Annotated in this window: 57 protein-coding genes and 1 pseudogene (1 of these 58 cut by a window edge); 32 read left to right on the plus strand and 26 right to left on the minus strand. The window is 63.1% G+C overall.

The genetic code is table 11. The features are described 5' to 3' along the window. Positions 1 to 174: 174 nt before the first annotated feature. The 5 genes from CTATCC11996_RS22520 to CTATCC11996_RS22540 form a co-directional block, all read right to left on the minus strand. Positions 175 to 942: a class II glutamine amidotransferase gene (locus tag CTATCC11996_RS22520; RefSeq protein WP_003080920.1), complete on the minus strand. Its 768-nt coding sequence runs from the start codon at positions 940 to 942 to the stop codon at positions 175 to 177. Positions 943 to 1,099: 157 nt separating this feature from the next. After that, positions 1,100 to 1,288, minus strand: coding sequence for a 4-oxalocrotonate tautomerase (locus CTATCC11996_RS22525; protein WP_003060524.1), 189 nt, complete (start codon positions 1,286 to 1,288; stop codon positions 1,100 to 1,102). A 102-nt stretch (positions 1,289 to 1,390) separates the two neighbouring features. After that, entirely contained in the window at positions 1,391 to 1,579 is a 189-nt protein-coding gene (locus CTATCC11996_RS22530) for a 4-oxalocrotonate tautomerase (RefSeq protein WP_003060526.1), read from the minus strand. Between the two features lie 45 nt (positions 1,580 to 1,624). After that, the gene (locus tag CTATCC11996_RS22535) at positions 1,625 to 1,843 is read right to left on the minus strand and encodes a cysteine-rich CWC family protein (RefSeq protein ID WP_034350123.1); all 219 of its coding nucleotides are present in this window, start codon (positions 1,841 to 1,843) and stop codon (positions 1,625 to 1,627) included. Positions 1,844 to 2,038: 195 nt separating this feature from the next. Beyond that, positions 2,039 to 4,231, minus strand: coding sequence for a malate synthase G (locus CTATCC11996_RS22540; protein ID WP_003080923.1), 2,193 nt, complete (start codon positions 4,229 to 4,231; stop codon positions 2,039 to 2,041). Between the two features lie 493 nt (positions 4,232 to 4,724). Here CTATCC11996_RS22540 and CTATCC11996_RS22545 point away from each other — a divergent pair, with 493 nt between their 5' ends. Next, a complete protein-coding gene (locus CTATCC11996_RS22545) occupies positions 4,725 to 5,084 on the plus strand; it encodes a hypothetical protein (protein WP_003080926.1) in 360 nt (119 codons plus the stop codon). A 69-nt stretch (positions 5,085 to 5,153) separates the two neighbouring features. Here CTATCC11996_RS22545 and CTATCC11996_RS22550 read toward each other — a convergent pair whose 3' ends face one another. After that, entirely contained in the window at positions 5,154 to 5,840 is a 687-nt protein-coding gene (locus tag CTATCC11996_RS22550; RefSeq protein WP_003080929.1) for a response regulator transcription factor, read from the minus strand. Between the two features lie 12 nt (positions 5,841 to 5,852). Next, positions 5,853 to 7,052 (minus strand): sensor histidine kinase, encoded by a 1,200-nt coding sequence (locus CTATCC11996_RS22555; RefSeq protein WP_003080931.1) that lies wholly within the window; start codon positions 7,050 to 7,052, stop codon positions 5,853 to 5,855. Positions 7,053 to 7,440: 388 nt separating this feature from the next. On the opposite strand from CTATCC11996_RS22555, the gene CTATCC11996_RS22560 reads away from it, so the two are divergent. Further along, complete coding sequence (locus CTATCC11996_RS22560) at positions 7,441 to 8,376, plus strand: LysR family transcriptional regulator (protein WP_003060536.1); 936 nt, start codon at positions 7,441 to 7,443, stop codon at positions 8,374 to 8,376. Positions 8,377 to 8,460: 84 nt separating this feature from the next. Then, on the plus strand, positions 8,461 to 8,907 hold the full coding sequence (locus CTATCC11996_RS22565) for a DUF2214 family protein (protein WP_003080933.1): 447 nt from the start codon (positions 8,461 to 8,463) through the stop codon (positions 8,905 to 8,907). 63 nt (positions 8,908 to 8,970) lie between these two features. Here CTATCC11996_RS22565 and CTATCC11996_RS26420 read toward each other — a convergent pair whose 3' ends face one another. Further along, the gene (locus CTATCC11996_RS26420; RefSeq protein ID WP_003080935.1) at positions 8,971 to 9,123 is read right to left on the minus strand and encodes a TonB-dependent receptor; all 153 of its coding nucleotides are present in this window, start codon (positions 9,121 to 9,123) and stop codon (positions 8,971 to 8,973) included. Between the two features lie 446 nt (positions 9,124 to 9,569). Between CTATCC11996_RS26420 and argS the strand changes: the two genes are divergently transcribed. The 6 genes from argS to CTATCC11996_RS22595 all read left to right on the plus strand — a co-directional run bounded on the left by argS (position 9,570) and on the right by CTATCC11996_RS22595 (position 16,216). Further along, positions 9,570 to 11,279: an arginine--tRNA ligase gene (gene argS / locus CTATCC11996_RS22570; RefSeq protein WP_003080937.1), complete on the plus strand. Its 1,710-nt coding sequence runs from the start codon at positions 9,570 to 9,572 to the stop codon at positions 11,277 to 11,279. A 101-nt stretch (positions 11,280 to 11,380) separates the two neighbouring features. Beyond that, positions 11,381 to 12,082: an SPOR domain-containing protein gene (locus CTATCC11996_RS22575; RefSeq protein ID WP_003080938.1), complete on the plus strand. Its 702-nt coding sequence runs from the start codon at positions 11,381 to 11,383 to the stop codon at positions 12,080 to 12,082. A gap of 170 nt (positions 12,083 to 12,252) precedes the next feature. After that, entirely contained in the window at positions 12,253 to 12,903 is a 651-nt protein-coding gene (locus CTATCC11996_RS22580) for a thiol:disulfide interchange protein DsbA/DsbL (RefSeq protein WP_003080939.1), read from the plus strand. Between the two features lie 130 nt (positions 12,904 to 13,033). Continuing rightward, positions 13,034 to 13,690 carry a lipopolysaccharide transport periplasmic protein LptA gene (gene lptA, locus CTATCC11996_RS22585; protein ID WP_003080941.1) on the plus strand — a complete coding sequence of 219 codons (657 nt, stop codon included), beginning with the start codon at positions 13,034 to 13,036 and terminating at the stop codon, positions 13,688 to 13,690. Then, positions 13,687 to 14,469, plus strand: a complete 783-nt coding sequence (gene lptB, locus CTATCC11996_RS22590; protein WP_003068196.1) for an LPS export ABC transporter ATP-binding protein — start codon at positions 13,687 to 13,689, stop codon at positions 14,467 to 14,469. The genes lptA and lptB overlap by 4 nt, the downstream gene beginning before the upstream one ends. A gap of 145 nt (positions 14,470 to 14,614) precedes the next feature. Beyond that, positions 14,615 to 16,216, plus strand: coding sequence for an RNA polymerase factor sigma-54 (locus tag CTATCC11996_RS22595; RefSeq protein WP_003080943.1), 1,602 nt, complete (start codon positions 14,615 to 14,617; stop codon positions 16,214 to 16,216). Positions 16,217 to 16,393: 177 nt separating this feature from the next. Here the strand turns inward: CTATCC11996_RS22595 and CTATCC11996_RS22600 are convergent, their stop codons facing one another. From CTATCC11996_RS22600 to CTATCC11996_RS22610, 3 genes are all read right to left on the minus strand, one after another. Further along, entirely contained in the window at positions 16,394 to 17,317 is a 924-nt protein-coding gene (locus CTATCC11996_RS22600; protein ID WP_003080945.1) for an aspartyl/asparaginyl beta-hydroxylase domain-containing protein, read from the minus strand. Positions 17,318 to 17,450: 133 nt separating this feature from the next. After that, entirely contained in the window at positions 17,451 to 18,683 is a 1,233-nt protein-coding gene (locus CTATCC11996_RS22605; protein ID WP_003080947.1) for a DUF711 family protein, read from the minus strand. 57 nt (positions 18,684 to 18,740) lie between these two features. Then, entirely contained in the window at positions 18,741 to 19,079 is a 339-nt protein-coding gene (locus tag CTATCC11996_RS22610; RefSeq protein ID WP_003080948.1) for a tRNA-binding protein, read from the minus strand. A gap of 179 nt (positions 19,080 to 19,258) precedes the next feature. Between CTATCC11996_RS22610 and CTATCC11996_RS22615 the strand changes: the two genes are divergently transcribed. Then, entirely contained in the window at positions 19,259 to 20,533 is a 1,275-nt protein-coding gene (locus tag CTATCC11996_RS22615; RefSeq protein ID WP_003080949.1) for a THUMP domain-containing class I SAM-dependent RNA methyltransferase, read from the plus strand. After that, positions 20,530 to 21,021, plus strand: coding sequence for a PIN domain-containing protein (locus tag CTATCC11996_RS22620; protein WP_003080952.1), 492 nt, complete (start codon positions 20,530 to 20,532; stop codon positions 21,019 to 21,021). The genes CTATCC11996_RS22615 and CTATCC11996_RS22620 overlap by 4 nt, the downstream gene beginning before the upstream one ends. A gap of 111 nt (positions 21,022 to 21,132) precedes the next feature. Here CTATCC11996_RS22620 and CTATCC11996_RS22625 read toward each other — a convergent pair whose 3' ends face one another. Together CTATCC11996_RS22625 and CTATCC11996_RS22630 are read right to left on the minus strand one after the other, a co-directional pair. Beyond that, positions 21,133 to 21,543, minus strand: a complete 411-nt coding sequence (locus CTATCC11996_RS22625; protein WP_034350127.1) for a VOC family protein — start codon at positions 21,541 to 21,543, stop codon at positions 21,133 to 21,135. A gap of 52 nt (positions 21,544 to 21,595) precedes the next feature. Continuing rightward, entirely contained in the window at positions 21,596 to 22,399 is an 804-nt protein-coding gene (locus CTATCC11996_RS22630) for an SDR family NAD(P)-dependent oxidoreductase (RefSeq protein ID WP_003080955.1), read from the minus strand. A gap of 239 nt (positions 22,400 to 22,638) precedes the next feature. On the opposite strand from CTATCC11996_RS22630, the gene CTATCC11996_RS22635 reads away from it, so the two are divergent. After that, complete coding sequence (locus CTATCC11996_RS22635) at positions 22,639 to 22,959, plus strand: DMT family transporter (protein WP_003080957.1); 321 nt, start codon at positions 22,639 to 22,641, stop codon at positions 22,957 to 22,959. Positions 22,960 to 22,981: 22 nt separating this feature from the next. Here CTATCC11996_RS22635 and CTATCC11996_RS22640 read toward each other — a convergent pair whose 3' ends face one another. Next, entirely contained in the window at positions 22,982 to 23,644 is a 663-nt protein-coding gene (locus tag CTATCC11996_RS22640) for a hypothetical protein (protein WP_003080960.1), read from the minus strand. 149 nt (positions 23,645 to 23,793) lie between these two features. On the opposite strand from CTATCC11996_RS22640, the gene CTATCC11996_RS22645 reads away from it, so the two are divergent. Beyond that, the gene (locus tag CTATCC11996_RS22645) at positions 23,794 to 24,930 is read left to right on the plus strand and encodes a 3-deoxy-7-phosphoheptulonate synthase (protein ID WP_003080962.1); all 1,137 of its coding nucleotides are present in this window, start codon (positions 23,794 to 23,796) and stop codon (positions 24,928 to 24,930) included. Between the two features lie 100 nt (positions 24,931 to 25,030). On the opposite strand, the gene CTATCC11996_RS22650 is transcribed toward CTATCC11996_RS22645, so the two are convergent. From CTATCC11996_RS22650 to ureE, 5 genes and pseudogenes are all read right to left on the minus strand, one after another. Then, the gene (locus tag CTATCC11996_RS22650) at positions 25,031 to 25,546 is read right to left on the minus strand and encodes a GNAT family N-acetyltransferase (RefSeq protein WP_003080964.1); all 516 of its coding nucleotides are present in this window, start codon (positions 25,544 to 25,546) and stop codon (positions 25,031 to 25,033) included. Between the two features lie 625 nt (positions 25,547 to 26,171). Next, on the minus strand, positions 26,172 to 26,831 hold the full coding sequence (ureG, locus tag CTATCC11996_RS22655) for an urease accessory protein UreG (RefSeq protein WP_003068221.1): 660 nt from the start codon (positions 26,829 to 26,831) through the stop codon (positions 26,172 to 26,174). Positions 26,832 to 26,863: 32 nt separating this feature from the next. Next, a complete protein-coding gene (locus CTATCC11996_RS22660) occupies positions 26,864 to 27,196 on the minus strand; it encodes an antibiotic biosynthesis monooxygenase family protein (RefSeq protein ID WP_003080965.1) in 333 nt (110 codons plus the stop codon). Positions 27,197 to 27,209: 13 nt separating this feature from the next. Beyond that, positions 27,210 to 27,926 (minus strand): urease accessory protein UreF, encoded by a 717-nt coding sequence (locus CTATCC11996_RS22665; RefSeq protein ID WP_034350131.1) that lies wholly within the window; start codon positions 27,924 to 27,926, stop codon positions 27,210 to 27,212. Then, positions 27,913 to 28,425 (minus strand): annotated as a pseudogene (ureE, locus tag CTATCC11996_RS22670) (urease accessory protein UreE); the annotation flags it as partial. The pseudogene ureE and the gene CTATCC11996_RS22665, both read right to left, overlap by 14 nt. 122 nt (positions 28,426 to 28,547) lie before the next feature. On the opposite strand from ureE, the gene CTATCC11996_RS22675 reads away from it, so the two are divergent. After that, the gene (locus CTATCC11996_RS22675) at positions 28,548 to 29,054 is read left to right on the plus strand and encodes a gamma-glutamylcyclotransferase family protein (RefSeq protein ID WP_003080972.1); all 507 of its coding nucleotides are present in this window, start codon (positions 28,548 to 28,550) and stop codon (positions 29,052 to 29,054) included. On the opposite strand, the gene ureC is transcribed toward CTATCC11996_RS22675, so the two are convergent. From ureC to CTATCC11996_RS22700, 5 genes are all read right to left on the minus strand, one after another. Next, complete coding sequence (gene ureC, locus CTATCC11996_RS22680) at positions 29,039 to 30,781, minus strand: urease subunit alpha (RefSeq protein ID WP_003080975.1); 1,743 nt, start codon at positions 30,779 to 30,781, stop codon at positions 29,039 to 29,041. The two genes, CTATCC11996_RS22675 and ureC, sit on opposite strands and share 16 nt — an antisense overlap. Positions 30,782 to 30,804: 23 nt before the next feature. Then, positions 30,805 to 31,476, minus strand: a complete 672-nt coding sequence (locus CTATCC11996_RS22685; RefSeq protein WP_003080976.1) for a LysE family transporter — start codon at positions 31,474 to 31,476, stop codon at positions 30,805 to 30,807. 6 nt (positions 31,477 to 31,482) lie between these two features. Then, entirely contained in the window at positions 31,483 to 31,806 is a 324-nt protein-coding gene (locus CTATCC11996_RS22690; protein ID WP_003080979.1) for an urease subunit beta, read from the minus strand. Between the two features lie 54 nt (positions 31,807 to 31,860). Then, positions 31,861 to 32,478 (minus strand): HupE/UreJ family protein, encoded by a 618-nt coding sequence (locus CTATCC11996_RS22695; RefSeq protein WP_003080980.1) that lies wholly within the window; start codon positions 32,476 to 32,478, stop codon positions 31,861 to 31,863. 64 nt (positions 32,479 to 32,542) lie between these two features. Beyond that, entirely contained in the window at positions 32,543 to 32,845 is a 303-nt protein-coding gene (locus CTATCC11996_RS22700; protein WP_003068240.1) for an urease subunit gamma, read from the minus strand. A gap of 246 nt (positions 32,846 to 33,091) precedes the next feature. Here CTATCC11996_RS22700 and CTATCC11996_RS22705 point away from each other — a divergent pair, with 246 nt between their 5' ends. The 17 genes from CTATCC11996_RS22705 to urtE all read left to right on the plus strand — a co-directional run bounded on the left by CTATCC11996_RS22705 (position 33,092) and on the right by urtE (position 50,950). Next, complete coding sequence (locus CTATCC11996_RS22705) at positions 33,092 to 35,203, plus strand: TonB-dependent receptor (protein WP_238532437.1); 2,112 nt, start codon at positions 33,092 to 33,094, stop codon at positions 35,201 to 35,203. A gap of 15 nt (positions 35,204 to 35,218) precedes the next feature. Continuing rightward, entirely contained in the window at positions 35,219 to 35,950 is a 732-nt protein-coding gene (locus CTATCC11996_RS22710; RefSeq protein ID WP_003080982.1) for a DUF4198 domain-containing protein, read from the plus strand. A gap of 47 nt (positions 35,951 to 35,997) precedes the next feature. Next, the gene (locus CTATCC11996_RS22715; RefSeq protein ID WP_003080983.1) at positions 35,998 to 36,627 is read left to right on the plus strand and encodes a TetR family transcriptional regulator C-terminal domain-containing protein; all 630 of its coding nucleotides are present in this window, start codon (positions 35,998 to 36,000) and stop codon (positions 36,625 to 36,627) included. A gap of 119 nt (positions 36,628 to 36,746) precedes the next feature. After that, on the plus strand, positions 36,747 to 37,049 hold the full coding sequence (locus tag CTATCC11996_RS22720; protein WP_003080984.1) for a 2Fe-2S iron-sulfur cluster-binding protein: 303 nt from the start codon (positions 36,747 to 36,749) through the stop codon (positions 37,047 to 37,049). Positions 37,050 to 37,058: 9 nt separating this feature from the next. Further along, entirely contained in the window at positions 37,059 to 37,646 is a 588-nt protein-coding gene (locus CTATCC11996_RS22725) for an NAD(P)H-dependent oxidoreductase (protein WP_003080985.1), read from the plus strand. An 11-nt stretch (positions 37,647 to 37,657) separates the two neighbouring features. Then, positions 37,658 to 38,953, plus strand: coding sequence for an amidohydrolase family protein (locus CTATCC11996_RS22730; protein WP_003080986.1), 1,296 nt, complete (start codon positions 37,658 to 37,660; stop codon positions 38,951 to 38,953). Beyond that, positions 38,950 to 39,411: a RidA family protein gene (locus tag CTATCC11996_RS22735; RefSeq protein WP_003080988.1), complete on the plus strand. Its 462-nt coding sequence runs from the start codon at positions 38,950 to 38,952 to the stop codon at positions 39,409 to 39,411. The genes CTATCC11996_RS22730 and CTATCC11996_RS22735 overlap by 4 nt, the downstream gene beginning before the upstream one ends. 28 nt (positions 39,412 to 39,439) lie before the next feature. Then, positions 39,440 to 40,297: a creatininase family protein gene (locus CTATCC11996_RS22740; protein WP_003060635.1), complete on the plus strand. Its 858-nt coding sequence runs from the start codon at positions 39,440 to 39,442 to the stop codon at positions 40,295 to 40,297. A gap of 44 nt (positions 40,298 to 40,341) precedes the next feature. Continuing rightward, entirely contained in the window at positions 40,342 to 41,334 is a 993-nt protein-coding gene (locus CTATCC11996_RS22745; RefSeq protein WP_003080992.1) for an ABC transporter substrate-binding protein, read from the plus strand. A gap of 34 nt (positions 41,335 to 41,368) precedes the next feature. After that, entirely contained in the window at positions 41,369 to 42,181 is an 813-nt protein-coding gene (locus CTATCC11996_RS22750) for an ABC transporter ATP-binding protein (protein WP_003080995.1), read from the plus strand. Continuing rightward, positions 42,178 to 43,083: an ABC transporter permease gene (locus CTATCC11996_RS22755; protein WP_003080999.1), complete on the plus strand. Its 906-nt coding sequence runs from the start codon at positions 42,178 to 42,180 to the stop codon at positions 43,081 to 43,083. The genes CTATCC11996_RS22750 and CTATCC11996_RS22755 overlap by 4 nt, the downstream gene beginning before the upstream one ends. Positions 43,084 to 43,174: 91 nt before the next feature. Continuing rightward, positions 43,175 to 44,563 (plus strand): FAD-binding oxidoreductase, encoded by a 1,389-nt coding sequence (locus tag CTATCC11996_RS22760; RefSeq protein ID WP_003081002.1) that lies wholly within the window; start codon positions 43,175 to 43,177, stop codon positions 44,561 to 44,563. 249 nt (positions 44,564 to 44,812) lie between these two features. After that, positions 44,813 to 46,081 (plus strand): urea ABC transporter substrate-binding protein, encoded by a 1,269-nt coding sequence (gene urtA / locus CTATCC11996_RS22765; RefSeq protein ID WP_003060644.1) that lies wholly within the window; start codon positions 44,813 to 44,815, stop codon positions 46,079 to 46,081. A 105-nt stretch (positions 46,082 to 46,186) separates the two neighbouring features. Further along, positions 46,187 to 47,800, plus strand: a complete 1,614-nt coding sequence (gene urtB / locus CTATCC11996_RS22770) for an urea ABC transporter permease subunit UrtB (protein WP_003081005.1) — start codon at positions 46,187 to 46,189, stop codon at positions 47,798 to 47,800. Between the two features lie 165 nt (positions 47,801 to 47,965). Next, the gene (gene urtC, locus CTATCC11996_RS22775; RefSeq protein WP_003081008.1) at positions 47,966 to 49,174 is read left to right on the plus strand and encodes an urea ABC transporter permease subunit UrtC; all 1,209 of its coding nucleotides are present in this window, start codon (positions 47,966 to 47,968) and stop codon (positions 49,172 to 49,174) included. Continuing rightward, positions 49,171 to 50,046, plus strand: coding sequence for an urea ABC transporter ATP-binding protein UrtD (urtD, locus tag CTATCC11996_RS22780; protein ID WP_003081012.1), 876 nt, complete (start codon positions 49,171 to 49,173; stop codon positions 50,044 to 50,046). Before urtC ends, urtD begins: the two co-directional genes overlap by 4 nt. A 211-nt stretch (positions 50,047 to 50,257) precedes the next feature. Next, positions 50,258 to 50,950: an urea ABC transporter ATP-binding subunit UrtE gene (gene urtE / locus CTATCC11996_RS22785; protein ID WP_003081014.1), complete on the plus strand. Its 693-nt coding sequence runs from the start codon at positions 50,258 to 50,260 to the stop codon at positions 50,948 to 50,950. A 77-nt stretch (positions 50,951 to 51,027) separates the two neighbouring features. Here urtE and CTATCC11996_RS22790 read toward each other — a convergent pair whose 3' ends face one another. Next, positions 51,028 to 52,017 (minus strand): TauD/TfdA dioxygenase family protein, encoded by a 990-nt coding sequence (locus CTATCC11996_RS22790; RefSeq protein WP_003081017.1) that lies wholly within the window; start codon positions 52,015 to 52,017, stop codon positions 51,028 to 51,030. Between the two features lie 27 nt (positions 52,018 to 52,044). Continuing rightward, positions 52,045 to 53,112 (minus strand): tripartite tricarboxylate transporter substrate binding protein, encoded by a 1,068-nt coding sequence (locus tag CTATCC11996_RS22795; protein ID WP_233506376.1) that lies wholly within the window; start codon positions 53,110 to 53,112, stop codon positions 52,045 to 52,047. A gap of 166 nt (positions 53,113 to 53,278) precedes the next feature. Here CTATCC11996_RS22795 and CTATCC11996_RS22800 point away from each other — a divergent pair, with 166 nt between their 5' ends. Beyond that, positions 53,279 to 54,097: the 5' portion of an urease accessory protein UreD gene (locus CTATCC11996_RS22800; protein WP_003081024.1), read on the plus strand. Its footprint extends 12 nt past the window's final position; only the first 819 of its 831 coding nucleotides appear in the window; the start codon lies at positions 53,279 to 53,281; the stop codon falls past the right edge of the window.

The raw sequence follows: 54,097 nt of genomic DNA on the forward strand, positions 1-54,097 counted from the left end.
AGTGAAAACCCCGTAGTCGAAAGATTGCGGGGTTTTTTATTGGGTGCTTCTAAATGAGGAGCGCCTGCCGCAGGCTGTCAAAGCATTGCAGCTGCAAAAATACCGGAAACCCATAAAAAGAGAGCGCCAGGCGCTCTCTTTTTATTTTTCAATGGCCAACCTGGTTGGTGCACTTCAATAGGGCGCCGCCTGGCCATGCACAAACACCCTCAGCTCCCCGTTCTGGAAGGGGATCCACTGCTCGTTCTGTGTCAGAGGGGCGGTGACGATGATGGCCACCTTGTCCTGGGGGGTGGTTTCGCGGGAGAAGTCCACGCTGAGATCTTCGTCGGACAGCTGTGCCTGGGTGAAGGGATGTCTACGCTCGATATAGCAGAGGTGGGTCGTGGCATGGGCCCAGAGCGCTTCGCCGTTGGAGAGCAGGAAGTTGAACGTGCCGTGGGGTGCGATCTTGGCGGCCAGCTCGCGCAGGGTGTGGGTCAGCTCTTCGATGCTGGGCACGCCTGCATGGGACTTCCACAGCTCCTGCATGATCCAGCAGAAGGCCCGCTCGCTGTCCGTGTTGCCAATGGGCTGGAAGTGGGCATGCAGCTTGGGGGCGAAGTTCTTGAGGTCGCCGTTGTGCGCGAAGACCCAGTTGCGGCCCCAGAGCTCGCGCACGAAGGGGTGGCAGTTCTGCAGGCTGACCACGCCCTGGGTGGCCTTGCGGATATGGGCGATGACGTTGGTGCTCTTGATCGGGTATTCGCGGATGAGCTTGGCGATCTGGGAGTCGACGGCGCGTTCGTGATCGACGAAGTGGCGCAGGCCCTTGTCTTCGAAGAAGGCGATGCCCCAGCCGTCGGTGTGGTCGCCGGTGTTGCCTGCGCGCTGTGTGAAGCCTGAGAAGCTAAAGCGCACATCGGTGGGCGTGTTGCAGTTCATTCCAAGCAGCTGGCACATGGCTTCGTCATATCTTTCAAGCAAAAAAGCTTTATAGCCCAAGAATCTATGGACGATCTCGTCAATGATGGTGCTGTATGGCAGAGATCGTCAACCGCTGCCCAGCCGGCATGAAAAAAGCAGCCGAAGCTGCTTTGCGCAAGAGGGCTGCGGCGATCTATTCGCGGTCTAGCCAGAGCTTGCCGCCAGTGGCCCAGTCGTGACGCTTGATGTCGGTGATGATGATGTCCACCGATTCGGGCGAGCCGCCCAGCACTTCCACGCTGACGCGGGTGATTTCTTCGACCAGCTTGCGCTTTTGTTCGACGGTACGGCCTTCCATCATTTCGACATGGTAGGTGGGCATGTGCAGGTTTCCTTGCTGGCTTGGGGTTGGGGAAAGAGGCCCATCATAAGGCCGGGCGGCTCAAGTGCCGTCCAGGGACGGCCCCGACCGCATGTGGGCTGCTCAGCTTTGCTCCGACCAGAGCTTGCCGCCGGTGGCCCAGTTGTGGCGCGGCACGTCGGTGATGATGATGTCCACGGATTCGGGTGCGCTGCCCAGCACCTCGGTGGTCACGCGGGTGATTTCTTCGGCCAGCTTGCGCTTTTGTTCAACGCTGCGGCCTTCAAACAGTTCAATGCGATAGGTGGGCATCAAGGTCTCCTTGCTGAATGTGGAATGCCCAAGCTGCACGCAGGATCAGGCAGGGGTGGAATCGTTGTCGAGCGGCCGCGCACAGGCGGGGCAGATGCAGGCCTTGCCACGTGCGTCTGCGGGCAGCCTCTGCAGCGCATCCCGGGAAACCGGGGTCTGCATACACCAGCAGCTTTGCGGCGGCAGGCCGGCGCTGATGGCGCACTGGTTGGGCTGGCCGCACAGAGGGCAGCGGCTGGCGTCTATGAGGGGATCGGTGGGCATGGCCGCAGTGTAGAAGCGATAACGCACTGCGAGTGGCGAGGTCAAGAAAAATGCACTCGATGTACTGACATGGAGTGCATTTTCGATAGCTGCCTGCGCTTTTGAATCAATGGATTCAGGTAGAAATACCTTCAAGATCCATTGACATCAAGCGAAAGCTACTCCTTATTCAGGAGCAGCCTTGCCCGGCAATAATCAAGCGCCGGCCTTGACCTTCAGGCGCCAGGCGTGCAGCAGGGGTTCGGTGTAGCCGGAAGGCTGTTCCTTGCCCTTGAACACCAGGTCCAGAGCGGCCTGGTAGGCTGCGCCATCAGGGTTGGCCACCAGGCTCTTGTAGGCGGCGTCGCCGGCGTTCTGCTCGTCCACGATCTTGGCCATGCGGGCATAGCTGTCGCGCACCATGGCTTCGGTGACGATGCCGTGCTGCAGCCAGTTGGCGATGTGCTGGCTGGAGATGCGCAGCGTGGCGCGGTCTTCCATCAGGCCCACGTTGTGGATGTCAGGCACCTTGGAGCAGCCCACGCCCTGGTCGATCCAGCGCACCACATAGCCCAGGATGCCTTGCACGTTGTTGTCCACTTCCTGCTGCTTTTCCGCATCGCTCCAGTTGGGGTTGGTGGACACGGGCACTTGCAGGATGGCGTTGAGCAGCTCATCGCACTCGGCGTCGGCGTTGGGGCTTTCCAGACCCTTTTGCACGTCGGCCACATTGATCTGGTGATAGTGCAGGGCGTGCAGGGTGGCACCGGTGGGCGAGGGCACCCAGGCGGTGTTGGCACCGGCCTTGGGCTGGGCAATCTTCTGCTCCAGCATGGCCTTCATCAGGTCGGGCATGGCCCACATGCCCTTGCCGATCTGGGCGCGGCCGCGCAGGCCCATGTTCAGGCCGACCAGCACGTTGTTCTTTTCATAGGCGGGCAGCCAGGCGCAGGTCTTCATGTCGGCCTTGCGGACCATGGGGCCGGCATACATGGCGGTGTGCATTTCATCGCCGGTGCGGTCCAGGAAGCCGGTGTTGATGAAGGCAACGCGTGCCGGTGCGGCTGCAATGGCGGCCTTCAGATTGGTCGAGGTGCGGCGCTCTTCGTCCATGATGCCGAGCTTGACGGTGTTCTCGGGCAGGCCCAGAACCTGCTCCACGCGGCCGAACAGCTCGTTGGCAAAAGCGGCTTCGGCGGGGCCGTGCATCTTGGGCTTGACGATGTAGACGGAGCCGGTGCGGCTGTTCTTGATGCCGTTGGCACCGTTGCCCTTGATATCGTGGATGGCGATGGCAGTAGTCACCAGCGCGTCCATGATGCCTTCGGGGATTTCCTTGCCTTCGGCGCCCCACAGAATGGCGGGGTTGGTCATCAGGTGACCCACGTTGCGCACGAACATCAGCGAGCGGCCGTGCAGCTTCACGCTCTTGCCGTCGGCACCGGTGTATTCGCGGTCGGGGTTCAGGCCGCGGGTCACGGTCTTGCCGCCCTTTTCAAAGGATTCGGTCAGCGTGCCTTTCAGAATGCCCAGCCAGTTGGCGTAGCCGTTGACCTTGTCTTCGGCATCCACGGCGGCCACGGAGTCTTCCAGATCCAGAATGGTGGACAGGGCGGCTTCGACCACCACGTCGGCCACGCCGGCGGCGTCAGTGCTGCCGATGGGGGTGGACTTGTTGACGATGATGTCGATGTGGATGCCGTTGTTCTTGAGCAGCACCGATTTGGGAGCTGCGGCATCGCCCTGGTAGCCGATGAACTTGGCTTCGTCCTTCAGGCCGGTCTTGCTGCCGTCCTTCAGGGACACGACCAGCTTGCCGCCTTCGACGGCGTAGCCGGTGGAATCCTTGTGCGAGCCCGAGGCCAGGGGCACGGCCTGATCGAGGAAGTTGCGTGCGAACTCGATGACCTTGGCGCCGCGCACGGGGTTGTAGCCCTTGCCCTTCTCGGCGCCGCCTTCTTCGCTGATGGCATCCGTGCCATACAGCGCGTCGTACAGCGAGCCCCAGCGGGCGTTGGCGGCGTTCAGGGCGTAGCGGGCGTTCAGAATGGGTACCACGAGCTGGGGGCCGGCCTGGATGGCCAGCTCGGCATCCACATTCTCGGTCGTGGCCTTGGCGTCCTTGGGGGACTCGACCAGATAGCCGATGGTCGTCAGAAACTTGCGGTAGGCCACCATGTCGGTGATGGGGCCGGGGTTGGCCTTGTGCCAGGTATCGAGCTGCGTCTGCAGACGATCGCGCTCGGCCAGCAGGGCTGCGTTCTTGGGGGCCAGATCGGCCACGATGGCATCGAAGCCCTTCCAGTAGGTGTCCTGGTCAACGCCCGTGCCAGGCAGCACTTGCGTGTTCACAAAGTTGTACAGCTCGGTGGCGACTTGCAGGCCGTGGACTTGGGTGCGATCAGTCATTGGAAACCTCTGGTTGTGATGTCTCTGGATTCAGGAGTCGTTGCCCATCACGGGCAGCATGTGGGGAGACTGTATTTGAATTTTTTGAGTACATAAATAGCCTAAATAGTTCAGAACTCATGATGTTTTTATATGGAGTTCCTGGAATTTATGCGTTTTACGTACCAAAGACGCCAGAGTTCGTCAGTTCTGACCGGGATGCTCGGCGGCTTCGGCGGTGACCGGCTCAGCAATGGATGAATGCGACTTGGAGGATGCAGCGCGAGGCCTCTCCCGAAGCAATAGCTTCAATCGCTTGCCAGGCCTGAGCTTGCGGCAGTTTGGACGGTGTTCTTACGGCCTTATTCTTGAGATTGAAGTAAGTGCGCGCAATCAAATGACAAGGCGTTGTCTGTCATAAGTCGATATCCGCGCTCAGAAATGATTTGTTAATCTTGAAACAAATTGAGCATCTTCCGATATCGGCCAGCCAATCTTTACCAAGGAGCTTCTGATGGCGAATCTGAACGAAAGCCTGCAAGATCTGATGACCCTGGATGGCGCCATGTGCGCGGCAGTGGTGGATTACAACAGCGGCATGCTGCTGGGCAGCATAGGTTCCGGCGTGGACCTGGAGCTGGCTGCCGCCGGCAATACCGAAGTGGTGCGCGCCAAGATGAAGACCATGAAGTCCCTGGGTCTGAACGACAACATCGAAGACATTCTGATCACCCTGGGCAAGCAATATCACATCCTGCGCCCTGCCGAGAAGATCAACGGCATCTTCATCTACTACGTGCTGGACAACGGCCGTGCCAACCTGGCCCTGGCCAGGCGCAAGGTCTCGGACGTGGAGTCCAGGTTCGTCATGTGATTCAGCCGGCCTGAAGACGCGCAACGGGCCTGGAGGCCCGTTCTTGTTTTGCGCGCCGCACCGGACTGATCAGGCCGCGATCAACGGGGCGCGGAACTGGTAGCCCACTTTCTGCTGGGACTGCAGCGGCACGGCCACGGGCGTCGCCTTTTCGATGCGGCGGCGCAGGCGGTAGATGGTGGCGTGCAGGTTGTTGTCGGACTCGGCTGCGCTGGTATGGGTCAGCAGGCTGCGGATATGGTCGCGACTGACGGTTTCGCCCTGGGCCTGCAAAAAGCACTCCATCAGCATCAGGTCGGTGGCGCCCAGCTCCACGTTCTGGCCGTCGGGAGCGGTCAGCAGGCTGCGGCGGCTGTCCAGCTTCCAGGCCGTGGCCGTCCGGGCCGTGGTCATGATGCGCCGGTGGACGGCGCGTACGGCCAGTTCCACCTGCTCGAAGGTCACGGGCTTGGTCAGATACATATCTGCACCGGCGTTGATGACCTCGGCAAACACTTCGGGCCCCAGACGCCCCGAGACGATCAGCACGCCCGCCTGACTGCGCTTGCGGATGATGCGCAGCAGCTCGGTGCCTGCCACCCCGGGCAGCATCAGATCCAGTACATAGAAATCAAAGCGATAGGGGGCGTCGTCGGCCAGCAGGTCGCTGCTGTCGCTGTATGCCGTGACCTCCACACCTTGTCCGCGCAGATGCTGGGCCAGAAATTCGCAGTACTCGGTGTCGTCGTCGACCAGGGCAAGAGTGGCAGGCAGCATGGGCGGCGGACCTCATTCGGCAAGACCTTGGGGAATGACCAGGCGCATGATCGTGCCATGCGGGCTGTGCGGCAGAGCTTGTACTGTACCTTGGTGCAACTGCAAGACCGAATGCACGATGAACAGGCCAAGGCCGGCCCCGGGGCGGCTGTTGCTGTGATGACCGCGCGCGCCTTTTGTGAACAGACGCGGGAGCAGCTCCTCGGAAATGCCGGGGCCCTGGTCCATGACTTCCAGAATCAGCGCCAGAGGTTCGTCGGACTCGGAGATGCGCAGCTGCACCCGGGTATCTGCGGGCGCATAGGCCAGGGCGTTGTTGAGCAGATTGCGAAGCGTCAGCCGCATCAGCGCCGGATGCAGCTGTACGGTGCGTGCCGTGGTCAGCCATTGAACATCGATGCGCGGGCGCAGGTCGGCCGCAATATCGTGCAGCACCAGCTTGATCAAGGTTGGCAGATCGGTTTCGCTGGAGGCGCCGGCCTTGCCGCCTGCAGCCAAAATCGTGCCGGCGGTCAGGGTGTTGTCCAGTGTGCCTATCACCTGCTGCAGCACATGCTCGGCGCGCAGCAAGGCCCTGGCGGCGGGCGCTGCATCGGCCAGATGCAGATCTTCGATGGCCTTGAGCGTGGCCTGCATGGCAGCCGAGGCGTTGTTCAGCGGCTGGCGGATTTCGTGCGACAGCAGCTGCAGCATCTCGTTGTGTTCGCTCAGCATGGCCGTGCGCCAGTTCAGCAGGGTACGCAGCCTGTCGAGCTCGCCCGCGTCCTGGCGGCTGCTGCGCAGTTGCTCGTGCAAGGCCTGCAGCTGCTCGCGCTGGCGTGCAATGACTTCGCCACGCGCATATTCGCGTCCTGTGTCGCTGAGCTGCATCATCACCTCGTGCCGGCCCTGGGCATCGGCGGCTCCCGGCGTGAGCTGTATGCGGCGGTGGCGCTGCGCACCGAAGTCGCCGCTGCGGGTGTCGTCGTACTCCTGGCGCAGACCCCGGGCTGCGGCGGCGAAGCGCTGGCCATGGGTGTGCCAGATGCTGGCAGGCAGCAGACCCCGCAGCGGCTGGCCGATGGGGCTTGCGCCCTCGGGCACATCCAGCCATTGGCACCAGGCGGGAGTGGCCATGAGCAGCAGCCCTTCGGCATTCCAGAGCGCGCAGCCCTGGCCGGAGCGGCCCAGCAGATCGGCCAGTTGGGCGGCAGAAATGGGTGAAAAGCTCATGACGGCAGGCGGCAGCGGATTTGTAAATGTGTTTTGCAAATCATAGGTTTAACGCCTGGCTCTGCCCACCAGCTCATGGCGCTGGCGAATAAGCGATATTCCTGCCTCAGGGAAAACGGTAAATTTTGATATAAACATATATAAACATCAAAGATTCACTGGCAACTTGTGACTTATAAGTAAGATATATCGCAATGAAGTCACATGCGAGACAGGCATGCGGCGCTGATTGATGACTTTTATAGTGATAGCACTCAGCGCTCTTGTTTAAAGAACTTTCGATAAAAACATTTGAGAAATCAAGACTGCTTGTGCGGTATGTGCTCTTGTATTAATAGTGCACGCTACCGCAGCAGGAGACAACACGGACCAGACAGGAGCAGCGGTCATGGACAAACTCAAGGCATTTGAGTCTTTTGTATCGGTAGCGACCAGGGGCAGCTTGACGGCTGCCGCCAAGGCCGAGGGTGTGGCGCCCGCCATCATGGGGCGCCGTCTGGACGCTCTGGAAGAGCACCTGGGCGTCAAGCTCATGGTGCGCACCACGCGCCGCATCTCGCTGACCCATGAAGGCAGCGCCTTCCTGGAGGATTGCCAGCGCCTGCTCTCCGATGTGTGCAATGCCGAGGCCAGCGTGTCGGCCGGCGGTGTCAAGGCCACGGGCCATCTGCGCATTACGGCGCCTGCCGGTTTCGGGCGCCGCCATGTGGCGCCGCTGGTGCCGCGTTTCCGAGACCTGCATCCCGATGTCACCATTTCGCTGAACCTCAGCGATCGCGTGGTCGATCTGGCGGGCGAGGGCTTCGATTGCGCGGTGCGCGTGGGGGATCTGCCGGACTCGGCCCTGGTCAGCGTGCGCATTGCCGACAACCGCCGCCTGTGCGTGGCCACGCCCGGCTATCTGGAGCGCCGCGGCACGCCCAAGCATCCCAGCGAGCTGACCCAGCATGACTGCCTGACGCTGTCGTCCGATGCCTCGCAAACGCGGGGCTGGGCCTTCCGCATCCCGCATCCCGAAAGTGGCACCAGCGAGGTCGTGCACTTCAAGCCGGGTGGCCCGCTGGATTGCTCCGACGGGCAGGTGCTGCACGACTGGTGCCTTGGGGGCTGGGGCATTGCCTGGCGCAGCACCTGGGAGGTGGAGGCCGAGATCGCCGCCGGCCGCCTCGTGCCCGTGCTGGAAGAGTTTGCCGCGCCGCCCAACGGCATCTTCGTGGTCTTCCCCCAGCGCAAGCACATGCCGCTGCGCGTGCGCATGTGGATCGACTACCTTAAGCACCACTACAACCAGCCGGACTTCTTTCGTCTTGGCGTGGATCTCTGAGTAGGCCTGAAACGGTAGACAATGGACCGGTCGCCATGGCCCGATCCGGGCCGCTGAATCCGTCCTTTTTTCTACGATGAAGCCATGACCTTTGAAGCTGTTCTTGCCAGCGCCCATCTGCTGGCAATCCTGACCCTGGTGGTGTTTCTGACCAGCCAGGCCGCCCTGTGCCGTGTGGAGTGGATGAATGCCGCCGTGGTGCAGCGTCTGGCCAGACTGGACATGATTTACGGCATTGCCGCCGTCGTCCTGCTGCTGACCGGTATTGCGCGCCTGCTCTGGGGCGTCAAGGGCATGGGGGCCTATACGGCCTCGCCGCTGTTCCACCTCAAGATGACGCTGTTTGTCATCGCCTTTTTGCTCTCGCTCAAGCCCACGCTGACCTTCCGCCGCTGGAAGAAGACGCTGGATGCGAGCGGCCAGCTGCCGGCGCCCGAGGAGGTCAGGCAGACCCGCAAATGGGTGATGTGGCAGGGCCATGTGGTGCCGGTGATCGCCGTGGTTGCCGTCTTCTGGGCGCGCGGCATGTAATCTGCCCAGACCCTGCAAAAGAAAAAGGCCGCTGCAAAGCGGCCTTTTTCATGCCTGCGGCATTCAGAACGTGCCGCGCAGCTTCAGCATCACATTGCGTGGATCGCCATAGTGGCTGCTGTTGACCAGGTTGCCGATCGAGGTGTAGCAGCGCTTGTCGAACAAATTGTTGAAGTTCAGCGAGGCCTGCCACTGCCTGCTGATCTGTTTGCGCACATAACTGCTCCACAGGGCAGGCCCGGCGCGGTGATGTCCACCGTGCCGATCTTGTGGTTGCAAGCACTCTGGGTGATCACGCCGCCGCCTGGCCTGAAGGCACTCCTGGCGCCGGGCAACGGGTAGGTGCTCCACAGGCGCAGCATGTGCTCGGGCGGGTGGGTATTGAAGTCCAGGCCCTGGTTGTTGATGTCGTGCTCGTAGGTGTTGCGGTTGGGGTTTAGCCGGCAGACAGGTCCCAGCCGCAGCTGAGCTCGCCGCCGAATGTGGTCAAGGTCTGCATTCCGGGCTTAAACGAGAATGACTTCCCTTCGCGCAGTGACTGTGCATGGCCGGCGAAACATACGGATACCGCCCACCGCTCTGAAACCTGTGAACCGGCCCTGGAACAAGGGTGTGGCGCCAGCGATTCGGCAGGACTTGAATCCGGCACGTAAAATCCTTCGATGCTCTCCGTCAAACAGGAATTGCTCGCAGCCCTGGCTGCTGAGCTCGAAACACTCTCGCCCGGCGCCGGCGCACGCGCTGCGTTTGAAAACCCCAAAGTGGCAGCCCATGGCGATTTCGCCTGCACGGCGGCCATGCAGCTGGCCAAGCCTCTGAAGGCCAACCCGCGCGCCCTGGGCGAGCAGCTCAAGACCGCGCTGGAGGCTACCGCCGCTTTCCAGCAGTGGGTAGATGCGATTGAAATCGCGGGCCCGGGCTTTCTCAACATCCGCCTCAAGCCTGCTGCCAAGCAGGAGGTGGTGCGCGAAGTGCTGGCGCAGGCCGAGAAGTTCGGCTACCAGGCAGATCGCGGCGAGAACATCCTCGTCGAGTTCGTTTCCGCCAACCCCACCGGCCCTCTGCATGTGGGCCATGGCCGCCAGGCGGCCATTGGCGATGCGATCAGCAACCTGTATTCCACCCAGGGCTGGAAGGTTCACCGCGAGTTCTATTACAACGACGCGGGCGTGCAGATCGACACCCTGACCAAGAGCACCCAGCTGCGCGCCAAGGGCTTCAAGCCCGGTGACGAATGCTGGCCCACCGACAGCGACAACCCGCTGGCCAAGAATTTCTACAACGGCGACTACATTGCCGACATCGCCAAGGCTTTCCTGGCCAAGGAAACCATCAAGGCCGATGACCGCGAGTTCACCGCCAACGGCGATGTCGAGGATTACGACAACATCCGTCAGTTCGCCGTGGCCTATCTGCGCAACGAACAGGACAAGGACCTGCAGGCGTTCAACCTGAAGTTCGACGAGTACTACCTGGAGTCCAGCCTCTATGAAAACGGTCATGTCGAAGCGACCGTGAACCGCCTGATCGCCAATGGCAAGACCTATGAGCAGGACGGCGCGCTGTGGCTCAGGTCCACCGACTACGGGGACGACAAAGACCGCGTGATGCGCAAGACCGACGGCGGCTACACCTACTTTGTGCCCGATGTGGCCTATCACATCCAGAAGTTCAAGCGCGGCTTCACCAAGGTGGTGAACATTCAGGGCACGGACCACCACGGCACCATTGCCCGTGTGCGTGCCGGCCTGCAGGCTGCCGATGTAGGCATCCCCGAGGGCTACCCCGACTACGTGCTGCACACCATGGTGCGCGTGGTGCGCAACGGCGAAGAGGTCAAGATCAGCAAGCGTGCCGGCTCCTACGTCACGCTGCGCGATCTGATCGAGTGGACCAGCAAGGACGCCGTGCGCTTCTTCCTGCTCTCGCGCAAGCCCGACACCGAGTACACCTTCGACGTGGACCTGGCCGTGGCCCAGAACAACGACAACCCCGTGTACTACGTGCAGTACGCCCATGCGCGCATCCAGTCCGTGCTGCGCGCCTGGCAGGAGGCCGGCGGTGCAGGCCTGGCGGCACTCAAGGATGTGGACCTGTCCGCTCTGGAAGGCCCGCAGGCCCAGGCGCTGATGCTGCTGCTGGCCAAGTACCCCGAGATGCTGACTGCTGCTGCCGAAGGCAATGCACCGCACGACGTGACCTTCTACCTGCGTGATCTGGCCTCCAGCTACCACAGCTACTACGACGCAGAGCGTATCTTGGTGGACGACGAAAAGGTCAAGCTCGCACGCCTGGCCCTGGTCGCTGCCACGGCCCAGGTGTTGCACAATGGCCTGGCGGTGCTGGGTGTGAGCGCACCCGAGCGCATGTAATCCCAGTTTCCTGTCCATCGGCCGCCTTGCCGGCCTTGCCTGTCAGGGGTCGATGGATCTGAGAGTGGAATAACTGAAGCAGAAAGCGTTAAGCGACTGATATGAAGAACCAGCAACGCGGTGGAACCATCCTGGGGCTTATCTTTGGCATGGTCATCGGTCTGGCTGCGGCTCTGGCCGTGGCCATCTATGTGACCAAGGTGCCGGTGCCCTTCCTCAACAAGGGCGGAAACAACACTCAGCGCGATGCGGCTGAGGCCGAGCGCAACAAGAACTGGGACCCCAACGCACCACTGCAGAGCCGCCAGCCTGCACCGCCCCCGGTGACGCCACCAGTTCCTCCGAGCGACGTGACGGTGTCGCCGCCCACGCCTGCGGTTCAACCTACTGCAACCGGCGGGGTCACCACGCCGCCGCCCTCTACGCCGGACAAGCCTGTCAAGCCTGCATCGGGTGATCCGCTGGGTGATCTGGTCAAGGAGCGCTCCGCCGCCGCCGACAAGGCAGAAAAGGCGCGTGCAGACAAGGAAAAGGCGGCTGCGCAGACGGCATCCTCTTCGGACTCTGCATTCAACTACTTTGTGCAGGCCGGCGCTTTCCGTGGCCAGAGCGAAGCGGAAGCGCAGCGTGCCAAGCTGGCCATGCTGGGCTGGGAGTCGCGCATCAGCGAGCGTGAGCAGAACGGCATCACCGTTTTCCGCGTGCGTGTGGGGCCGTTCAGCAAGCGTGACGACGCCGAGCAGCTCAAGGGCAAGCTCGATGGCGCGGGCGTGGACTCGACTCTGGTGCGCGCGGCCAGATAACAAGGCCCTGAGACGCGGAGCGCCTTCTCCTCGGAACGGGGGGGCACCTTAGGTGCGAGGCGGCCCTTGCTTGAGGTTTCAGGCTCGTGCCACTGGTAGTTTTGACAACGCTGAACTTTTTTGGGCCTGTTGGCTCTGATACTGCAGACCTGATACAGGAGTTTGTTTAGATGAAACGTCGCGAATTCTCTCTGGCTGCCTCGGCAGCTGCTGCTGGTGCCCTGAGTCTGGGTGCCTCCTCCAGCTGGGCCCAGGGCGCTGCGCCCAAAGAAGGCAAGGACTACATCAAGCTCGGCAAGCCTGCCAGCGTGAGCGCGCCGGCCGGCAAGGTCGAGGTGGTCGAGTTCTTCTGGTACAGCTGTCCGCATTGCAATGTCTTCGAGCCCCAGTTCGAAGCCTGGGCCAAGAGCCAGCCTGCCGATGTGGTGGTGCGCCGCGTGCCCGTGGCTTTCAATGCCTCTTTCGTGCCTCAGCAGAAGCTCTACTACGCCCTGGAGGGCATGAACCTGCTGCCCCAGCTGCACGCCAAGGTGTTCCGTACCATTCACGTGGATCGCAATCTGCTCAAGACCGACGACGCCATCTTTGACTGGGTCGGCAAGCAGGGCGTGGATCTGGCCAAGTTCAAGGAGGTCTACAACTCCTTCACCGTGGCCAATCAGGCACGCAAGGCCGCTCAGCTGCAAAACGAATATGACGTGGAAGGCGTGCCCGCCATGGGTGTGGCCGGCCGCTACTACACGGACGGCACCAAGGCCGGCAATATGGACAATGTGCTGCGCGTGGTCAATGCGCTGGTTGCCTCCAGTCGCAAGGCCTGAGATCAGGCAGCAGACGCCAGTGACGTTTGACGCCCAACAAGCCCGCCGCCGTGCGGGCTTTTTTGTGGGTGTTTTTTACGCAAGTTGCAAAAAGGGAATGACTACAATGGATGCAAGAAACGTGCCTTCCATGAAAAAAACACTCCTACCTCTTGCGCTGGCCTGCGCCCTGGCAGCAGCGACCGGCATTGTCCATGCCGAAAAGGCCGACAGCGCCAAGCCCATGAATATCGAGGCGGATGCGTTGCGTCATGACGAGCTGCAGCAGACCAGTGTCTTCACTGGCAATGTGGTGATGACCAAGGGCACCATCGTGCTGCGCGGTGCTCAGCTCGATGTGCGGCAGGACGCCGAGGGCTATCAGTACGGTGTGATCAAGGCCGAGGCCGGCAAGCGGGCGTTCTTCCGTCAGAAGCGCGATACGGTGGCCGGTCAGCCCGAGGAGTTCATCGAGGGCGAAGGCGAAGTCATCGAATACGACGGCAAGGCCGATATCGTCAAGTTCATCCGTCGTGGCGAGATGCGCCGCTACCGTGGCGGTCAGCTCAGCGATCAGGTCACGGGCTCCATCATCGTCTACAACAACATCACAGACGTTTATACCGTCGATGGTCAGAAGACCAGCGGTGGCCTGCCCAGCTCCTCCGTGGGGCAGGGCGGTCGTGTGCGCGCCATCATGGCGCCCAAGGACGGAACGCCGGGGGCCCAGCCCAAGCCCGCCACACCTGCCACGCAGCTGCGCCAGAGCATGACGCTGGGTGGCGAGAAAGCCGACGAGAAGAAATGAGCGAGCCGACTTTCTCCAGCAGCCGCAGCGGCGAGTCCGACAGCCGCCTGGAGGCCAAGCATCTGGCCAAGTCCTACGGCAGCCGCAAGGTGGTCAAGGATGTGTCACTGTCCGTGCAAAAAGGCGAGGTGGTCGGTCTGCTCGGCCCCAACGGTGCGGGCAAGACCACATCGTTCTACATGATCGTGGGCCTGGTGCGCAGCGACGGCGGCGAGATCTTCATCGACGGCCAGCCGGTGGGCGGCATGCCGATTCACCAGCGTTCGCGCCTGGGCCTGTCCTACCTGCCCCAGGAAGCCTCTATCTTTCGCAAGCTCAGCGTGGAAGACAATGTGCGCGCCGTGCTGGAGCTGCAAAAAGACGAGCAGGGCAAGACGCTGACGCAGGGCGAGATCGAAAAGCGCCTCACCGGCCTGTTGCAGGAGCTGCGCGTCGAGCATCTGCGCCAGTCGCCCGCGCTGGCGCTGTCCGGTGGTGAGCGCCGTCGCGTGGAAATTGCCCGGGCCCTGGCTACGCAACCGCGCTTCATTTTGCTTGATGAGCCGTTTGCCGGCATCGATCCGATTGCGGTGATCGAGATCCAGCGCATCATCGGCTTCCTCAAGGAACGCGGCATCGGCGTGCTGATTACCGACCACAACGTGCGCGAGACGCTGGGCATCTGCGACCACGCCTTCATCATCAGCGACGGCCATGTGCTGGCCGAAGGCACGCCCGAGGAGATCGTGGAGAACGCCGATGTGCGCCGCGTCTATCTGGGCGAACATTTCAGGATGTGATGACTCCCACGCTCCCTCACTTTGTGTGGTCGCTGCCCCCGGAAGGGACCCTGACCGGCAGCGCCGAGGCTTGCCTTGGGGCAGCCCGGCGGCAAACCCATAGCACTGCGCGCGTTTGCAATGATTGTCTGGGGGCCGCGCCTCGATGAAGCCAGGTCTCTCGCTACGCGTTTCGCAGCATTTGTCGCTTACGCCGCAGTTGCAGCAATCCATTCAGCTGCTGCAGCTCTCCACTCTGGAGCTGGCGCAGGAAGTCGAGCAGATGCTGGTCGACAACCCTTTTCTGGAGCGTGCGGGCGATGAGGCTGAAACTGCGGGAGATGCTCCTGTAGATGTAGCTGCTAGCGCCGGTGAATACAGCACCTCAGATGGCATTCGTGCTGAAAATGAATCATTACAAGCGCAATCAGCTACTGAAACGGTAGCAGAAGCATCAACCCCCGAAACCCCTGAAACGCTGAACTGGGAGGCCGACGGCATGGACGGCCAGGACGGGGAGTGGGGCGGCGAATCCAGCAGCGAGTGGGAGACGCCCTCGGCCAGCAGCTCCACGCGCAACCGCGATGGCGATGACGAAACCGATGCCATCGATCTGGCGCGCGAGCACCAGAGCCTGACCGACTTTCTCCATCGTCAGGCGCTGAGCCTGCATCTGGGTGCGGCGGACATGGCGGCACTGCGCTTTCTCATCGAGTCGCTCAGCGACGATGGCTATCTCGAGGATTCCCTGCAGGAGCTGGCGCAAAGCCTTGCCGGCGACGACCTGGAAGAGCGCGAGGAGCTGGAGCAGCACTTTGTCATTGCTCTGAAGCTGCTGCAAAGCCTGGAGCCCGTGGGCGTGGGCGCGCGTGATCTGGCCGAGTGCCTGCAGCTGCAGCTGCGCGACCTGATCCGCACCGCCGAGGACGAGGGCACGACCGAGGCGCATATGAGCCGGCTGCTGCTGGCGCAATCCATCTGTGCACAGCCCATGGACCTGCTGGCGCGGCGCGATCTGCGCAAGCTCACCAGTCTGTGCGGCGCGCGCGAGGAGCAACTGCGCGAAGCCATGGCCCTGATCGCCAGGCTGGAGCCGCGTCCGGGGCGCCGCTTTGTCGACGTGGAGCGCCATATCGTGGTGCCCGATGTCATCGTGCGCCCGGTGCGGGCCGGCGCCGGCCGGATGGACTTTTCCGTGCAGCTCAACCCCGAGGTCATGCCACGTCTGCGCGTGCACGACATCTATGCCAGCGTGCTGCGTCGCCACAAGAACAGCGACGGTCATGCGGCGCTGCAGCAGCAGCTGCAGGAGGCGCGCTGGTTCATCAAGAACATCCAGCAGCGCTTCGACACCATCTTGCGTGTTTCCGAAGCCATTGTGGAGCGGCAGAAGAACTTCTTTGTGCATGGCGAGCTGGCCATGCGCCCGCTGGTGCTGCGCGATATCGCCGACACCCTGGGCCTGCACGAGTCCACCATCAGCCGCGTGACCACCGCCAAGTACATGGCCACGCCCCAGGGCACGTTCGAGCTCAAGTATTTCTTCGGCTCGGGCCTGGGCACGGAAACCGGCGGCAGTGCCTCCAGCACGGCCGTGCGTGCGCTGATCAAGCAGTTTGTCGATGCCGAAGATGCCAAGAAGCCGCTGTCGGACGCCAAGCTGGCCGACATGCTCAAGGAGCAGGGCATCGAGTGCGCGCGCCGCACCGTCGCCAAATACCGCGAGCAGCTGAAAATTCCCACCACCACGCTGCGCAAGGCTCTGTAAAGCGCCTCAGCCACAAAAAAGCCGCTGATGTATTCAGCGGCTTTTTGTTTAGAGCCATATGTCTTGATGAAGCAAGACCCAAGTGAGGGACAGCAAGCAAAGGCCGCCCTGCAGCGAAGATGTCGTCCCCCTTCCGAAGAGAAAGGGGGAAGGCGCAAAGCGCCTCAGGGGGATCAATCAGTTTGGAACCAACCACCAGATAAACCAGACCAGCACGCCAATCATCAGTCCGAACTTGAGGATCTTGTAGAAGGTCGGATTCCAGTCGCGGAAGGCGCGGCGGTACTTGCCGGCATAGAACGAGATCTTGAACAGCTTGCTGATCATGCCGCGCGGATCGCCCTCGTTGTTGGGCGAGCTGGCGGCGGCCACCACGTTCTTGCCCAGCCAGTGATTGAGCCACTGGGCAAAGCCATTGGTCATGGGGCGTTCCACGTCGCAGAACAGCACGATGCGGTTGCCTTCCGAGCGGTTCTCGGCCCAGTGCATATAGGTCTCGTCGAAGATCACGCCTTCGCCTTCGCGCCAGCTATAGGGCTTGCCGTCGACCTCGATCATGCAGCGGTCGTCGTTGGGGGCCAGCACGGCCAGGTGATAGCGCAGCGAGCCCGCATAGGGGTCGCGGTGCAGATTGAGCTTGGCGCCGGGCGGCAGCTCGGCAAACATGGCGGCCTTGACGCTGGGAATCGACTTCACCAGGGCCGTGGTCCTGGGGCACAGCTCCATGGCCGAAGGGTGGGCATCGCCGTACCACTTGAGGTAGAAGCGCTTCCAGCCGGTCTTGAAGAAGGAGTTGAAGCCTGCGTCATCGTTGTTGGCGGCAGCCTTGATCTGCATGTTCTTTTGCAGATTGACGGCTTCCTCGCGGATCTCGCGCCAATTGGCCTGCAGCGGCGCCAGTTCGGGAAAGGTGCTGGTGGGCAGATAAGGCGTGCGCGGCACCTTGCTGAACATCAGCATGAAGACGTTGAACGGCGCTGTGAACGTGGAGTGGTCAAACAATTGCTTGACCACCTTGTGGCGCACCTTGCCGCGCAGATGCATGTACAGCCCGCAGCCAAAGAAAAGCAGCACCAGTGCCAGAACGATAATTTTTGCCATAAGGGCCAATTTTACCGGGGGCACCCCGGCGGCCACCATGGGGGCAGGTCAAACAGAACCGGGGTAGGGGAATATCAAAAGCTATAGCTGCCGGCGCTTGACGGCCAAGCGCAGCAGCCCGCTTGTTAGATGTTCAAGGCAGAGCCAGCACGGCGCAGTTGCACAGATCCGCGCTCTCGAAGGCCGTTGTGTCGCCTGCTTGGAGCCCCGGCACGGGGAACAGTCGCACCGTCAGCGGCTTGTTGAGGCGAAAAGCCATGGTGCCCGTATCGCGCATGACGGCGGCGATCTGCTCGGCGCTGCTGTCGCCCGGCACAGGCACGGTATCGAGGCCGATGCCGCAGACGCTGCTGTAGGTCAGCAGGGCGCGGATATCGAATTCGTCATTCAGACTAGCCTGGGCCAGGCCTTGGTCCTCGGTCACGGCCAGCATCAGGCCGCTGAAGCCGATCTGCGTCACGCCGCTTACCGATTTGAAGACGCGGGTCAGCAGGGCCGACGCTTCCACCGTGCCGCTGGCGCCGAAATGGGGCACGCCCAGCAACTGGTAGACATCGACCATGGAGGCGCAGGACTTGGACGGCGCAGCCGAGGTGTCCATGCCCGCGATATGCCAGTCCTCGGCCAGTTTCACGCCGTCGGCACAGCGCTGGATGGCAGTGGCATGCTCGTTCAGGGTCTGGCTCAGGCGATCGAATGCGAGCTTGAACCACGCCGCGTGATCGAGTTGCAGGCGCTGCTGCTGCAGCGCCTGCAGTTCAGCCACCATGAGGTCTGGCGTTTCCAGGCCCAGCACCAGGGCGCCGTGGTGCTGTCCGCGGTGGTAGCTGGCCGGGAAATAGGGAATGCCGGGTGCGCAGTTGAAGTTGACCGTGAAGTTGAAATTGCCTTCGCCGCGAGGCGTGATGCGCGCGATTTGCTGAATCGCCTGCACGCTGTGGGCCAGCAAGCCGGTCTGCACAAAGCCATGTTCATCCAGATCGATGTTCACGCAGGCGTTGCACAGGTCGCCATAGGCTGCAATCAGCTGCGGCAGCAGCGCCACCTCCTGCGCATTGCGCGCTTCGCCCACGGCAAAGCGGATGCGGCGTTTGCCGGTGTTGATGGCCTTGAGCGTTTCAGCAATGCACTGCAGGCCGGCGAGGGCGCTGTCTATGCCACGGACGTCCAGATATTCGCCAAACGGGTTGCTCACGATGCGGATGGACTGCACCTGATAGCCCTGGGCCTCGATGGCATCGGCCACGGCATCGCATTGCTGCTTGGCCTGGGTCAGGCCGGCCTGCCACTGTGCCTCATCGGCGCTCAGGTTGACAAAGGCGGTGACGGTGCGCACGCGCACCAGCGGGTTGAAGCTGATATTCATAGCAGTATCCGTAGGCGGGAGAATGGCTGGCGGCCATTTTGCCTCTGAATACGCCGATCACAGCAGGCGCGTGCCCAGCGGCACCTCCTTGTCGGGCACGCACAGGGCCACGGCTCCGGTGGCATCGTGAAAACCGGTCACAAGACATTCGCTCATCAAGGGCCCAATCTGCTTTTTCGGAAAGTTGACCACGGCCACCACCAGCCGTCCTATCAGCTCCTCGGGCTGGTAGTGCTCGGTGATCTGCGCGCTGGACTTGCGCTGGCCCAGCTCGGGACCCAGGTCCAGCAGCAGCTTGTAGGCGGGTTTGCGGGCCTCGGCAAAGACCTCGGCCTGCAGTATGCGGCCCACGCGCAGCTCCACCTTCATAAAGTCGTTCCAGCTGATTTCTTCCATGTCGTCATTGCTCCTTGGTCTGGCATCATGCCTGGGGACCTGCATGCATCTGTAGAGCAACGCTTGTCGTGCGCGGGCACCGGAAAAGGCCTAGCGCGTATGCTTATGCCCTGTAAAGCGCACAACAGGCTCCCGTGAGCGTCCGGCGCCTGCGCCGTTGCTGGCGCGCACTGATTTCTATGAACCAACTGCATTTGTTTCTGCCCTGCGCCGCCGGCGTCGAGGGCTTTCTGGCCGACGAGGTCCACGCCATCACCGGCGCCAGCGGGCAGGATCTGCTCGTGGGCCGGGGCGGCGTCATGCTGCGCGGCATGTGGCGCGATGCCATGCTGCTCAATCTGCACAGCCGTCTGGCTCAGCGCGTGCTGATCGAGCTCTCGCACACCATGTACCGCAGCGAGAACGATCTGTACCGTGCCGCCAGCGAGGTGGCCTGGGAGATCTGGTTTAGCCCCAAGGAAACCTTCAAGATCGAAGTCACGGCCCAGCACAGTCCGCTGACCAGCCTGAACTTTGCGGCACTCAAGGTCAAGGACGCGATTGCCGACCGTTTTCGCGCCAAGCGCAACGGCGTGCGTCCCAGCGTGGAGACCCATCACCCCGATGTGCGCGTGCACCTGCACCTGACGACCGACGGCGCCACCCTCTATATCGACACTTCGGGCGAGGCGCTGTTCAAGCGCGGCTGGCGCGAGGACAAGGGCGATGCCCCGCTCAAGGAAACCCTGGCCGCAGCCATGATTGCGGCCTCGGGCTGGAACCCGCATGGCGACAACCCCCAGCCGCTGTACGACCCCTGCTGCGGCAGCGGCACCCTGGTGATCGAGGCCGCGCAGATCGCGCGCAGGATTCCGGCCGGCATCCTGCGTCGCTTTGCGTTCGAGAAGCTCGTGCCTTTTCAGCGCCATGTCTGGGAAGCCATGCTGGACGAGGCCGAGGCTGCCATCCTGCCCGAGTCTCCCGTGGGCATTTACGGCTCGGACATCGCCTTCCGCATGGTGGACTTTGCCCAGCGCAATGCCGAGCGTGCGGGTGTGTCCGATACCGTCAGCCTGCGCGGCGGTGATGCCTTGCAGCGCATGCCGCCCAGCGAGCAGCCCGGCATGATGATCCTGAACCCCCCCTATGGCGAGCGTATCGCGGCCGCCGGCAGCGCAGGCCGCAATGCGGCCGAGCGCATGGGCCAGGTCGAACGCGCAGGCCGCGAAACCGCGCAGACCGAGGACGGCGGCGAATTCTTCAGTCAGCTGGCCAGCCACTGGAAGAAGAACTACAGCGGCTGGAGCGCCTGGATGCTGACGCCCGACCTCAAGCTGCCCAGCAAGATGCGCCTCAAAGAGTCGCGCCGCACACCCATGTGGAACGGCCCTATCGAGTGCCGTCTGTTCTGCTTTGACATGGTCAAGGGTTCGACCAAGCCCCGCAAGACCGCAGAAGGTGACGCACAGCAATGAAGATCGCCCCCCTGCGCTGGCCGGCCTGCAACGCCGGCTATGACGGCCCGTTGCCGCGCCCCATGATTCTGGACACCAATGTGGTGCTGGACATGCTGATCTTTGACGACCCGGATATCCCGACCATCCGCGAGCTGGTCGCCCGTGGCGACGTGCGCTGGATTGCCGACGAAGCCCAGCGCATCGAGCTGGGTCGCGTGCTGCACTACAGCCAGATTGCGCCGCGCGTCAGCTACTACGGCAAGACGCCCGAAGGCGTGATGGCCGCTTTTGATGCAGCCGTCGAATATGTGTCCGCTGCCCCCAAGATCCGCTTTACCTGCACCGATCCCGACGACCAGCATTTCCTCGATCTGGCCAGCCAGCACAAGGCCTTGCTGGTCAGCAAGGACAGGGCCGTGCTCAAGCAGCGCAAGCGCGTGGCAACGCACTATGGCGCGACGGTTGGCAATGTGGTGGTGATGGAAGAGGAGCCGCTGGCCGCCTAGTGTGGCGCAGCCGGGCGTGCTCTTCTGTATCGACTGGCCGCGCTCCTTGGAGCGCTGCTATATCAGACAGGCTCTTGCGCCTTTTCTTGCCTTCGTTGCCTGGCCGCCGATTCAGTCGAAAAACTGCATGCCTGCATAAGGCCGCAAGCGGCATTGCGCCAGGCGGCTTTGCAGCGAACCGACATGGGCTTCGAGCTGGCGGCCATCCGGGTCCAGAAAGTAGAAGGAAGCGCCTTCGCTGCGGTTGCTCTTCCATTCCTGGACTCCGCATGACCTGGCATGCTCCACAAAGTGCGCGAAGTCCCGTTGGGTAATCGTGAATGCGTAGTGGGTGTAGTCAGAGCTGTGGGCCTGGCTTCGCTGTTCGTCTGACGACAGGCACAGCCGCAGATCGCCGAGTTCCAGATAGGCGCCCATATCCCACTGCGCGCGTGGACGAAACCCCAGCACGCGCACGTAGAAGTCCACGCTGCGCTGCAGGTCTGTTACGGCAAGTGTGAGGTGATTCAATCCGGCAAGCATGGTGGCGGTGGGCGCGAGCAGCACAAGGCGTGGAGTGTGCCATTGCAATGCATCACTTCGTTTTGGGTAGCCAGGGCACGCCGTTGATGTGACTGCCGCCATCGACAAATAGCGTGTTGCCCGTGACATAGCGGCAGTCTTCGCTGGCCAGGAATAGGGCCGCGCCGCCAATGTCCTGCTCGGGGTCGCCCATATGCCCCATGGGGTTCAGACGCAGCATGTCGGCCGCGTTCTCGGGCTGGCTTGCCGCAAATTTTTGATAGGCTTCGGTGGCCGCGCCGGGGCACAGTGCGTTGCAGCAGATGCCAAAGGCCGCCCATTCGCGAGCGGCAGAGCGGGTGAGCGTGCGCAGCGCTTCCTTGGCCATGTTGTAGTCCACCGAATAAGGGTGGGCATTGACGCCGTTGAGCGAGCACATATTGATGACCCGGCCCCAGCGCCGCTCCTGCATGCCGGGGAAGACTGCCTGCATGGCCCAGAGCGCCGATTGCGCACCTATGCGCCAGGCCCAGTCGGAATCGAGATCGCTGAGCGTTTCGACCCTGGCAAAGCCGGGCTGGCTGCCGGGGCGCCGGCCCCAGGCATTGTTGACGAGGATGTCGATGTGGCCGAACTGCGCCAGGGCGGCATCGACCATGCTCTGCACGGCGGCGTGCTCGCTCACATCGGCCACGGCATGTCCCACCTGAACGCCAAATTCGGCGCGGATTTCTGCGGCGACCCCGGCACAGGTTTCGGCATTGATATCGGCCAGCCACAGGCTGGCGCCTTCAGCCGCAAAGCGGCGTGCCACGCCTTTGCCAATGCCGGCACCTGCGCCCGTGATCAGGGCCACGCGGTCTTGCAGTCGGTTCATTGTTCAGTTCTCCTCGTTCCATGGACGAGTCACTGTGCGGCGTTACCAGCGTTGCGACATCGTCGAATCGGACGAGAAATCGGCCCATGAATGTGGCGGCCGAACCACCCATGGCTGGCCCGGATTTGCCCATGCGGATTAGGATTCATGCCGCAGGGACGACCTTGCCGGGCGATGCGATGCATGGCCTGAATTCCTGCCGGGACGGCCTGGCCATTCGATCTTCAAAGAGGTTTTCTATGGCTTGGGTTTATCTGCTGGTGGCCGGCGTTCTGGAAGTGGTCTGGGCCTTCACCATGAAGCAGTCCCATGGTTTCACCAACCTCAAATACAGCGCCATCACCATCGTGGCCATGATCGCCAGCTTCGGTCTGCTGTCGGTGGCCATGCGCTCGCTGCCCCTGGGCACGGCGTATACGATCTGGACCGGTATCGGTGCCGTGGGTGCATTCCTGGTGGGCGTCACGGTGCTGGGCGAGCAGCTCAGCGCCATGCGCGTGGGAGCGGCGGTCCTGATCGTCAGCGGCCTGGTGCTGATGAAGCTTTCGGCCGGGGAATAAAGCACCGCCCGTACGCGCTGAATCAGCGCTCCATGGCGGCTGGCGTCTCCGGTGTCATCGGGCATTTGCTCAGCCACAGTGCCAATCCCTGCCGGTAGGCGGCCGGGTCCATGGCATCGCTGTGGCGGGGGATATGGTAGGCCTTGCCCTCGGCCGCGAGCCGGGCGCAGGCCACCTTGTAGAAATCGGGCGTGGCCTGCAGGCGCGCGATCTGCGCCCATTCGAGCCGCTCTCGCGCACCCCGGTCGTGGATCAGCGTGAAGCCCTGATCGTCCAGCTGCAGGCGGTAGCTGCCCTCCAGGCGCCGCAGGCGGGCCCGCAGGCCTGCGCGCACCAGCTTTTGGTGCAGGCCCTGCAGCGGCGCCTGGCGCATAGCTTGATGCTGACGCAACGCGGCGAGCAGGCGCGCTGAGTAGCGCTTCCACAGCAGGATGCAGAGCACGGTCGAGACCAGCATGGCGATGATTTTTTCGGGGCTCAGCGGCTGGCCCGGCTGAGCGATGGCCAGCAGGCCGCCGCCCAGGCCCAGGCAGAGCAGCAGCGGGGCAAGCCAGCGCTCCTGCCAGCCCGCCATCCGGGCCTGCAGGGCGGCCTGTTGTCGCGCGAGCTGCTGCATCTCGCGCTGCATTGCGGCCTGCAGCCGGCAGTCGGTGTGGGCGGGGGTGATGGTGAACAGCAGTTCCATGGGCGGTGGCGTCCGGTCTTCTAGGGGCCGCCAGTCTACCGGGGCGGGGCGCTGTCCAGCCTTGCCTGACTGGCGGCTGCAGGCCGCTTACCGCAGCCACCGATGGGGGCGAGCGCGCGGGTTAAAGCGCATGGCGCGACAATATCGGGATGACATCCTCCACGACGCCCCTGCATCCCAGCGCAGCTTCGGCCCGCAAGGCCCAGCCCAAACTGACCACGCTGGACAAGACCCGCATTGACGACACACGCATCAAGATCGTGCGCCCGCTGCTGACCCCTGCACTGCTGGAAGAGTGGCTGCCCGTGACCGAAGAGGCGCAGCAACTGGTCGAGTCCAGCCGTGCCGCCATCTCGCGCGTGCTGCATGGCCAGGATGACCGGCTGGTGGTTGTGGTCGGGCCTTGCTCCATTCACGATCACGATCAGGCCATGGATTACGCGCGCCAGCTCAAGGTCCAGGCCGATGCGCTCAAGGACGATCTGCTGATCGTGATGCGGGTCTACTTCGAGAAGCCGCGCACCACCGTGGGCTGGAAGGGCTATATCAATGACCCGTACCGCGACGGCAGCTTTGCCGTCAACGAAGGGCTGGAGCTGGCGCGCCGCCTGCTGCTCGATGTGCTGGCGCTGGGCCTGCCGGCCGGCACCGAATTCCTGGACCTGCTGTCGCCGCAGTTCATCAGCGACCTGGTCAGCTGGGGCGCGATTGGCGCGCGCACCACGGAGAGCCAGAGCCATCGCCAGCTGGCCAGCGGTCTGAGCTGCCCCGTGGGCTTCAAGAACGGCACTGATGGCGGCGTGAAGGTGGCCAGCGATGCCATTTTGGCCGCACAGTCCTCTCATGCTTTCATGGGCATGACCAAGATGGGCCAGAGTGCGATCTTCGAGACACGCGGCAATCAGGACTGCCACATCATCTTGCGCGGCGGCAAGGCTCCCAACTACGACGCGGCCCATGTTCAGGCAGCGTGCGAAGTGCTGGAAAAAGCGGGCCTGCATCCGCAGGTGATGATCGACTTCTCGCATGCCAACAGCAGCAAGCAACATCGCCGCCAGATCGATGTATCAGCGGATGTGGCCCAGCAGATTGCCGGGGGCGACACACGCATCACCGGCGTGATGATCGAAAGCCATATTCATGAAGGCCGTCAGGACATTGTCGACGGGCAGGAGCTGCAATACGGTGTCTCGCTCACCGATGCCTGCATCAGCATGGAGCAGACGACTCCGGTGCTGGAGCAACTGGCTGCCGCTGTGCGCGCACGTCGCCTCAAGGCGGCCTGATGCCGGGAAAACGAAGCTAGATGAACAAGAGGCGCCCAGGCGCCTCTTGTGCTTTTCAAAGGGTAGTCCTTTTGGACATGGGGCGGGGCCGCCCGTGTCTTCAAAGCTCCAGCGTCAGCTTGAGCATGTCCTTGTGCTGTACGCCGCGCTCCCACAGCGGGGTGGTGTAGTTCTGCAAAAAGAAGTCGCGCTCGATATCGGTGACGCGAAACCCCAGGCGTTGATAGAACAGCAACTGGTCGCCAAAGCTACCAGTCCCTACATCCAGCTGCTGCACGCCGCGTTCGCGCATCTCACGGATGGCGCGCTGCAGCAGGGCAGAACCTATGCCCTTGCTCTGCCATGCCGTGGACACGGCCATGTTCATCAGCTCCCATCGGTGAAGGCCGTCGCCCTCGGGGACGAGCACGCATACGCCGATGAGGGCGCCGAGGCCGCTGGGCGTGAACTGGGTCGTCTGGCGCGCTCCGAAGCAGGTGGATCCGGGCAGATAGCGCTTGATGCGCTCGCGTGAGGGGTCGGCCAGCAGCAGCAGATGCCAGGGGGCTTCTGCGGGGTTCATGGTGGTGATATGCCAGGAGTCGGTCGTGCCGGGGCCGGCCAGTGTGGAGCTCATGCGCGCACTCCCTTGCGGCGGAAGGCGGGCGCTGCATATCGGCCGGGCTGGATGTCGGCATTCACTCGATGGGACGAAAGCCCGTCCATCTGCTGCAAACCACAATCTCGCGCCATTTCCACTTTCCACCTGCGGGAGTTGTGAACCCGCCACAAATATTGTCAACAGGCCATAGCGTAGCAGTCGGCGGACAAATTCGGTGACGTACTGGTGAAAAGTACAGCGTTCTGCGGCAATTTTGATGCAGGAATCTCGCAAATATTGATCTGCACAGGCCTTGCAACTGCGTGAGCAAGCACTTCAAGGCAGTGCACTGACGAGCCTGACGCCCTTTGCGCAGGACGGGCTTTGCAAAAACGAAGCTAGTGGTTTATACTTATCAGCAAGGGTTAACCCTTAAGGTTAAACCCGCGAACGACAGTACATGAGATGCGTGCTGTCCATCGCTTGAAGTGCATCTCTTGATTTCATAGAAAGCTCATCATGCGCCAAGCTATCAACTCCCTGATCGAATTCATCCAAGAAGCTCGCGAGTTCCATCTGGATCTGGCCAACCAGTAATCACGCACTGGTTTGAGAAACAGCCGCCGCTCTAGGCGGCTTTTTTTCGTCCCGAAAGAGGTGATCAGGCCGCCAGCAGGCCCTGTTTCTCTATGAAGGCCACCACCTCATCCAGACCTTCCAGTGTCTTGAGGTTGGTCATCACAAAGGGCTTGAGCCCCTTGGGCGTGGTGCGCTGCTTGATGGTGTCGCTGCGCATGATGTCCAGATTGGCGCCCACATGGGGAGCCAGGTCGGTCTTGTTGATGACGAAGAGATCGCTCTTGGTGATGCCGGGACCGCCCTTGCGCGGAATCTTCTCGCCTGCTGCCACGTCGATCACGTAGATGGTCAGATCCGACAGCTCGGGGCTGAAGGTGGCAGCCAGGTTGTCGCCGCCCGATTCGATGAAGACGATGTCGGCATCGGGGAAGTCCTTGAGCATGCGGTCAATGGCTTCCAGGTTGATGGAAGCGTCCTCGCGAATCGCCGTGTGCGGGCAGCCGCCTGTTTCCACACCCATGATGCGCTCGGCGGGCAGGGCGCCGCTGATGGTCAGCAGGCGCTGGTCTTCCTTGGTGTAGATGTCGTTGGTGATAGCGACCAGGTCCCATTTGCCGCGCATGGCCTTGCAGAGCATCTCCAGAATCGTGGTCTTGCCCGAGCCCACGGGCCCGCCTATGCCCACGCGCAGCGGCGGCAGCTTCTTGGTGCGGTTGGGGATATGGTGCAGTGCGGTCGACATGGTGAGTTCTTTCGGGGGTGAGAGGGTTGCGATCAGCGGGCCTTGCCGTAGGCACGCTCCACCTTGGCAATGCGCAGCTCGAAATGCTGGTACCAGGTGGTGTGGCCTTTTTCCTGGGCGATCTGGTGCTCGGCGTTGTGCTTCCATTGACGGATGGCTTCCTCGCTTTCCCAGTAAGACACGGTGATGCCGAAGCCTTCGGCATCGCGGGTGCTTTCAGCGCCCAGATAGCCTGCCTGCTGGCCGGCCAGCTCCACCATGCGCTCGGCCATCTCGCCATAGCCCTGGTCCGTCTGGGTGCGCAGGGAGGTGAAGATGGCGGCGTAGTAGGGTGGCTGGGGCGTGGCGGCAAACAGTACAGACATGGCGGATGGAGGTTCAGCTACGGAAAAGTCGAGAATACTGGTGTTCATGCTGGGCCGAGAGAATGGCCAGCATGGGCGAAAAAGCCTGTCTTGCGTTGTCCGGCAACGCCAGCGCGTATTCGACGGCAGCGGGAATTTCGGAAGTCAGCCGCGCCAAGATGCGCTGGCCGGCGCTCTGGCCCAGGGGCACGGTCTTGATGGCGGCCTGAACCATGTTCTCTGCCCAGCCAAAGGCATAGGCCAGCAGTGCATCACGCGGTGTGGCGCCGGTGCATTGGGCCGCCAGCGAGAAGGCGATGGGGTAGCTGGCATCCTGCGCGCCCAGCCAGTGGACGGAGGCCAGCGGGACTGCTTCGTCGGCGTAGCGGTTTTTCAGCCACTCGGTCAGCGAGCGGCCCATCTGCTCGGTCTGCAGGCGCAGCTCGCTGGTTTCGCGCGTGACTCTTACCCACTGGTTGAGGCTGGCAATGCGCGCCAGATCCGCGCCTTTCCAGGCCGGCATAGCCTGCGCAATCACGGCCATGTCCCCGCGCGACTGGGTCAGATGCAGCTGCTGCACCAGCCAGCCAGCGGCCTCTGATTCCGTTGTGACCAGCGCCGCATTGATGGCCGCTTCAAGCCCTTCCGAATAGGAAAAGCCGCCGATGGGCAGCGCCGGCGAGGCCAGCCACATCAGCTGCAGAAAGCTCTGCGCGCCAAGAGCCAGCAGTGGCTCAGTGGGCGTGGTCATGCGAGTGTCCATGGCCGTGATGATGGTGGCCGTCATTGGTCACATGGCCGCCATAGGCGCCTCCTTCGGGCTCGAAAGGCAGATCGGCCTCGACCACCGTCATATGCATGCTGCGCAGCATATCGGCCAGCACATGGTCGGGTTCGATCTTCAAATGGTCGGGCTGCAGCTCGATCGGCACATGGCGGTTGCCCAGATGGTAGGCCGCGCGCATCAGGTCAAACGGCGTGCCATGCTCAGCACAGGCCGTGATGTGCAGCACTTTTTGCGGTGCGGCCAGCACGCGGATCAGGCTGCCATCTTCGGCCACCAGAACATCGCCGCCGCGCACGGCCTGGCCGCGTGGCAAGAAGACGGCCAGCTCGCGACCCAGGCTGTCGGTAGCGGCAAAGCGGCTCTTCTGACGCACATCCCAGTCCAGCTCCACGGAGGCGGCGCGTTTGAGGATGACGGTGGAAAGGCCCTGGCCCTGGAGCAGCAGTTTGTTGGCAGTCAGCATGGTGAATTCACAATGAAATAAAAGGCCCGGACCAGATTGGCGCGCATGTTGCATGTGCTGCGCATATCAGTGATTTTGATGGTTCGAGCAAGATGACAACTCTTTTGGAAGCTTCGGCAGAAATGGCAGCCCCGACCTCTTTGCATGATGCGCCTGCTGACTGGCAGGGCTGTGGCGCAGCCTATGTGGCGGTGTATGGCACTTTGCGTGCCGGTGGCATCAACGATATTGCCAGGCTCCAGCCGGGCATCGCCTGTGTCGGCAGGACCCAGCTGACCGGAACTTTGCATGACCTGGGCTGGTACCCGGGCCTGAGGCTGCAAGGCACGCAAACCGTGCTGGCCGAGGTCTACCCCATGGACGCAGCGCTGGAGCGGGCCATGGATCGCATCGAAGGCCTGTGGCCCGAAGACCTGGGTGAATACGCCAAGCGCATTCTGACCCTGCCCGTGATGCTGACCCAGGGCGGTCAGCAGTCCATCACCGTGCTGGTGTACGAGGCCATGCCCGCCACCGTGAGCGCTGCGCCGCAGCTCGCCGTCAGTGACTGGCTGGCCTGGTTTGAGGGCAAGGGCATGCAGCATCCGGATACGGAGTTTCAGCTCAACACTGCTCAGAACAGGAAGTAGCGCTGTGCCATGGGCAGGCTGACCGCGGGCTCGCAGGTCAGCAGATCGCCATTGGCGCGCACGGCATAGGTCTGGGCGTCCACCTCCATATGCGGCGCCAGATCGTTGTGGATCATGTGCTGCTTCTTCACATTGCGTATGCCCCTGACCGCCGACAGGGTCTTGTGCAGCCCGAAGCGCTGGCCGATGCCGGCGGCAAGTCCTGCCTGGGAGACAAAGGTCAGTGAAGTTCTGGCAACTGCACCGCCAAAGCTTGCAAACATGGGGCGGTAATGCACGGGCTGAGGCGTGGGAATGGAGGCGTTCGGATCGCCCATGGCCGCCATGGCGATGCTGCCGCCCTTGAGGATGCAAAACGGCTTGACGCCAAAGAAGGCGGGCTTCCAGATCACGATATCGGCCCACTTGCCCACCTCGATGCTGCCCACCTCGTGGCTGATGCCATGGGCAATCGCGGGGTTGATGGTGTATTTGGCGATATAGCGCTTGACGCGGAAGTTGTCGTTGCGCGCGCCGTCTCCACTCAGGGCGCCGCGCTGCAGCTTCATCTTGTGCGCCGTCTGCCAGGTACGCAGAATGACTTCGCCCACGCGACCCATGGCCTGGCTGTCGGAGCTGAACATGCTGATCGCGCCGATATCGTGCAGGATGTCCTCGGCCGCAATCGTTTCCTTGCGGATGCGGCTTTCGGCAAAGGCCAGATCTTCGGCAATGCCGGCGTCCAGGTGGTGGCAGACCATGAGCATGTCCACATGCTCGTCCAGCGTGTTGATGGTGTAGGGGCGCGTGGGGTTGGTGGAGCTGGGCAGCACATTGGCCTCGCCCACCACTTTCAGAATGTCGGGCGCATGGCCTCCCCCCGCGCCTTCGGTGTGGAAGGTGTGAATGGTGCGGCCCTTGAAAGCCGCCACGGTGTCCTCCACAAAGCCGGACTCGTTGAGCGTGTCGGTGTGGATGGCGACCTGAGTGTCGGTGTCTTCGGCCACGTCGAGACAGTTGCTGATGGCGGCCGGCGTGCTGCCCCAGTCCTCGTGCAGCTTCAGGCCGATGGCGCCGGCACTGATCTGCTCGTGCAGGCCGCCTGGCAGGCTGGCATTGCCCTTGCCCAGAAAACCCAGATTCATGGGGAAAGCGTCGGCGGCCTGCAGCATGCGTTCCATATGCCAGGGGCCTGGCGTGCAGGTGGTAGCGAAGGTGCCGGTGGCCGGGCCGGTGCCGCCGCCGATCATGGTGGTCACGCCGCTGGTCAGTGCTTCTTCGATCTGCTGCGGGGCAATGAAATGGATATGGGTGTCGATACCGCCTGCGGTGACGATATTGCCTTCGCAGGAGATGATTTCCGTGCCCGGGCCAATGATGATGTCCACGCCGGGCTGGGTGTCGGGGTTGCCGGCCTTGCCTATGGCCGCAATACGGCCGTCCTTGAGGCCGATGTCGGCCTTGACGATGCCCCAGTGGTCCATGATCAGTGCGTTGGTCAGCACGGTATCGACCGCGCCACCTCCGTCGGGCCCTGTTCCCGTCCCGTTGCGTGTGCGCTGGCTTTGCGCCATGCCGTCGCGGATGGTCTTGCCGCCGCCGAACTTCACTTCCTCACCATAGCCGCCAGCGGCCAGGGTGTAGTCTTTTTCGACCTCGACGATGAGTTCGGTATCGGCCAGGCGCAGGCGGTCACCCACGGTGGGGCCAAAGGTTTCTGCGTAGGCTCGTCGGTCCATGGTGGCCATTGAGGAATCTCCGATTCAGGTATTCAGCGCAGGGACTGCTGCTGGGCTGCCGGTGGCAGGGCGACGGGGCTTGTGCTGAGCAGGTCGCGCAATGTACCCAGTGCCAGGGCCAGCAGCAGTGCGGCGCAGCAGCGGTAGGTAAAACGGCTCCAGTGCGCGGCAGCGCGGCGGAAGAGCCGGTCCACCAAGGCTGCGCAGACAAAGCACCAGAGCAGGGATGAAGTCATGAACCCCGCGAAGAACAGCCCGTAGTCGCTGGCGCCGGGCTGGGTCACTCCCACGGCTCCGAGGGCGCTGCCCATGGCGGCCCAGTAGGCCAGGTTCTGCGGGTTGGTCAGCGACAGGGCCATGCCGCGGCGCAGGGCCTGCTTCTGCGTGGCGGCGGCGGTGGCCGAGGCATCGAGCCGGTGTTCGGTACGCGCGGCCTTCCAGCTGTCCCAGGACAGCCAGAGCAGGTAGGCGGTGCCCGCCAGACCCATCGGCCAGCGCAAGGCGTCGACCTGCATGACCAGACCAATGCCGGCCAGGCCCAGCAAGGCCCAGCTTGCATCGCCCACCAGGGAGCCCAGCTGCACGGCCAGCGCCGGGCGATAGCCGCCGCGCAGACCTTGGCGCACGGTCTCGGCAAACACCGCTCCGGGCGCTGCGTTGAACACCAGGCCCAGGACAAAAGCAGAAGCAAAGAGCATCAGCATGGCAGGTCAGTCCCTGGCCGCTACGGGCAATGGGCCCTGGACCAGACTGCGAAAACCATAGATCTGGCGGTCGCCGCCGATCTCGACCAGCTCCACCGTGCGCTGCTGGCCCGGCTCGAAGCGCACGGCCATGCCACTGGCAATATTCAGGCGCATGCCGTGGGCGGCGGTGCGGTCGAAATCCAGGCCCGCATTGGTTTCGGCGAAGTGGTAGTGCGAGCCGACCTGAATCGGCCGGTCGCTGGCATTGTTCACCACCAGCGTGAGCGTGCGGCGGCCGGGGTTGAGTGCATGGCTGCCCTCGTCAAGAATCAGTTCGCCGGGGATCATCTTTCGCCTCCTTGCGCAAAGGCCTTGTGCTGCGCTGTGCCGGGGTGTTTCATATCAGGCCAGTTTCGTCAGCATGAAAGCGCCGAGTGCAGCGGTGGCGGCACCGCCGAACCGGGCCGCCCATTGGTGGCGCTGCATGACGGCATGACCGAGCACCATGCCAGCGATATGCAGCGTGGCCGAGCCCAGAGCAATGCCCACCAGTGCGCCGACGGCCGCCAGGCCGCTGTCTCCGGCCAGCTCAAAGCCGTGCGCTGCGCCGTGGAAGAAGGCAAACACTGCAGCCAGTGCGGCGGCAACGCCCCAGGGCATTTTTTGCTGGACCAGCACCAGCAGGCCCAGCACCAGCACGGACGCGGCAATCATGGGCTCCACGCCCGGCACCCACAGGCCGGCAAAGCCGGCCACGGCACCCGCCACCAATAGGGCCACAAAGGCCGCAGGTGCACGCCAGGCCGTGCGCGGGCTGGGCATGGTCAGCGCGCTCCAGGCGCCCACGGCCAGCATGGCGGCCAGATGGTCTACACCGGTAAACGGGTGGGCAAAGGCATGGCCCAGGCTGTCGAGAAAGTGGTGATGGCCGCCTGCATCAGAGCCCATATGTGCGAGAGCGGACAGGGGCAGTGCGGTCGCCGCAGCGGCTGTGGTGGCAAGGAGCTTATTGAATTTCATAGCTATCTGCGCTTGATGGATAGGGGTTTGATGGCTGAAAGGCTTGAAGTCTCTGGATGCTGCTTCAGGCGATGGGCTCATGCACGGTGACCAGCTTGGTGCCATCGGGGAAGGTGGCCTCGATCTGGATGTCGGGAATCATCTCGGGGATGCCCTCCATCACATCGGCGCGGGTCAGCACGCTGCGGCCTTCGCTCATGAGCTGGGCCACGGTCCTGCCATCGCGTGCTCCCTCCATCACAAAGGCGCTGATCAGTGCCACGGCCTCGGGGTAGTTGAGCTTGAGGCCACGAGCCATTCGCCGCTCGGCCAGCAGGGCGGCGGTAAAGATCAACAGCTTGTCTTTTTCGCGTGGTGTCAGTTCCATCTTCTTCAATCCCTCAGTCAGCTCGCGCAGTCGGTGGCACCGGCAGAACGCACGCTGGGAGTTTCATGCCCTTTTATGTAGCAAGTGCCATGCCAAAGGCCAGTCTTTATTGCCAGCCTGTAGGCAAGCCGTTGCAGATGTTTTGCACCTTGTTGGTGCTGCCGGCACCCGGTTGTGCACCAGGGTGTATCGGTGAGGCCGCGATGGTGCTTTGTGGTGCATTGGCGAGCCGTAGCGGTGCATTGCATGGCACGAACTTTGCTGTTCTGGTGCATGTACAAAAGACCGTTGAATAGGGGAGGCGCGCAGTGCCTGGGTACCACGGCAAGACTCGCAGTGCTGGTCTTGGGCGGTACGCTGTGGATGGCTTCAGCCGTACAAGCGCAAACAGCCGAGGAAGGCGACAAGGTATTGCCCGAGGTGAGGGTGAATGCCCTGGTCAAAGGCCAGGCGCTGGACGAGTCACAACGCGCGTTTTCCGTCACCGAGTTCAGGCGCGATGAAATTCGCGAGCAGCCCAGACAGGAGGTGGAATCATTGTGGAGCCAGGTACCCGGCATGCATGTCAATCACTACCAGCTCAGCGGTGTGGCCAACGGGCTGGTGCTGCGCGGTTTTGGCGGCGGTGGCCATGGCGGCGATGTGGCGGCCACACTGGATGGCATCCCGCTCAACGAAGCCATGTCGCATGCTGATGGATATTTCGATCTCAATGTGGTGGTGCCGCTGGAGCTGGACAAGGTCAATGTCTATCGCGGTCCCGTGTCGGTGCTGCAGGGCAATTACAACCGAGCAGGGCTGCTGGAGATGCGCACGCGGCGCAGCGGCAGCTATGCGGAGTTCGATGTCAGCGCCGGCTCCCATGGCATGTTCGATGCACAGTCCGCTCTCGGGCGCGAGCTGGAGGGGGGCGATCAGCTCAACCTGGCTACTCAGCATGCACGCGGTGATGGAGCGCGGCCCGCCTCGCGCCATGAGCGCAGCACCCTCAGCGGCACCTGGAAGCACCATGTGCATGAAAAGCTCGATATCTCGCTGTCCGGTCGCTGGCACGAGGCGCGTGGCGACTCGCCCGGCTATCTGACCGAAGCGCAGTGGCGGCAGGACCCACAGGGCAAGGACAGTCGCGTAGTGGGGGATGGTGCCAACAAGCACTTTGGCACGCTGCGCCTGGATGCGCAGTACGCACTGGATGCAGATACCCGGCTGCTGGGTTTTGTCTACGGCACGCAGCAGGATTTTGTGCGCTGGTTCACCCGCCCGCGCAGCTCCACCTGGATGCAGCGCGAGGAGCGCTACGACCGCAGCGTGCTGGGAGCGGGGCTGAATCTCAGTGGCAAGTCGCTTCTGGTGGCGCGCGAGCTGAACTGGATGCTGGGCCTGGAGCAGGTGCGCGAGTCCACGGACTATGGCTACTGGGATGGATTGCTCGACCGCCGGCGCACCGGCCCTGCATTGAGTGATCGCAATACGCGGCTCGACAACACAGCGATCTACGGCCAGGCTGGCTGGCAGCCAACGGCCTGGTTGCAGACCACGGCGGCCCTGCGCTGGGACCACTTTGACGGCCGTTGCCGTCTGCTGGGGGCAGAGGCCGGTGGCGATGAATGCAATCGCATGCAGGGCCGCAGCCATGCCAGCCCCAAGCTGGGAGCACTGGCGCATCTCAATGCCCGCACAGCCGTGCGTGCCAGCTGGTCGCAGGGCTTTGCGCTGCCCAGCGACTTTGCCAAGTACGCGCTGCGCAACAGCGACCTGCATGCGAATATCTTTCGCCAGAGCGAGCTGGGCGTGGAGTGGAAGCCATCGGCCCATTGGCTGATCGATGCCTCGCTCTATCGCATCGGCTCCAGCCATGAAATACGCAACACGGCGCCTGGTGAGTATGAAAACCTGGGCGCGACCGTGCGCAAGGGCGTAGAGCTGCAGCTGCACTGGCTGCCCAGCCGCAACTGGCATGTGGAATGGGCTTATGGCCACAATCGCTCCGAAGTCACGCAGAACGCGGATGCCGCACTGCTGGGCCGGCGCGTGGTGGCCGTGCCCGAGTACACCAGCACCTTGCATGCGCGCTGGATGCCGCGCAGCGATGTCACCTTGCATGGCGTGCTGCGCCATGTGGGGCGTGCGCCCATCAACGCCAGCAATACTGAATGGGCGGGCAGCTATCGCTGGCTGGACCTGGGCCTGCAATACCGCTTGCCCGCAAGCCTGGCGCGCAATGCCAGCCTGAGCCTGTGGCTGCGCAACGCCGCCAACACCCGCTATGCCAGTACCACCACCATGATTGCCGGCCAGCGCCTGGTCGCCCCCGGCGTGCCGCGCAGCGTGCAGCTGGGCCTGCAGTTTTCCTTATGATTTTTCGGAGCTTCCATGTCTGTTTGCAGCACACGTAAAAACATCATCGCGCGCATTCTGTGCACCACGGCTGCTGCCTGGTTGCTATGCGCCCATCCGGCTTCTGCCCATAACGTGTGGCTGGAGCCCGACGCGCAGGGTGGCTATGTCATGCAGTTTGGCGGTCATGAAGGCAGGACCGAAGCCTTCGATCCGGCCAAGCTGCAGCGGGTGCATGCCTATGACCTGCGCGGCCGTGAAGTGCCCAGTGCCGTGCAGAATGTGCAGGGCGGCATCCGCATCAAGCCCGATGCCGGTGCTGCGCTGATCGCAGTGGAGCTCGATAACGGCTATTTCAGCAGTACGGGTGCCGAGGGTGCCATGCTGCCTATGCCCATGGACCAGAACCCCGGTGCGGTTCGCGGCGTTCATGCGCGCAAGTTCCACAAGACCGTGGTGCGCTGGGGTGCCGTCATGCAAAAGCCGCTGGGTCAGATGTTTGAGGTGGTTCCTCTGCAGGGGCAGTCTCCCCATGCCGGTCAGCCGTTCAGGCTGCAGGTGTTGCTGCATGGCAAGCCGCAGCCTGGCGTCAGACTGTCCTGGGGAGAGAATGGCTCTCCCGCGATGACGGACGCGCAGGGTCAGGCGAGCATGACGCCAGTTGTCGGCAGCAATACGTTGCAGGCCATATTGCGTCAGCCGGTGCAGGGCGATCCCAAAACCACCGAGAACAGCTACGAGTATCTGCTGCGCTTTGCCGTGCATTGATGAAGCCGCATTCCGTCAGTTCAAGATCCGTTTCACAGCCTGCCGCCATGACCGATTCCACGCCTGTTGTCCGCCGCACCCGAGAGCAGATTCTGCAAGCCATCCGCGAGGCGGCGATTGCGGAGTTCAGCAGCCATGGTTTCAAGGGCGCATCCACGCAGGCGATCGCAGAAAGAGCGGGTCTGACCAAGCCCCAGCTGCATTACTACATCGAGAGCAAACAGGCCTTGTATGACGAGCTGCTCTATGCGTTGCTGGAGGCCTGGTCGGCGGCATTTGCGTTCGATCCGGCACTCGACGATCCGGCGCAGATCATCGGAAACTATGTGCGGCGCAAGCTGGACTATGCGCTGGACAATCCGGCCCTGTCACGCATCTTCACCAACGAGGTGCTGGGTGGCGGCTTGCGTCTGAACCAATACTGGCCTGTCGCGCTGAGTTCCACGGCGCAGAAGGTGGATCTGATCAACGCCTGGATCGCGCAGGGCCGCATGCGCAGTCTCGATGCGCGCGTGTTGCTCATGCAGATCTGGGGCATGACCCAGCACTATGCGGACTATGCAGTGCAGGCCAGGGTCATGCTGGAGTGCGCCGACGACCAGCCGCTGGATCGCGAGCATATCGCCCGGGAGCTCACCACTTCCGTGCTGCTGAGCTGCGGTCTGGCACCAATTTGAAGACGGTCTGCGCAAGCCTGGTGCAGATGGCAGGGGCGGCAGGCCGCTAGCTCTCCCTGGCGTGTTCTGGCACACCGTTTGCTTAGATTTGACCAGTCGATCAAATCGGATGGTCAATCATGCCCAACACTGCCCCGGATACTCTGGAAACGCCCGTAGAAAAAGGCTTTGAGCTGGTATTGCTGCGTCAGGGATTGCGCTTGCCGGTGGAGCCCGCAGAGCGCATCACCGATGTGCTGCAACTGGCCGGTGTGGCCATAGAGACGGTGTGCGAGCAAGGCATTTGCGGCACTTGCGTCACGCGCTGGACGGCCGGTGATCCCGAGCACCATGACCGCTGCCTGACCGATGAGGAGCGCAGCACGCATGTGGCTTTGTGCTGCGCACGCAATCGCGGCGCGACGCTGACCCTGGATCTTTGAAGGGTCGACATGCGAGTGCTTGTGATCTTTTCTCATCCCGTGGAAACCAGCTATCAGGCCGCATTGCATGCCGAGGTGGTGCAGCAGTTGCGCGGCGCCGGGCATGAGGTCGATGACTGCGACCTGTACGCAGAAGGATTCAATCCCGTGATGTCCCGCGAGGAACGCCTGGGCTATCACGAGGTGCCGCACAACCGGCTGCCGGTACAGCGCTATGTGGACCGCCTGCTGTGGGCCGAGGCCGTGGTCTTCTGCTTCCCGACCTGGTGCTTCGGCCTGCCGGCCATGCTCAAGGGGTTCTTCGACCGCGTGCTGATGCCCGGTGTGGCCTTCGACATCAGCGATCCGCAGAACGTCAGACCGGCACTGACCCATCTCAAGCGCATTGCGGCGGTGGTGACTTACGGGCGTCCGCGCTGGACAGCGCTGTTCATGGGTGATCCACCGCGTAAATGCATCACGCGCTATCTGCGCATCCTCACGGGCGGCAAAGCGCGTATCGACTATCACGCCTGCTACCACATGAACGTGGCAACGCCGTCCCGGCTGCAGTCCTTCAAGGCCCATGTCGGCCGGGCCATGCGCCGCTTTGCCTAGAAGAGCTCTCCATGCCCTCACATCTGACACTTTGCAATGCACGGCTGCCGCGCTGGTTGCTTGCAGCACTGGGGCAGCGCAGCGAGATGCAGCTGTCGCGCCTGGAGATCGCCAACGGGCGCATTGCGGCCATAGCCGCCGAAACTCCAGGCCTGCCGCGCAGCTTCGGCTCCCAGGTCTGGGATCTTCAAGGAGCGCTGGTGCTGCCGACCATGGTGGATGCGCATTTGCATCTGGACAAGGCGTTCACGCTGGAGCGCATGGGGCCGGTGAAGCCGGGCCTGCTGGCCGCGATAGAGGCCATGATGGTGGACAAGCAGAACTGGACTGCGGCCGATGTGCGTCGCCGTGCGGGCCAGGGCCTGCAATGGGCCTATGAAGCCGGTGTTTCGCATGCACGCAGCCATTGCGACTGGTGGGAGCCGGACTCGGTGCCCGTGGCCTGGGAAGTGCTGCGCGAGCTGGCGCAGGAATGGGCGGGGCGCGTGCTGCTTGAGCGCGTCAGCCTGATTCCCCTGCATCTGTATGAGGAACGCAGCATGGCGATGCGTCTGGCCAAGCAGGTGGCGCTCAGTGGCGCGGGCGCCTTGCTCGGCGGCTTTGTCCATTCCACCAACTGGAGCCCGCAGGCCCTGCGCAATCTGCTTGAGGCCGCGCAGCAGCACGGCCTGGACGTGGACCTGCATGTGGATGAGGAACTCAACCCCGCAGCCCAGGGACTGGCCACCACGGCCGCGCTGCTCAAGGAACTGCGCTTCGAAGCCCGCGTGGTCTGCGGCCATACCTGCGCGCTGGCGGCGCAGCCGCTGGAGCAGGCGCTGCGTACGCTGGATGCCGTGGCCGGCACTCCCATCACCATGGTCAGCCTGCCGGTGACGAACCTGCTGCTGCAGGACGCGCAAACCGGTGTCACGCCGCGCCAGCGCGGCCTGACGCTGCTCAAGGAGGCCAGGGCGCGCGGCATACCGCTGATGATCTCCAGCGACAACGTGCAGGACCCTTTCTGTCCGCTGGGCAGTTTCGATCCGCTGGAGGCGCTGACCACCGGCGTGGCGGCAGCGCAGCTGACTTCGGCCTTCGACGAGTGGAGCGACAGCGTCTGTCGCCGCGACTGGCTGGGTCATGGTGTCGGTCGTATGCCGATGCAGCCAGGTTCGGCAGCCGATCTGGTGATCCTTCCTCAGTCCAGCGTCAGCGGCTTTCCATCCCGCAGCCAGCGCCGCGTGGTGATGCGCGAGGGGCGCGTCAGCAACGGCGAGCCGCTGGCTGCCTGGTTCACACCCTGCATTGAACGGAGCGTTGCATGAGCACAGATACCACAGGCATTGCCCAGCCCCTGGCACGTTATGCGGCCTGGCGACGGGCGGGCGATCTGGTGTTCCTGTCGGGCGTGATCGCTGTGGACCCGGGCGCCAATCGCATCGTGCGCGGCTATGCCGACATTCCTGCTGAAGCGGCGGCGCTGATCGGGCGTACCGGTGAATTCAGCACCGACATCAAGGAGGGCCCCATCCTGGCGCAGAGCTGGTGGGTGCTGGACCGCATCCGCCAGACGGTGGAGGCCGCCGGCGGCCAGATGTCGGATGTCTTCAAGCTGGTGCAGTACTTCCGCAATCTGGACCAGTTCCCGCAGTACAGCCGCGTGCGCAAGCTGTTTTTTCCCGGCGAATCACCGGCTTCCACGGTGGTTGAGGTGACGGGCATGTTGCCCACGCCGGACATTCTGATCGAGGTGGAGGCCACGGCCTATCTTCCCTTGCGTTGACCCATTCATCACTCACCCCGGAGAACCCATGCTGCACGGATACACCCCTGCCGACCGCTTTCTGCCCTATCTGAGCTGGACCGAGGTTGCGGCCCTGCCGGACAAGGCCAATACCGTGATCGTGCTGCCTGTGGGCGCCATGGAGCAGCATGGTCCGCATCTGCCCTGCTCGGTGGACGCAACGATTGCGGCGGGCGTGGTCGGCGCCGCCATGGCGCAGCTGCCCGCAGCCGTGCCTGCATTCGCCATGGCCCCCATCGTCTATGGCAAGTCGGAAGAGCACCTGCACTTTCCCGGCACGGTCACCTTGAGCGGCGAAACCCTGCTGGCCACGATCAATGAAATCGGCGAGTCGGTGTATCGCGCAGGCTTTCGAAAGCTGCTGTTCGTCAACGGCCACGGCGGCCAGCCACAGGTGCTGGAGATCGCGGCGCGGGAGCTGCGCCTGCGCCATGGCGACTTCATCGTGGTGCCGAGCTTTACCTGGCGCGTGCCCCATGTCGCAGGCCAGTATCTGTCGAACCTGGAGAAAAAGCTGGCCATGCATGCAGGTCATGCCGAGACCGCGCTGATGCTGGCGCTGGCGCCGCAGACGGTGCACATGGAGCGGGCCGTCATCAACTACCCGCCCGTGTTCCCCTCCAGCCTGCTGTCGCCCGACGGCCGTCCCGCCTGCGCCTGGACCGCACGGGACTTCGGACCCAGCGGCGTGATCGGTGATCCGACCCCCGCAACCGCCGAGCAGGGGCAGGAGATCCTGCAATCCCTGGCCCGCAGCTGGGCCGCCGCCATTGCCGAGCTGCACGAGCTGCAATGGGCCAGCCGCGACGAAGCCACCTGGGGCCGGGCCCAGCATCAGGGGCATGTGGAGCCTGCCCTGGCCTGACGCCTTTTCACGCCTTGCCTGTTTCAAACCTTCGGAGATCCGCCATGATGAAGACTGCCAAACTCCTCAAACCCCTGACCTGCGCGGCCATGCTGGCATGCGGTCTGAGCGGCCTCGGCCATGCCGAGGAAAAATTCGTCTACATGACCAACTGGTATGCCCAGGCCGAGCATGGCGGCTTCTATCAGGCCGTGGCCACAGGGCTGTACAAAAAGCACGGCCTGGATGTCAGCATCAAGATGGGCGGCCCCCAGGTCAATATCACGCAGATGATGGCCGCCGGTCAGGCCGACTGTGTCATGGGCTCCAGCGATCTGCAGATGGTGCAGATGCGCGAGGGCGGTGTTCCCGTGACCACGGTGGCTGCGGTGTTCCAGAAAGATCCGCAGGTGCTGATCGCTCACGAGGATGTGAAGCGGTTCGAGGACCTCAAGGGCAAGACCATTCTGATCGCCGCTTCCGCGCAGCGCGGCTACTGGCCCTGGCTCAAGGCCAAATATGGTTTCACCGACTCCCAGACCCGGCCCTATACCTTCAATATTCAGCCGTTCCTGGTGGACAAGAATTCGGCCCAGCAAGGCTATCTGACTTCCGAGCCCTTTGCGATTCAGAAGGCCGGCGTCAAGGCGAACACGCTGATGTTCAGCGATCAGGGCTTCCCGGCCTATGCCACCACCATCTCCTGCATGGACAAGACGGTCAAGGAGCGCAGCAAGGCGGTGCAGGCCTTTGTCACCGCCTCCATGGAAGGCTGGAAGAGCTATCTGGCCGATCCCGCGCCGGCCAATGCCCTGATCAAGAAAGACAACCCCAACATGACCGATGAACAGCTGGCCTACAGCGTGGGCAAGCTCAAGGAAATGAATATGGTCGCCGGCGGAGATGCCGCCAGGCTGGGCATCGGCGTGATGACCGATGCGCGGGTCAAGGCTAGCTATGACTTCCTGGTCAGCGCCAAGCTGATCGATCCGGCCAAGGTCAAGCAGGCCGATGCCTACAACCTGAGCCTGATTCAAAACATCAAGGTCATGCCCTGAGGGCGTGGGCTGACAGCGGCAGCGAAAGGTGACTATGAGCGGCTCTGAAATTCCCGCAGCAGCAATTCCCGCAGTGGAGGTGCTGTCTGCAGAGAAAACCTATCCCGGCGGCACGCAGGCGTTGCTGCCCGTCGATCTGCGCATCGAAGAGGGCGAATTCGTGACCTTGCTCGGCCCCTCGGGCTGCGGCAAGAGCACCTTGCTCAAGATGGTTGCAGGTCTGCTCGAGCCCAGCGACGGCAGACTGCTGCTTTGGCGCAAGCCGGTGCCGCAGCTGCAGGCCTGCGGCAAGAAGATGGCGTTTGTCTTTCAGCAGCCCACACTCATGCCCTGGTCCAGCGTGCATACCAATGTGCGGCTGCCGCTGGATCTGGCTGGCGTGCCGCGCGCAGAGGCCGATGCGCGCGTCGCGGAGGCACTGCAACTGGTGGGCCTGGCACGCTTTGCCAAGGCCCTGCCGCGCGAGTTGTCCGGAGGCATGCAGATGCGCGTCTCGATTGCCCGCGGCCTGGTGACCGAGCCCGATCTGCTGCTGATGGATGAGCCCTTCGGCGCGCTCGACGAGATCACGCGTCACAAGCTGGACGCGGAGTTGCTGGAGCTTTGGAGCAAGAAGAAGCTGACGGTGATCTTTGTCACCCACTCCATCCACGAGGCCGTCTTTCTGTCCAGCCGGGTGGTGATGATGGCGGCCAGACCGGGACGGGTGGTGGAGGAGTTTCGCATCGATGCCCCCTATCCACGGCCTGCCGACTTCATGCTCGGCCCCGAGTTCGCCCGCCATGCGCAGCAGTTGCAATCGAGCCTGCTGCGCGCCAGTGCCATTGTGGAGGAGAGTCTGTCATGAGCGCCTTGCCCGCTTCCATTCCCGATGATGCGGCCAGGGCCGCCGACAACAGGCCTGCCGCGACCGGCGCGCGTGCGGTGGCTGCCGCCAAGCCCGGCAAGGCGGCCACCCCCTGGCTGCTGCAGCCCAAGGTGCAGCGCGTGCTTTTGCCGGCGCTGGTGGGCCTTGTGCTGCTGCTGGTCTGGCAGGCCCTGGTGACGGGGCTGGAGTTGCCGCCTTATCTGGTGCCTTCGCCGCTGCTGATGCTGCAGACCCTGATAACAGACTGGGCGGCACTCGGCCTGTCCCTGTGGGTCACCGTCAAGATCACCTTGCTGGCCTTTGCCCTGGCCACCGTGGCGGGCGTGCTGATCAGCTTTGTATTCGTGCAGAGCAAGCTGATCGAGACGGCCTTGTTTCCCTATGCCGTGCTGCTGCAGGTGACGCCTATCGTGGCCGTGGCTCCGCTGATCATCATCTGGGTCAAGGACCCGGTGCTGTCCATGGTGATCTGTGCGGCGCTGGTGGCGCTGTTTCCCATCATCAGCAACACCACGCTGGGCCTGCGCAGTGTGGAGCCGGATCTGCTGGCCTACTTCAAGCTCAACCGGGCCACGCGCCTGCAGGTGCTGATGCGCTTGCGCATTCCCAGTGCCTTGCCTTATTTCTTCGGGGGGCTGCGCATCTCCAGCGGCCTGGCACTGATCGGTGCCGTGGTGGCCGAGTTCGTGGCCGGTACCGGCGGGCAGGGGGCAGGTCTTGCCTACCAGATCCTGCAAGCGGGCTTTCAGCTCAACATCCCGCGCATGTTCGCTGCGCTGCTGCTGATTTCGCTGACTGGCGTGGCGCTGTTCGTGCTCATGGCCTGGTGCACACGCCGGGCGCTGGGTGGCTGGCATGCCAGCGAATCCGGTAGCGACTAGCGCTCTAGCCCTTTCTTCATTTCTGCTCCCGTCATGCCCGCAATGTGCGGCATGTGGGCCGACTCATGCCTTGCATTTTTGCGCCACGACCATGAACACCAATCCGATTGCCGAGAACAGCAGCCAGCTGGCCAGCGCCTTGCCTGCGCTGGACTGGATCACCGACTCCCTGAAAGTCTCGCGCCTGTCCCAGGATTTTTCCTGGTTCAGTCCGGTTCTGAAGCAGGCCCTGCAGGGCAAGCGCGGCGACATTGCGGTACGTCCGCGCACCGAGGCCGAGATTGCCCAGGTCGTGGCCCATTGCGCGCGCCGGGGCGTGCCCATCACGCTGCGCGGCAGCGGCACCGGCAACTACGGCCAGAGCACGCCGCTGCACGGCGGCGTGATCCTGGATCTGAGCGGCTACAACAGCCTGTGCTGGGTGCGCGGCAGCGTGGGCCGGGCACAGGCCGGCATACGCCTGGCGGACTTCGACCAGCTGGCGCGCGAGCAGGGGCAGGAGCTGCGCTGGCTGCCGTCCACCTACCGCAGCGCCACCCTGGGCGGTCTGTTTGGCGGTGGTTTCGGCGGCGCCGGCTCCATCACCTACGGGCCGCTCGCCTCTGCGGGCAATGTGCTGGCCGCGCGCGTGATGACGGTAGAGGCCGAGCCGCGCATTCTGGAGCTGCGCGGTGCCGACGCCATGCGCCTGCACCACACCTATGGCACGACCGGCATCGTGCTTGAGCTCGAAGTGGCGCTGGCAGATGCCACGAACTGGACGGAATGCATTGCCACGTTCACGGGCTTTGACGAGGCACTGGGCTTTGCGCAGCAGCTGGGCAATGCTCCGGGGATCCGCAAGAAGGAACTGAGCCTGATGGCGGCTCCGGTGCCGGCCTATTTCACCAGTCTGGCCGAGCATCTGCCCCCGGGCTGCCACGCGGTCATTGCGCTGGTGGCGCCCGAGGCCGAGGAGGCCATGCAGCTGTTGCTGGAGCGTCACGGCGGCACCCTCAGCTACTGCGAGCGCGGGCGCTGGTCTGCGCAGCCGGCTGCGGGCTACAAATCGCTGATCGAGTATTGCTGGAACCATACGACCCTGCATGCGCTGAAGCTGGATCGGGAGCTGACCTATCTGCAGACCGGCTACAACCCCGCAAGGTTTGGCGAGCAGCTCAAGGCCTTGCGCAGCGAGCTCGGTGACGAGGTCCTGTTCCATCTGGAGTTTCTGCGCACCAAGGAGGGACTGTTCAACTGCAGCGGGCTGGAGCTGGTGCGCTTCAGCTCGGCCGAGCGGCTCAACGCGATCATGGATATCTATCGCAAGCATGGCGTGCAGATCAACAATCCTCATGTCTATGTGGTGGAAGACGGCAAGGCCAACAACCAGCTCGATCCCGCGCTGCTGCAGACCAAGGCCGATCTCGATCCCTTGAACCTGCTCAATCCCGGCAAGCTGCGCAGTGCAGCGCTGCCGGCCTGTATCCAGACGGACTGAGGCAGTCATGCACTTCAATAGTGCCGGCAGCCCGGTGCGGTCTGCATCTGGTGCATGGGGCACTGCAATGGTGCTCGCTGACGGCCGTTGCTGAGCGCAGGAAGACGCATTCGGGCCGTGCCTGCCCCAAAAGAGGCAGCGGCGCCGATTCCGGCGGCTTCCTGGCCATGCTGCGAGGGACTGGCACGGTAATTGCACTTCAGGTTCTGCGGTCAATGTGACCGAACAAAACCTCCTGGGAGTGCTGAAATGAATCGTCGCGGAACCCTCACAACACTGGCTGCATCCATGGCTCTGGGCCTGGGATTGACTTCTCAGGTGCTGGCTGCAGACACCATCAAGGTGGGTGTGTTGCACAGCCTCTCGGGCACCATGGCCATCTCCGAGACCGTGCTCAAGGACACGGTGCTGATGGCCATCGACGACATCAATGCCAAGGGCGGCGTGATGGGCAAGAAGCTGGAGCCCGTGGTGGTGGACCCGGCCTCCAACTGGCCGCTGTTTGCCGAAAAGGCCAAGCAGCTGATCACCCAGGACAAGGTGGCCGTGGTCTTCGGTTGCTGGACCAGCGTGTCGCGCAAGTCCGTGCTGCCGGTGTTCGAGCAGAACAACGGCCTGCTGTTCTACCCCGTGCAGTACGAGGGCGAGGAACTCTCCAAGAACGTCTTCTACACCGGTGCCGCGCCCAACCAGCAGGCCATTCCCGCTGTCGAGTACCTGATGAGCAAGGAAGGCGGCGGTGCCAAGCGCTTTGTGCTGCTGGGCACGGACTATGTGTACCCGCGCACCACCAACAAGATTCTGCGTGCCTTCCTCAAGTCCAAGGGCGTGAAGGATTCCGACATCATGGAAACCTACACTCCCTTCGGCCACAGCGACTACCAGACCATCGTGGCCGATGTGAAGAAGTTCTCCACCGGTGGCAAGACCGCCGTGATCTCCACCATCAACGGCGACTCCAATGTGCCCTTCTACAAGGAGCTGGGCAATGCCGGCCTCAAGGCCAAGGATGTACCGGTCGTGGCCTTCAGCGTGGGTGAGGAAGAGCTGCGTGGTGTGGACACCAAGCCTCTGGTCGGTCACCTGGCGGCATGGAACTACTTCATGAGCGTGAAGAACCCGACCAACACGGCCTTCATCAAGCAGTGGGGCGATTACGCCAAGGCCAAGAACATCGCCGGCCACAAGGACAAGCCGCTGACCAACGACCCGATGGAAGCCACCTGGGTCGGCATCCACATGTGGAAGCAGGCCGTGGAGAAAGCCAAGAGCACGGATACCGACAAGGTGATCGCCGCCATGGCCGGCCAGACCTTTACCGCACCCAGCGGCTTCACCCTGAAGATGGACGAGAAGAACCACCATCTGCACAAGCCTGTGATGGTTGGCGAGATCAAGGCAGACGGTCAGTTCAGCGTGGTCTGGAAGACCAAGGGTCCGATCAAGGCCCAGCCCTGGAGCCCGTATATCGAAGGCAACGACAAGAAGAAGGACGAGCCCAACGGCAAGAGCTCCTGATTCGCTCCCGCGGACTGGAGAGGTCTGGTGGGCTCTCCAGTCCTGAAGAGATAGCTGCTTGCGCTTTATTGACAAGGGCTGCAGCGCTAGAAACCTGAAATTCCTATGAACATACTGCGCAAGTCATTGAGGCTGGCATTGTCCGCCGGACTGGGCTCGTTGCTGAGCTTTGCCAGTCACGCACTGACAACCGAGCAGGCCTATGCCATGGCTGCGGCAGACGACTCCGAGCAGCGCGTGCTGGCGATCAATCAGGCCGTGCTGGCGCCGGATGCACAGACCGACGGCGGTCGCCTGTCGGCCTATCTCGGCGCGCTCGCCAACGATGAAGTGCGCGTGTCCCAGGGCAAGGTCTATGTGACGAGCGGCGACGCGGTCACCGACCCGGTGACCGGCCAGGCCGCCCAACTCCCGACGGATGCTGAGGAGGTCGTCAGCAACAATTACCTGCGCTCGGTCATCGACACGGCGCAGGCTGCGCTGGCGTTGGGCAGCAGCGATGTGCAGGCGCGCCGCAAGGCTGCCGAGCAACTGGCCTCCGAGCCTGATGCCGGGCGGCTTCCCCTGATCGAAAAAGCGCTGGCCACTGAACAGGACGGGCAGGTCAGAGCGCTGCTGGAGCGCAGCCAGGCTGCCAGCCTGCTGGGCAGCGACGAGGTGCAGCAGCGTCTGAAGGCGGTGGAGCAGCTGTCGCGCCAGCAGACGCCGGAGACGCAGCTGCTGCTGAACCAGCGCCTGTCCGAAGAGTCCGATCCCGGCGTGCAAAAGGCCATCAAGGCCGCGCTGGCCGGCATTGCCGAAGGCCTGGCCTGGGGCGACAGGCTGGGGGCGATCTTCAGCGGCATCAGCCTGGGCTCGGTGCTGTTGCTGGCGGCGCTGGGTCTGGCCATCACCTACGGCCTGATGGGCGTCATCAACATGGCGCACGGCGAGCTGATCATGATCGGTGCCTATGCGACCTATCTGGTGCAGGTCGCATTCCAGCGCTGGCTGCCCGAGGCCTGGTTTGGCTGGTATCTGGTGGTGGCCGTTCCCGTGGCCTTTCTGGCTTCGGCGCTGGTGGGTGCGGTGCTGGAGCGCGGCGTGATCCGCTTTCTCTACGGCCGCCCGCTGGAGACCCTGCTGGCCACCTTCGGCATCAGCCTGGTGCTGCAGCAGACCGTGCGCAGCCTTTTCGGAGCGCAGAACGTGGGTGTGGAAAACCCCGTCTGGATGAGCGGCGGGATCGCGCTGCTGCCCAATCTGACCCTGCCCTGGAACCGCATCGCCATCATCGTCTTTGCGTTCGCCGTGCTGGCGGGCGTGGCCTTCATGATTGCCAGAACGCGGCTGGGCCTGTTCGTGCGCGGCGTGACACAGAACCGCGCCATGGCTTCCTGTGTGGGCGTCAACACGGCACGCACCGACACCTATGCGTTTGCACTGGGCTCCGGTATCGCCGGTCTTGCCGGCTGCGCCCTGAGCCAGATCGGCAATGTGGGTCCGGATCTGGGGCAGAACTACATCGTGGACAGTTTCCTGGTGGTGGTGCTGGGCGGTGTAGGGCAGCTGGCGGGCACCGTCTATGCGGCTCTGGGACTGGGCGTGCTCAGCAAGCTGCTGGAAGGCTGGACCGGAGCCGTGCTGGCCAAGATCGCCGTGCTGCTGTTCATCGTGGTCTTCATTCAAAAGCGTCCGCAAGGCATCTTTGCCTTGAAGGGCCGCAGTGCGGAAACATGAAACACCCCCTGAGTCGCTTCGCGACCTCCCCCGCTCTCGCATTGCTGCGCGCTGCGGGCAGGGGACGACACCCTCGCTGCGGGGCGGCCCTTGCTCGGTGTCTCGTACCTGGGCCGCGCCAGCTGCGCAGGCCATGTGCCTTGCTCGACTTGAGGGAAAACTGACATGACAACCCAATTCATACCCATCGAACTGCCCAAGCCAGCGCCGCTGCTATCCGCCAAGGGCTGGACGGCATTTCTGCTGGCCCTGACCATGGTCTGCGCCGTGGCTCCCGCACTCAATCTGTGGGTGCCCGAGGGCAGTGCGCTGCACCTTTCCGACTACATGCTGGGCCTGCTGGGCAAGTTCATGTGCTATGCCATCTGCGCGCTGGCGATTGATCTGATCTGGGGCTATACCGGCATCCTGAGCCTGGGCCACGGCCTGTTCTTCGCACTGGGCGGCTATGTGATGGGCATGTACCTGATGCGCGAGGCCGCAGGCCCTGATGCGTTGCCCGCCTTCATGGGCTTTCTGGACTGGAAGGAGCAGCCCTGGCACTGGGCGCTGTCGGGCAGCTTTGCCGCCACCGTGTTGCTGGTGTTTCTGGTGCCGGGCCTGATCGGCGGGCTGTTCGGCTACTTCGCCTTTCGCTCGCGCATCAAGGGCGTGTATTTCTCCATCATCACCCAGGCCCTGACCTACGCGGCCATGCTGCTGTTCTTCCGCAACGAGACCGGTTTTGGCGGCAACAACGGCTTCACGGGCTTCAAGACCCTGCTGGGTTTTTCCGTCAACTCGCAAGCCATGCATGTGCTGCTGTTCGCGCTGTCGGGGCTGGCGCTGCTGGGCTGCTTCCTGTTCTCGCGCTGGCTGATGCGCAGCAAGTACGGCCGCGTGCTGCAGGCCGTACGCGATGCCGAATCGCGCACCATGTTCTGCGGCTACAACCCGCTGCCCTACAAGCTGTCGATCTGGGTCATCTCGGCCATGATGTGCGGCCTGGCGGGCGCGCTGTATGTGCCCCAGGTGGGCATCATCAACCCCAGCGAGATGAGCGTGGGAAACTCCATCGAAATGGCGGTGTGGACGGCCGTGGGCGGACGTGCCTCGCTGGTCGGCCCCATCATCGGCGCGTTTGCCGTCAATGGCGGCAAGAGCTGGCTCACCGTGGCCGCACCCGAGTACTGGCTGTACGTACTGGGTGCGCTGTTCATCGTCGTGACGCTGTTCATGCCGGGAGGACTGATCCGGCTGCCGCAGCAGCTTCGCCAGTGGCGTGAGAAGCGCAAGGCGCAGGCCCCGGTGCCGTTGAACCAGACTGCAGTCGCAGCTGCCAAAACCGCTGCCGAGCCGGCTTCTGCCGATGCCATCGAAGGAGTGCGCGCATGACCCCCGATCTGATGCAGGAAGGCGAGCAGCGCCTGGCCTCCTACCAGCAGCGCGAAGCCGCGCTGCGCACCGAATCCGGCGGTCGCAACGCCAGTCTGGCTCGCCCCGTGGTGGCCGGCGAAGTGGATGTGACCCATGGCCGAATTCTCTATCTCGAAGACGTGCATGTGAGCTTCGACGGCTTCAAGGCCATCAACGGTCTGAGTCTCGATATCGCGCCCGGCGAGCTGCGCTGCATCATCGGTCCCAATGGCGCGGGCAAGACCACGATGATGGACATCATCACCGGCAAGACCCGACCCGACAGCGGCACGGTGTTCTTCGGCTCCACCATCGATCTGCTGCGCTACAAGGAGCCCGAGATCGCGGCCATGGGCATTGGCCGCAAGTTCCAGAAGCCCACGGTGTTCGAGCAGCTCAGCGTGTTCGAGAACCTGGAGCTGGCGCTCAAGACCCACAAGGGCATTGCCTCCTCCATGCTGTTCAAGCTCAACGGCGCGCAGAAGGACCGGATTGCCGAGGTGCTGCACACCATTCATCTGGCAGGCAGCGTAACGCGCCAGGCCGGGCTGCTCAGTCACGGACAGAAGCAGTGGCTGGAGATCGGCATGCTGCTGGTGCAGGAGCCCAAGCTGCTGCTGCTCGACGAGCCTGTGGCCGGCATGACCGACGAGGAAACGGTGCGCACGGCCGAGCTGTTTCTGACGCTCAAGGGCAAGCATTCGCTGATGGTGGTGGAGCACGACATGAGCTTTATCGACACCATCAGCGAGAAGGTCACGGTGCTTTGCGATGGCTCGGTACTGGCTGAGGGAACGCTGGCCGAGGTGCAAGCCGACGAGCGCGTGATCGAGGTGTACCTTGGGAGGTAGCCCCCTGAGGCACTTTGCCTGGGCGGCCCCGCGCCTTCCCCCTCTCTCTACGCGCTTCGCGCTAAGGGAGGGGGACGACTGCTTCGGTGCGCGGCGGCGCTTCCTCGCTGTCTCGTTAATTGGGTAGCGCCAGTTTCAAACGTCATGCGCTCCGCAGATAGTCAAATTAGATAGCTGCTTGCGCTTGCTGTGTAAGCGTTAGAGGTCGAAAATGCTTAAAGTTCAGAACCTGCATCAGTACTACGGCGGCTCGCATATCCTGCGGGACGTGAATTTCACGGCCGAGATCGGCAAGGTCACGGTGCTGCTGGGCCGCAACGGCGTGGGCAAGACCACCTTGCTCAAAAGCCTGATGGGGCTGGTTCCCATCAGAAGCGGCGGCATTGAATGGCAGGGCCGCGATATCGCGCGCAGGACGCCCTATGAGCGCGCGCGCAGCGGCATCGGCTATGTGCCCCAGGGGCGCGAAATCTTCTCGCGCCTGTCGGTGGAAGACAATCTGCGCATGGGTCTGTCCTATTGTTCGGCAGGCACCCGGATTCCGGGCGAGCTGTACGAGCTGTTCCCAGTGCTGAGGCAGATGCTGCACCGCCGTGGCGGCGATCTCTCGGGCGGGCAGCAGCAGCAGCTGGCCATTGCGCGCGCACTGGCGCCGCAGCCCAAGATCCTGATCCTGGATGAGCCCACCGAGGGCATACAGCCCAGCATCATCAAGGACATCGGCCGCGTGATCCGCATGCTGGCCAATCGCGGAGACATGGCCATCCTGCTGTGCGAGCAGTACTACGACTTTGCCGAGGAGCTGGCTGACCACTATGTGGTGATGGAGCGCGGCGAGGTGATCGCATCGGGCCCGGGCAGCGAGATGCAGGAGAAGAATGTGCGCTCACTGGTGGCGATTTGAATATCGGGCGGAGAAAAAAAGGTGCCGCAAGCGGCACCTCAAAGCCTCAGGCCATGCCCGCAGGACAACTCATTTCGTCAATACGCTGCGCCGTGCGCGGCCAGCACCGGATTGCCCTGTATGGCAGTGCTGGCGCGGCCGTCCGCGCCCCGGGGGACTTCGCCCACCAGCGTGGTGCGGTAGAGCTGGCGATCGAACTCCAGCGCAAAGATATCCTGTGGAGCCACATGGGCCGTGGAGCGGTTGTCCCAGAAGGCCAGCGAACCGGGTTCCCACTTGAAGCGCACGGTGAACTCGCTGCTGACGGCGTGCTCCCAGAGCAGCTCCAGCAGCACGCGCGATTCGCGGGTGGAGAGTTCCACGATAGACTTGAGAAAGCCGGGGCTGATGTAGAGCACCTTCTCGCCGGTCTCGGGATGAAGCGTGACCAGCGGGTGTTCGCTGATCAGGGTATTGTCGCGCACCAGATCCAGATATTCCTGCGATGCCGTGGCTCCCTGCGGGGCGCTGAAGCGGTGCTCGCCACGCAGGCCCTGCAAGAAGGCCTGCAGCGGTTTGGAGAGCGCTTCGTAGGCCGCGGCCAGATTGGTCCATTGCGTGTCGCCGCCATAGGGCGGAATCGTCACGCCGCGCAGAATCGATGCGGCAGGCGGGTTGTGGGCAGCCGTCACATCGGCATGCCAGCCGGTCCAGGGGCGCTGTTCGGCCTGGCCGCTGTGGCGGTTGGCCTTGCGGTGCTTGGCAATCGAATACAGCTCGGGAAAGCCTTCGACATGACCGAAGACGGGGTGGCCGGGCGTCAGCTCGCCAAACTGGCGCGAAAAGGCGATCTGCTGCTCGTGGCTGAGGTGCTGGTCGCGAAAGAAGATCACCTTCCAGCGCAGCAATGCCGAGCGGATGGTGTGCACTTCGGCGGCACTCAAGGCCTGCTTCAGATTGACGCCGCTGATCAGCGCGCCGATATGCGCCGACTGCGGCGTGATGCGGATATGCGGAGTGATGTTGCTTGCGGAGCTCAGGCGTTGGTCCAGATGCTGCAGCGGAGCGTGGGGAAGGGGCATGTTCATGGGATTTTTCCTGATGAGAGCGGGGCTTCAGCGGGCCTGGGCAATACGGGAGGCGCTGGGCTGCAGCAGGCCCAGCTCGGTGAGAAGTGCATGGCTGCGTTCGACCTGGGCATGCAGTGCGCGAGCCGTGTCCTGCGGGCCGAGAAACACGGGCTCCCACTGGTTCAGCGCCACAAACTCCTTCCATTCCCGGGTTTCGGAAACCTTGCGCAGCGCGTTCACCCAGTACGTCTGTTGCGCGGCGCTGGCACCGGGTGCCGTCATCACGCCCTGAAACGAATCGCTGACATAGTCGATGCCCTGCTCCTTCCAGGTGGGCGACTGGGCGAACACGCCGTCAAGCCGCTTGTCGGCGGCAATCGCCAGCACGCGCACGCGGCCCGACTGCAGGTAGGGCAGCAGGTTCGGCGTGGTGGCCGAAACCACATCGAGATGGCCGCCCGCCAGCGCCACCATGGATTCGGCGGAGGACTTGTAGGGGACGATGCGCAGCTTCTGGATATTCACACCGCCCTGCTGCAAGGGCTGGGCCACGCCCAGATGGATGTGATTGCCCAAGGTGGTGGCGATGCCGATGGAGTATTTCTCGGGGTCCTTGCGCAGCTGGGCGATCAGGTCCTGGGCATTGCGCAGCGGCGAATCCGCACGCACGACCACCGTGGTGAACTCGCGCAGCAAGGTCACCAGCGGCGTGCCTTTCTGCAGGTGTGCGGGCAGGGCATTCTGCGCCAGGCTGTTGCCGTAGCTGGTGCTCAGCGTCATCAGCGTATGGGCGTCGCCAGGGTGGCGGTGCAGGCTTTCCAGCGCGGCGATCGCATGTGCGCCGGACTTGTTGCTGACCACGAACTGCGGTGCATAGCCATCGCGTGCCAGCAGCTCGGTGAGCTTGCGGGCCGCCTGATCCAGCGCCGCGCCGGCCCCGCTGGGGACAATGAATTCTGTAGCTTTGCTGGGCTTCCAGGCCGAGGCCGCTGCACCGCCGGATTGCGCAGCAGCAGGGCCAGTTGCCAGCGTGCAGCACAGCACCGCCATCGATGTCAGCCATGGGGCCAGAGTGCGATGCAGGCGGGAATGAGTTACGGTACTGGCCGACATGAAAGCTCCTGAAGTCAATCGCCATGCGCTTTGCGGGCTGGCGTGCTGAAGACTGTAGAAGCGCGGCAGCATTGCAACAACGAATGAATTTTCATGAGTTAGTAAGCAAAAGAGCTGAGCTACCCGGGCCTGAGCGGCAGGCCTGCTTGAAGAGGCGAGAAAGACAATGACCTGGCATGCGCAACTGGCGCTGAACTATTCCCTGCAGGCCGGCAAGACCTCGGTGCATTTCACGCACGATGGTCCGCTGCGCATCCTCAAAAGTCTGTATCCCGAGGGGCCGGCCATCTGCCACAACGTGCTGGTGCACCCCCCGGGCGGGCTGGTGGGCGGCGATGTGCTGGACATTGATGTCCATGTCGCAGAAGGTGCGCATGCGCTGGTCACCACGCCCGGTGCCACGCGCTTTTACAAAAGCAACGGCAAGCAGGCCATGCAGCGCACCCGGCTGCGCCTGGACCCCGGAGCAAGGCTGGAGTGGCTGCCGCTGGAGGCGATTGCGTACAACGCCTGCGATGCCGTCAACCACCTGGAGTTCGAGCTTGCCGAGGATGCGCAGCTGCTGACCTGGGATGTGACGGCACTGGGCCTGCCGCTGGCCTCCCAGCCCTATGAGTCCGGCAGGTTCGAGCAGCACATCGAATGGCCGGGCCGGTTCCTGGAGCGCGGCGCGATCAACGCGCAGGATGAGCTGCTGCTCAACGGCGACCTGGGGCTGGCCGGGCATCGCTGCCTGGGCAGTCTGATCTTTGCCAGCGGCTCACCCATTGCGCGTCATCAGCGCGAAGCCTTGCTGGAAGGCACGCAGGAGCTGCTTGCCAAGGCCGCTCCTGCGGTGTTGAGCGGGGTTACTGCGCCCAATGAAAACATGCTGGTTCTGCGCTGTGCATCACCTGTGGTTGAGCCTGTGATGATGCTGTGGAAAACCATGTGGAGTTTCTGGAGAAAAGAGCTCTGGGGTCTGCAGGGGGGAGTGCCGAGAATC

The sequence above is a fragment of the Comamonas testosteroni ATCC 11996 genome, from assembly GCF_000241525.1.
GTDB lineage: Bacteria > Pseudomonadota > Gammaproteobacteria > Burkholderiales > Burkholderiaceae_C > Comamonas > Comamonas testosteroni.

Bases quoted from the DNA above. Each gene is read 5' to 3' on its own strand.
- CTATCC11996_RS22520 (WP_003080920.1), bottom strand. From the start codon at position 942: ATGTGCCAGCTGCTTGGAATGAACTGCAACACGCCCACCGATGTGCGC.
- CTATCC11996_RS22525 (WP_003060524.1), bottom strand. From the start codon at position 1,288: ATGCCCACCTACCATGTCGAAATGATGGAAGGCCGTACCGTCGAACAA.
- CTATCC11996_RS22530 (WP_003060526.1), bottom strand. From the start codon at position 1,579: ATGCCCACCTATCGCATTGAACTGTTTGAAGGCCGCAGCGTTGAACAA.
- CTATCC11996_RS22535 (WP_034350123.1), bottom strand. From the start codon at position 1,843: ATGCCCACCGATCCCCTCATAGACGCCAGCCGCTGCCCTCTGTGCGGC.
- CTATCC11996_RS22540 (WP_003080923.1), bottom strand. From the start codon at position 4,231: ATGACTGATCGCACCCAAGTCCACGGCCTGCAAGTCGCCACCGAGCTG.
- CTATCC11996_RS22545 (WP_003080926.1), top strand. From the start codon at position 4,725: ATGGCGAATCTGAACGAAAGCCTGCAAGATCTGATGACCCTGGATGGC.
- CTATCC11996_RS22550 (WP_003080929.1), bottom strand. From the start codon at position 5,840: ATGCTGCCTGCCACTCTTGCCCTGGTCGACGACGACACCGAGTACTGC.
- CTATCC11996_RS22555 (WP_003080931.1), bottom strand. From the start codon at position 7,052: ATGAGCTTTTCACCCATTTCTGCCGCCCAACTGGCCGATCTGCTGGGC.
- CTATCC11996_RS22560 (WP_003060536.1), top strand. From the start codon at position 7,441: ATGGACAAACTCAAGGCATTTGAGTCTTTTGTATCGGTAGCGACCAGG.
- CTATCC11996_RS22565 (WP_003080933.1), top strand. From the start codon at position 8,461: ATGACCTTTGAAGCTGTTCTTGCCAGCGCCCATCTGCTGGCAATCCTG.
- argS (WP_003080937.1), top strand. From the start codon at position 9,570: ATGCTCTCCGTCAAACAGGAATTGCTCGCAGCCCTGGCTGCTGAGCTC.
- CTATCC11996_RS22575 (WP_003080938.1), top strand. From the start codon at position 11,381: ATGAAGAACCAGCAACGCGGTGGAACCATCCTGGGGCTTATCTTTGGC.
- CTATCC11996_RS22580 (WP_003080939.1), top strand. From the start codon at position 12,253: ATGAAACGTCGCGAATTCTCTCTGGCTGCCTCGGCAGCTGCTGCTGGT.
- lptA (WP_003080941.1), top strand. From the start codon at position 13,034: ATGAAAAAAACACTCCTACCTCTTGCGCTGGCCTGCGCCCTGGCAGCA.
- lptB (WP_003068196.1), top strand. From the start codon at position 13,687: ATGAGCGAGCCGACTTTCTCCAGCAGCCGCAGCGGCGAGTCCGACAGC.
- CTATCC11996_RS22595 (WP_003080943.1), top strand. From the start codon at position 14,615: ATGAAGCCAGGTCTCTCGCTACGCGTTTCGCAGCATTTGTCGCTTACG.
- CTATCC11996_RS22600 (WP_003080945.1), bottom strand. From the start codon at position 17,317: ATGGCAAAAATTATCGTTCTGGCACTGGTGCTGCTTTTCTTTGGCTGC.
- CTATCC11996_RS22605 (WP_003080947.1), bottom strand. From the start codon at position 18,683: ATGAATATCAGCTTCAACCCGCTGGTGCGCGTGCGCACCGTCACCGCC.
- CTATCC11996_RS22610 (WP_003080948.1), bottom strand. From the start codon at position 19,079: ATGGAAGAAATCAGCTGGAACGACTTTATGAAGGTGGAGCTGCGCGTG.
- CTATCC11996_RS22615 (WP_003080949.1), top strand. From the start codon at position 19,259: ATGAACCAACTGCATTTGTTTCTGCCCTGCGCCGCCGGCGTCGAGGGC.
- CTATCC11996_RS22620 (WP_003080952.1), top strand. From the start codon at position 20,530: ATGAAGATCGCCCCCCTGCGCTGGCCGGCCTGCAACGCCGGCTATGAC.
- CTATCC11996_RS22625 (WP_034350127.1), bottom strand. From the start codon at position 21,543: ATGCTTGCCGGATTGAATCACCTCACACTTGCCGTAACAGACCTGCAG.
- CTATCC11996_RS22630 (WP_003080955.1), bottom strand. From the start codon at position 22,399: ATGAACCGACTGCAAGACCGCGTGGCCCTGATCACGGGCGCAGGTGCC.
- CTATCC11996_RS22635 (WP_003080957.1), top strand. From the start codon at position 22,639: ATGGCTTGGGTTTATCTGCTGGTGGCCGGCGTTCTGGAAGTGGTCTGG.
- CTATCC11996_RS22640 (WP_003080960.1), bottom strand. From the start codon at position 23,644: ATGGAACTGCTGTTCACCATCACCCCCGCCCACACCGACTGCCGGCTG.
- CTATCC11996_RS22645 (WP_003080962.1), top strand. From the start codon at position 23,794: ATGACATCCTCCACGACGCCCCTGCATCCCAGCGCAGCTTCGGCCCGC.
- CTATCC11996_RS22650 (WP_003080964.1), bottom strand. From the start codon at position 25,546: ATGAGCTCCACACTGGCCGGCCCCGGCACGACCGACTCCTGGCATATC.
- ureG (WP_003068221.1), bottom strand. From the start codon at position 26,831: ATGTCGACCGCACTGCACCATATCCCCAACCGCACCAAGAAGCTGCCG.
- CTATCC11996_RS22660 (WP_003080965.1), bottom strand. From the start codon at position 27,196: ATGTCTGTACTGTTTGCCGCCACGCCCCAGCCACCCTACTACGCCGCC.
- CTATCC11996_RS22665 (WP_034350131.1), bottom strand. From the start codon at position 27,926: ATGACCACGCCCACTGAGCCACTGCTGGCTCTTGGCGCGCAGAGCTTT.
- CTATCC11996_RS22675 (WP_003080972.1), top strand. From the start codon at position 28,548: ATGGCAGCCCCGACCTCTTTGCATGATGCGCCTGCTGACTGGCAGGGC.
- ureC (WP_003080975.1), bottom strand. From the start codon at position 30,781: ATGGCCACCATGGACCGACGAGCCTACGCAGAAACCTTTGGCCCCACC.
- CTATCC11996_RS22685 (WP_003080976.1), bottom strand. From the start codon at position 31,476: ATGCTGATGCTCTTTGCTTCTGCTTTTGTCCTGGGCCTGGTGTTCAAC.
- CTATCC11996_RS22690 (WP_003080979.1), bottom strand. From the start codon at position 31,806: ATGATCCCCGGCGAACTGATTCTTGACGAGGGCAGCCATGCACTCAAC.
- CTATCC11996_RS22695 (WP_003080980.1), bottom strand. From the start codon at position 32,478: ATGAAATTCAATAAGCTCCTTGCCACCACAGCCGCTGCGGCGACCGCA.
- CTATCC11996_RS22700 (WP_003068240.1), bottom strand. From the start codon at position 32,845: ATGGAACTGACACCACGCGAAAAAGACAAGCTGTTGATCTTTACCGCC.
- CTATCC11996_RS22705 (WP_238532437.1), top strand. From the start codon at position 33,092: ATGGCACGAACTTTGCTGTTCTGGTGCATGTACAAAAGACCGTTGAAT.
- CTATCC11996_RS22710 (WP_003080982.1), top strand. From the start codon at position 35,219: ATGTCTGTTTGCAGCACACGTAAAAACATCATCGCGCGCATTCTGTGC.
- CTATCC11996_RS22715 (WP_003080983.1), top strand. From the start codon at position 35,998: ATGACCGATTCCACGCCTGTTGTCCGCCGCACCCGAGAGCAGATTCTG.
- CTATCC11996_RS22720 (WP_003080984.1), top strand. From the start codon at position 36,747: ATGCCCAACACTGCCCCGGATACTCTGGAAACGCCCGTAGAAAAAGGC.
- CTATCC11996_RS22725 (WP_003080985.1), top strand. From the start codon at position 37,059: ATGCGAGTGCTTGTGATCTTTTCTCATCCCGTGGAAACCAGCTATCAG.
- CTATCC11996_RS22730 (WP_003080986.1), top strand. From the start codon at position 37,658: ATGCCCTCACATCTGACACTTTGCAATGCACGGCTGCCGCGCTGGTTG.
- CTATCC11996_RS22735 (WP_003080988.1), top strand. From the start codon at position 38,950: ATGAGCACAGATACCACAGGCATTGCCCAGCCCCTGGCACGTTATGCG.
- CTATCC11996_RS22740 (WP_003060635.1), top strand. From the start codon at position 39,440: ATGCTGCACGGATACACCCCTGCCGACCGCTTTCTGCCCTATCTGAGC.
- CTATCC11996_RS22745 (WP_003080992.1), top strand. From the start codon at position 40,342: ATGATGAAGACTGCCAAACTCCTCAAACCCCTGACCTGCGCGGCCATG.
- CTATCC11996_RS22750 (WP_003080995.1), top strand. From the start codon at position 41,369: ATGAGCGGCTCTGAAATTCCCGCAGCAGCAATTCCCGCAGTGGAGGTG.
- CTATCC11996_RS22755 (WP_003080999.1), top strand. From the start codon at position 42,178: ATGAGCGCCTTGCCCGCTTCCATTCCCGATGATGCGGCCAGGGCCGCC.
- CTATCC11996_RS22760 (WP_003081002.1), top strand. From the start codon at position 43,175: ATGAACACCAATCCGATTGCCGAGAACAGCAGCCAGCTGGCCAGCGCC.
- urtA (WP_003060644.1), top strand. From the start codon at position 44,813: ATGAATCGTCGCGGAACCCTCACAACACTGGCTGCATCCATGGCTCTG.
- urtB (WP_003081005.1), top strand. From the start codon at position 46,187: ATGAACATACTGCGCAAGTCATTGAGGCTGGCATTGTCCGCCGGACTG.
- urtC (WP_003081008.1), top strand. From the start codon at position 47,966: ATGACAACCCAATTCATACCCATCGAACTGCCCAAGCCAGCGCCGCTG.
- urtD (WP_003081012.1), top strand. From the start codon at position 49,171: ATGACCCCCGATCTGATGCAGGAAGGCGAGCAGCGCCTGGCCTCCTAC.
- urtE (WP_003081014.1), top strand. From the start codon at position 50,258: ATGCTTAAAGTTCAGAACCTGCATCAGTACTACGGCGGCTCGCATATC.
- CTATCC11996_RS22790 (WP_003081017.1), bottom strand. From the start codon at position 52,017: ATGAACATGCCCCTTCCCCACGCTCCGCTGCAGCATCTGGACCAACGC.
- CTATCC11996_RS22795 (WP_233506376.1), bottom strand. From the start codon at position 53,112: ATGTCGGCCAGTACCGTAACTCATTCCCGCCTGCATCGCACTCTGGCC.